Consider the following 52,408-nt stretch of genomic DNA (forward strand, 5'->3'; position numbering starts at 1 on the left):
GTCGCGTCCTCGGCGCTCTCGTCGTCCTCGGGCTCCTCTTCCGTCGGTTCGGCGTCGCCATCCCCTTCGTCCTCGTCTTCCGCTTCGCCGTCAGTCAACGCGTCGGTCGCCGACGAGAGGACGTCCCCTTCGTCCTCGTCTTCCGCTTCGCCGTCAGTCAACGCGTCGGTCGCCGACGAGAGGACGTCCCGTCCGAGGACGTTGTCGATCGCCTCGCGGATCGCCGCGCGGATCGCGGCCACGAGGTCGGCGACGAGCTCGCGGAGGCTCTTGCCGTTCTCGATTCCCCGTCGAAGCGCGTCCTGGACGTTACCGCCGATCGTCGCCCCGATCTCGCGGCCGAGCTGTTCGCCGAACTGACGGCCGACGGCCGCGCCGACCTCGCCGCCATCGAGGTTGTCCTCGAGGCTGCCGTCCCCGAGCAGATCGGCGACGTCGACCTGTTCGGTGACCTCGTCGGTGACCAGCTGTTTCAGTCCGCCGTCGTCGTCGTCACTCATCGCGCTCACCTCGCGTCACTCGGCGCAGTGAACACGGCGGCACGGCTACTCTCCTCCGTCCTCGTCGCTTTCGTCCTCGCCGTTCGATCCCTCGGTATCGTCGCCCTCGCCGTCCGCGTTCTGGTCGTCACCCTCGTCGTCAGAGTCCTCGCCCTCGTCGTCCGAGTCCTCGCTATCACCGCCTTCGTCGTCTTCGTCCTCGTCGCCGTCTGCCTCCGCATCCTCCTCGTCCGCTTCGGAGTCGGCGTCGTCCTCGTCGCCTCCGTCCCCGGAGCTGAGCAGTTCCTCGACGACGAGGTCGCCGATCGCTCGACCCGCCTGCTCGCCGATCTTCCGGCCGACGATCGCGCCGATCAGGCCGCCCAACGTCTCCCCGAGGGGCTCGTCCTCGCTGAGTTCGTCCTCCCACTGGGTGCCCTCGACGAGCTCCTCGAGCTGGAGGTTCTCGCCGATCTCGTCGTAGTCGATCTGGTCGGTCAGCGACTGGGGTTCCTCGCTCATGTTACGCGCTCGCCTCCGCGTCGCCGTTCTGGTCGGTCGACGATTCGTCGCCCTCGAGCTGGTCGATCAGCGCCTGGAGGATCTCGCGGATCACCGTGGCGATGAACTCCTCGACGGGGAGGTCCGGAATCAGCCCCCGCATGCTGTCGGTCATCGTCTCGATGGCCGAGGAGATGCGGCCCTGGGCGTCCTCGTCGTCCGCCTCGCTTTCGTCGCCGTCTCCCTCGGCGTCCTCGCCTTCCTCGGCGTCCTCGTCGCCGCCCAGCAGCGCGCTGACGAACTCCCGGGGCTTGCTCACCAGGGAGGTCAGCGCCTCTCGCGAGCGGTCGACGATCGAGGACAGCGCGTCGGCGGGCTTCTCGAGCAGCGACTGGACGCCGCCCAGCAGCTCCTGGGAGCCGTCGAGCAGGCCGGAGACCGCCGACAGGAGGTTCCCGACCAGGTTGTTCTCCCCGGGACGGGCCGAGACGTTGAGCACGACCGGATCCAGGTTGACCTCGAGGCCGAGCAGGTCGAGGAACAGCCCCTCGAGATCGAGGTGGAGCACGTTCGCGGCGTCGTCGTCCTCGTAGGACTCCTCGGCCTCGAGCTCGTGGCCGACGGGTGCTTTCTCGTCTTCCTCGTCTTCCTCGTCCTCCTCGTCTTCCTCGGCTTCGGGTTCCTCCTCCCCTTCGTCGGCTTCCTCCTCTTCGTCTTCGTCGGTCTCTTCGTCTTCTACCTCTCCCTCGTCTTCCGCTTCGTCGTCTTCCGCCTCTTCCTCGTCTTCCGCTTCGTCGGCTTCGTCGTCTTCCGTCTCTTCCTCGTCCTCGAGTTGCTCCTCTCCGCCGTCGGTCATCACGCGGCGCGGTCGGCCTTCGTCGTCGGTTAGCACCGAGCGAACGCCTGGTCGGTCGTCCACTGAATCCGAACGCTCCGCCGAGTCGTCGCACTCTCTGGTCGCTGTCATTATCTGGAAAGACAGACGAGAGTGTCCGTTGTGGTGGTTTGCCTTGCGTATGCGACTTCCGGGGCCGTTCCGGGGAGAACGCGATGGCCCGACCCGTCACGTCCTCGCGATGGCGTCACTCCGGACGCGTGACCGCTCCGGCGATGAGAGTGTCTTCGGCGACGGTGAGACGGGCGTCGATCGGGACGGGCGGCCTACGCCGGTTCGACCGCGACGTCGAACTTCCCGTCCCACCGGTAGCGTCGCCCGCCCCAGACGAACGTTCGGCGCGCCAGCCCGTAGGCGAGCAGGGGGATCGCCGCCAGCGCCACGGGGTAGGCCGCGAGGAACGTCCACCGCCGGATGCCGAACGCGGCGTAGATCGCGGCCGTCCAGAGCGTCGTCAGCGCCAGCATCGGAAGCGGAAACAGCGCGCAGGCGACGGTCAGCGCGGCCGCGAGTACCCCCTGAACGGCGGTTCCCGTCGGACCGTGGTACCGCACGATCTTGACGAACCGGGCCTGGTTCTCGAGGGTTTCGCGGGTCGAGCCGCCGATCGCGACGCGCCGCGTTCGCCCGACCGTGGTGAACTCGACGTGCTCCGAGAGGAGGCCGTCGTCGCTGACCGTCCGTCGGAGCTCGTCGAGAAACCGCTGCTCGTCGTCGAGGTCCGCGCGCTCGAAGACGAGCGACCCGCCCCACGGGACGTTCGCGAGGGAGACGGCGAGCGTTCCGCTGATCGCGTGGGACGGCTCGAGCGCCGCGGCGAGCGGGTCGCGGCCGACGAACACCGGGAGCTCGGAGGTCGGTCCCCGGCGGTCGTAGTCGGTCCGCAACCCCTCGAGCCAGTCGGGCGGGTGGAAGAAGTCGTCGTCGGTCCAGACGATCCGTTCGGCGTCGGCGGCCTCCATCCCGGCCGCGATCGCGTTGGCCTTCCCGGAGCAGCCCTCGGGCTCGCCCGCGACGATCGAACGGACGCCGTCGCGGGCCTCGGCGCAGTCGGCGACCGACTCGCGGTACTCGTCGCAGACGACGAGCAGTTCGTCGTCCGGTCGGAGCTGGTCGGCGACCTGCTCGCAGGCGTCGTTCCATCCCGTCGTCGGAAGGACGACGGAAACCGGCGTCGGCGCGTCCATACTCCACCGTTCACGTCGCCCGTCATCAAACGACGGGGCGGCCGCACTGTCCGGCCGACCCGACGAGACGTCAGGAGCGTCGGTCGCCGATCCGCTCGAGGAACCGGTCGAACGCCCCGCTCTCGGGGTGGACGTGGGCGTAGGTGCCAAGCGACTTGTGCTCGCGGAGGCCGTCGCGTTCGCCGTCGATCCCGTCGCCTCGGACCGTCTCGAAGGCGAAGCGGGCGTCGGCGTCGACGTCGGCGCTCGAGTAGTGGAACTCGTGGCCGCGGATCGACTCGCCCGCGCGGGCGGTCAGCGTCCCCTCGAGGGCCTCGAGTTCGACGTGGTCCAGCGCGCGGTAGCGGTCGTGCATCGTCACGTCGGCGGGCAGGATGCCGGCCATCTCGGCGCGCTCGCCCTCGGCGGTCGTCAGCGATCGGCTCATCGCCATCAGCCCGCCGCACTCGCCGAACACGGGCAGGCCCTCGCTCGCGCGCTCGCCCAGTTCCGCGAGGGTGCCGCCGTCTTCGAGCGCCCCGGCGTGTAGTTCGGGGTAGCCCCCGGGGAGGTAGACGCCGTCGCAGTCGGGGACGGGGTCGCCGGCGACCGGGGAGAACGTCACCAGCTCCGCGCGCTCGCGAAACCGTTCGATCGTCGCGGGGTACCGAAAGCAAAACGCCGAGTCGCTGGCGACCGCGATCCGGGCGTCGACGGGGTCGGACGCCGCGCGGTCGCCGTTCGCGGGCTCCGCCGGGACGGGCTCGCGCGCGACCGCGGCCAGGCGTTCGGCCTCGAGGGTCTCGGCCGCCTCCCGAAGCGCCTCGCGGGGCAGCGCCGCCTCCTCGCCCATCTCGAGGCCGAGGTGGCGATCGGGGATCTCGAGGTCGTCTGCGGGCGGGACCCGACCGAAGTACTCGAGTTCCTCGGGCAGGGCGTCCCGGATCCCCCGCTCGTGACGGCCGCCGTGGGCTCGCTGGGCGACGATGCCGGCGACGTCGACGTCGCGACCGATACGGTCGGCGTACGCCCGAAAGCCAAGCGCCGTCGCCGCGACGCTTTCCATCCCTGCGCTGGCGTCGACGACGAGCACGACCGGGAGGTCGAGCGCCTCGGCGACCATCGCCGTGCTCGAGCCGTCGCCGTCGTACAGTCCCATCGCGCCCTCGACGACGCAGAGATCGCCCTCGCCACGGGCGTAGTTGCGTCGGAGCCCCTCGCGACCCTCGAGCCACAGGTCGAGCGTGCGGGAGGGACATCCTGCGAGGGCCTCGTGGTGGCTCGGATCGATGAAGTCCGGCCCCGCCTTCGCGGGCTGGACGGTATAGCCCGCGTCCTCGAGGGCCTGAATCGCCGACAGCGCCGCGACCGTCTTTCCCGCGCCGGAGCTGACGCCGCCGAGCACGAATCCGTTCATGGGTACGTCCCCTCGGAGAATCGGCTTCAATCCGTCGGTGCGCTCGGCCGGCTCATACGGTTTGCTGTACCGAGTTCCCGGTGCAACCGCAGGGCGGTCACGGTTGCACCGGAAATGACGTACAGTAGACCGTATTAAGGGACGGCTAGAAGGGAGGCGCGAACCGCGACCTGGCTCGAGAGCGCGCGCGCAACGCGCCGACCGCGGCGGCGACGCCGACGACGAGGGCGCCGGCGAGCGCGCAGCGACGGATCGACGGCGACGGTTCGTCCGTCCGCGTGCGTGTTCGGTTCACGGTGGGAGGGTCCACGGCGTCGGTCTTATAACTGCGCACGGAGCGGGCGCCGCCTACCGGCTCTCGGGTTCGGCGATAATCACCTCGTCGTCGGTGATCTCCGCGATCTCGGTCGCGTCGATGTCCCTATCGTGCTCGGTGTCGCCCTCGCCCGCCATGTCGACGTAGATGTGGCCGTCACCGACCTCGGCGACGGTGCCGATCTCCTGTCCTTCGTCGGTGGTAACCGCCTTCCCGACCGCGTCCTCGGTGAGTTCTACCCCCATGTGACCTGTCGACGCGGGCCGGGCGAATACCCCTGGTGCCTGCGAGTTCGCGCTCCGGGTCAGTCGTCGTCCGAGCGGGTCTCCGGCGGCGAGTTGCCCGGTGCGCCGATCGGTTCGGTCTCGGGATCGGGCCCCATCGAGCTGACCCTGACGCTCGCGAGCTTGTAGTCCGGAATCCTGCTCACGGGATCGAGTTCCTCCTGGGTGAGCTCGTTGACCGCACCCTCCGCGAAGTGCATCGGGATGAAGACCTTGCCCGGGGCCGTGCGCTCGGTCACCTTCGCACGGACGACGATCGAGCCACGTTTGGACTCGACTTTGACGTACTCGCCGTCCGCGACGCCGATCTGGCCGGCCGTCTGCGGGTGGATCTCGGCGTAGCTCTCGCCGACGTGTCCCATCAGCCCCTCGCTGCGGCGGGTGAGCTGTCCCGTGTGCCAGTGGTACAGCACTCGCCCCGAGGTGAGCGCGATGGGGAACTCCTCGTCGGGAAGCTCCGTCGGATCGCCCAGGTCAGCGGGGACGAACCGAGCCTTCCCGTCCTCGAAGTTGAACGCTTCGTCGTAGAGGTACGGGGTGCCGGGGTGGTCCTCGTCGGGACAGGGCCACTGCAGCCCGTCGCCGGTTTCCTCGAGTCGCTCGTGGGTGATCCCGCCGTAGATCGGCGTCAGATCGTTTATCTCGTCCATGATCTCGGTCGGCGACTCGTAGCGCCAGTCGAAGCCGAGCCGCCGGGCCAGCGCCTGGAGGATCTTCCAGTCCGCCTGCGCGTCGCCCGGCGGCTCGACGGCCGGACGGACCAGCTGGACGCGCCGTTCGGTGTTCGTGACGGTGCCGTACTTTTCGGTGAACGTCGCCGCCGGGAGGATCACGTCGGCGTACTCGGCGGTCTCGGTCACGAAGATGTCCTGCACGACGAGGAAGTCCAGTTCCTGAAGGCTCTCCCGGGCGTTGGTCACATCGGGTTCGGAGATGGCCGGGTTCTCGCCGATGACGTACATTCCGCGGACGTTGCCCGCGTCGACCTCGTCGAACACCTCCGTCACGCGGAGGCCGGGCTCGTCCGGCGGGCGGACGCCCCACGCCTCCTCGAACCGGTCGAGCACGTCGTCGTCGGTGAGGTCCTGGTAGCCCGGCAGGTTGTCGGGGATCGTTCCCATATCCCCGCCCCCGCCCTGAACGTTGTTCTGGCCGCGAAACGGCGACATCCCCGAATTCGGCTTCCCGAGGTGTCCCGTCACGAGCGCGAGGTCGGCGAGCGCGAGCACGGTCTGGGTGCCGTAGGTGTGCTGGGAGATGCCCATCGCCCAGCCGAAGACGCAGGTGTCGGCGGTCGCGATCGTCTCGGCGGCGCGCTCGAGTTCCTCGGGCGTGACGTTCGTCAGCTCCTCGACCTTCTCGGGGGTGAACGCCTGGACCTTCTCCCTGACGTCCTCGAACCCGGTCGTCCGCTCCTCGATGAACGCCTCGTCGTGGAGGTCGTTCTCGACGATGTGGCGGATCATCCCGTTGATCCAGGCGATGTCGTGGCCGCCCGCCGTCCGCGTGAACTGGTCGGCGTGCTCGGCCAGTTCGATCTTCCTGGGTTCGAAGACGAACAGGTCCGCGCCGTCGCGGACGTTCCGCTTGATGCGGGTCGCGAGCACGGGGTGGCTCTCGGTCGTGTTCGAGCCCGTGATCAGGTAACAGTCGGCGTTCCCGACGTCCTCGATGCGGTTCGTCATCGCGCCGTAGCCCACCGTCTGTTTCAACGCGGCGACCGTCGAGGAGTGACAGAGCCGCGTGCAGTTGTCGATGTTTTTCGTCCCCAGGACCTGGCGGGCGAACTTCTGCATCAGGAAGTTCTCCTCGTTGGTCGCCTTCGAGGAGGAAAACACCGCCAGCGAGTCTTGCCCGTGGGCGTCGCGGATCCCGCCCAGTTCCTCGGCGACCCGCGAGAGCGCCTCGTCCCACGTTGCCTCGCGGAACTCGCCGTCTTCCCTGATCAGTGGGCTCTCGAGGCGCTCGTCGCTGTTGGCGAAGTCGTAGCCGAACTTCCCTTTCACGCACGTCGAGTAGTCGTTCGCCGGCGTCGACTCGGGGTCGGCCGGCCGCGTTCCGAGCACCTCGCCGTCCTTCCCGTAGAGGTCAAACCGACAGCCGACCGCACAGTAGCCACAGGTGGTCTCGGCCTTGGTCACGCGGTTCAACCGCTGGGTCCCGACCGCGTGGCCGATGTCGAACAGCATCCCCTCGGGGAGGGAGTTCGCCGCGGCAAACTCCGCGGCGTGTTCGGTTCCCTCGAGAACCATGTCGGCCGTCTCGCGGGCCCGCTCGCTGGCCAGTTTTCGCGCGCTGTCGGCCTGCCGTTTCGCCCGGCTCATCATCTTCGCGACGCCGGACTTCCGCGCGACGTCGACCTCCGTCGGGGAGCGTCCCGAGACCGCGCGGTTGGGCGCGTCGCTGGTCTCGACCGTCTCGGCGCGGGCCCCGCGGATCACCTTCCCGATCGAGTTCTCCTGATCGAAGCCGGGCAGCGGGAGCGTCGACATCTCGGTCAGCCCCTCCTCGACGATCGAGCCGGTCGGACAGACCGTCGCGCAGTGGCCACAGGAGACGCAGTTGGAGTCGGCCATCGTCTCGGCCTCGCTCTGGAAGCCGATCCGGGTGTCCGGCCCGTTGCCCTCCATCCGGAGGACGCCCTCGACCTGAACGTCGCTGCAGGCCTCCACACAGCGGTTACAGAGGATGCATTTGTTGCGGTCGATCTGGATGAACGACGACGTCGAGTCGATCGGCTCGTACTCCTCGCGCTCGTCGAAGACGCCGTAGCGCGGGTGCTCGACGCCCTGCTCGATCGAGGCCTCCTGAAGCTCGCACCAGCCGTTCTTCGAGCACGTCGTACACCGAAGGTTGTGGTTCGACAGGAGCAAGTCGAGGTTGACGTCGCGGGCCTCCGCGGCGTCGGTCGTGTCGGTCTCGACGACGAGTCCGTCCTCGGCCGGGAAGCTACACGCCGGAACCAGCCCGTACCTGTCGGTCTCGACCATGCAGGTGCGACACTCGCTTCGCGGGCCGATCTCGTAGCGGCCGTGGTCGCCCGCGTCGCCCTCGTCGCCCCGCTCGTAGTGACACAGCGCGGGGACGTGCTCGGTGGCGCCGGTTCCCTCGAGGGCGTCGAGCACCGTCGATCCGGGGCGCATCCTGAGCCGTTCGCCGTCGACGGTGATCTCGGTCGTCTCGGTCGTGACGTCGACGTTCGGATCGTTCGCGGTCCCCTTGTTGAAGTCCTCGGTCAGCGGCGTCTCGGGCTGGGGATCGTCGACGTTCGGTACGCTCGGGTACGGGTCGTCGTGGCTACTCATGGGTGGTGGATTCGGGTCGTCGCGGTTCGGTTCGGCGCTCGGTGGCCGCCGCCTCCTCGCAGAAGCCGGCCGGACAGTACCCCTCGGTGTGGGCGGCGAACTCGCTGTCGAAGTTCGCGATGGCCGTCGTCGTCGGGCGCGAGGCGGTTCGGCCGAAGTCGCAGATCGAGGAGCGCCGCATCACGCGGGCGAGCTCCTCGATCTTGCCGCGGTCGTAGTCGCCGTCGTAGACGTTCCGGAGGAGTTCGACGAGCTGTTTGGTCCCCTCCCGTCCCGGCACGCAGCGCCCGCAGTTTCCCTCGCGGGCGAACTTCGCGCGCTTGCCGACGAACGCGACCAGACAGCGGTCGCGGTTGAGCCGCTCGAGGATGCCGTTGGTGCCGAGGTTCGACGAGCGGAGGCTCCCCGCGCTCGGGGCCATCTCGAGGTCGCGGGTGATCCCGCCGAAGACGCCGCCGACGCAGGCCGCCTTGAACGGGCCGTCGCCGCGGACGGCCGCCAGCGCCGTCTCGAGCGAGCCGTCGGTCGGCAGTTCGACCGTCGCCGGGGACCGGACGTCGCCGGCGACGGTCATCAGCCGCGTCCCGGGGTCGTCCTCGTCGGTCGCCATCGCCTCGGGCGTCTCGAGGGCGGCCCGAACCTGCGCGAGCGTCCGCGGCGTGTGGATCGCGGTCGGCCGGCCGAACAGACCGTACTCCGCGGGGCCGGGCGGCCGTCGGCGCGCCTCGAGACGATCGTTGCCCTCCAGGGACTCGAGGGCCATCGTCATCTCCCCCGCCCGGTAGGTCTCGGGACCGGTGGCGACCTGCACGTTGGGCCCTTCGACGGCGCGGTCCATCGCCCCCGCGGCGCGGTCGACGCGCTCGCGCGCCAGCTCCCGATCCTCGCCGACGTAGACGACGACGTCGGGCGCGCCGACGGCCGACGCGACCACGCGGGCTCCGTCGAGGATGTCGATCGGCGCGCCCTCGAGCAGCAGCGAGTCCGCTCGCGCGCTCTCGTCGGCCTCGTTGGCGTTGACGACGACGACGGGCTCTCCCGGCGTCTCCCGGACCGTCGTCCAGGTCTCGGCGATCGGATCGTCGGTGCTTCCGTCGCCGCGGCCCCGGCCGCGGAGTCCGGTCTCGGCGATCCGCTCGAGGGCCTCGTCGCCGTCGACGCTCGCGGAGACGAACGCGTCGCCGCCGCCGTAGTCGTCGGCGTTCGCGGGCACGACCCAGCCACAGCGCGCGAGCGCGACGCGCTCGCCGACAGCGAGCGGTCCCGACTCGGGGCGGGGAAGCGCCGCCGTCTCCGGGTCGTGCGAGACAACCGCGTGAGCGCCGTCGGTCGGCGCCTCGCCGTCCTCGAGCGTTTCGACGAGGCCGCGCACCTCGCGTTCCGTTACGTCGGCGTGGTACGCGGTCGTGTCCCCGACGGTCGCCGCCGCGAGCGGTTCGAGGCGGGGACTCCCGACCGGGCCGACCTCGGCGACGCGAGTCTCCTCGGCCGACTCGAGGGCGGCCTCGAGGGCCGATTCGCCGGGCGTTGCCGTCGAGTGTCCAATCCGAAGCGCCGGGGATCGACCGACGACCCCCTGTTGTTCGCGCATGGGACTGGGTCCACAGTGGTGTCCAAAAGGGTAGTGCAGTCCCTCGCCGGTCGGGATCCCGACTCGATCCCGGGCCGGGACGGCGGCGGAACTCTCGCGGCGCCGTCGACGACCGACCGTCCAGTCCCGAGCCGGTTCGACGGGACAACGTTATCCGCGCCCTCGCCGTGGCCGACGGTATGGCGAACGAACCACCACGGCGCGAGTGTCACCGCCGCGGCTGCGACGAACCGGCCCGGTTTCGCGTCCTCGAGCGCTACCAGGAGGAGACCGGAAAGGGCGCGGTCGAGGCCGAAGCCGTCCTCTGTCGGCGCCACACCCGCGAGGAGAGCCCCGCGAACCTCGACGGAGCCTACGAGGACTACGTGTTCCGCGTCGAACCGCTCGAAACGCGGTGAACCCGGCCTGCGGGGCGCCGACCGACGCGGACGAGCGATCGCTCGCCGCGGATCAACACCCATTTGAGCCGGCTCTGCGGTTATCCGACGAGAGATGGCAACGGACGAGTCGGGATCGGGGGGGACGGACCGCGGCGACGGGATCGAGTACGACATCGACGACCGACCGCCGCTTGGCGAGTCGGTCGTCCTCGGCGTGCAACACTATCTCACGATGGTCGGCGCGAACATCGCCGTTCCCCTGCTGCTGGCGGCGGCGATGGGAATGCCCGACTCCGTCAGGCCACAATTCATCGGCACGTTCTTCGTCGTCTCGGGGATCGCGACGCTCGCCCAGACGACGTTCGGCAACCGGTACCCGATCGTCCAGGGGGCGCCGTTCTCGATGCTGGCCCCCGCGCTCGCGATCGTCGGCGTCGTCACCGCCGGCGCCGCGGGAGGGGACTGGCAGGCCGCGCTCGTCCAGCTACAGGGGGCGATCGTCGCCGCCGCGCTCGTCCAGGTCGCGCTCGGCTACCTCGGGCTCGTCGGCAAGCTCCGGCGGTTTCTCTCCCCCGTCGTCGTCGCGCCGACGATCGCGCTGATCGGGCTCTCGCTGTTCGACTCGCCCCAGATCGTGGGCCAGGACCAGAGCTGGTGGCTGCTCGGGCTGACCCTCGGGCTTATCCTGCTGTTCTCGCAGTACCTCGAGATCAGACACCGCGCGTTCCGGCTCTATCCCGTGATCCTGGCGCTGGGTCTCGCCTGGGGGATCGCCGCGGCCCTCTCTGCGGGGGGAGTGATCGAGGTCGGCCACCCCGGCTACGTCCCGCTGGGCGACGTCGCCGAGTCCCAGTGGCTCCTGCCGATCCGCCCGCTCCAGTGGGGGACGCCCGAGTTCACGACGGCGTTCGCGATCGGGATGCTCGCCGGCGTGCTCGCCTCGATCGTCGAGAGCATCGGCGACTACTACGCGGTGGCGAACCTGACGGGAGCCGCGGCGCCCAGCGAGAAGCGAATCAACCACGGGATCGGCATGGAGGGGCTGATGAACGTCTTCTCGGGGATCATGGGAACCGGGGGGTCGACCTCCTACTCCGAGAACATCGGCGCGATCGGGCTGACCGGCGTCGCCTCGCGGTACGTCGTCCAGATCGGCGCCGCGGTGATGCTGATCGCCGGCTTCGTCGGCTACTTCGGCCAACTGATCGCGACCATCCCCGATCCGATCGTCGGCGGGCTGTTCGTCGCGATGTTCGCCCAGATCGTCGCCGTCGGGATCTCGAACCTGAAACACGTCGATCTGGACTCCTCGAGAAACGTCTTCGTCGTCGGCTTCGCGCTGTTCGTCGGCCTCGCGATCCCCGCGTACATGGGGAACTTCGGCGACCCGATCGCGTTCCGGGAGGCGATCGGCCTCGAGGCGGCGATCGCGCCGCTGGTCGAGGCCGATCCCGTCGCCGGCACCGCGGCCGCGGTCTGGATCGGAGCGCTCGCACAGGCCGTCGTCGACTCGGTGTTCATCGTCGGCTCGACGGGGATGGCCATCGGCGGACTGGCCGCGCTGGTGCTCGACAACACGATCCCCGGCACCCGCGAGGAGCGCGGACTCGCCCAGTGGGAGCGGCTCACCGAGGACGAGTCGGAGTTCGACTCCTTCTGGGACCGCTGGGCGGAAGCGTCCGACGACCGGGACTGATACGGATCGCTGTCCCGGTGTCCCGGCGCAACCCCGACCCGGGTCGGGGTTGCGCCGGAACTGACGTACAGTAGTCCGTACGAGAGCCACGGCCGCCGGCCGGGGATCTATTAGCGAGCGGGTCCTGAGGGATGTATGACAGAACTCTCGCTCGAGGACGCGACGCTGTGGTACGACAGCCGCGGCGACGGCACGCCGCTGGTGTTCGTCCACGGCGGCTGGCAAAACGGCCGCGCCTGGACCCCCCAGGTCGACCGGTTCGAATCGACGCACCAACCCGTCACCCTCGACGTGCGCGGCCACGGCAACACCGGCGCGACCGACGCCGACGAGTACTCGATCGACCTCTTTACCGACGACCTCGAGGCGCTGCTCGACCACCTCGGACTCGAGGCGCCGGTGCTGTGTGGCCTCTCGCTGGGTTCGATGGTCGTCCAGAACTACCTCGATCGCCACCCCGACCGCGCGGCGGGCGCGATCCTGGGCGGCGCCGTCCGATCGATGCCGCCCGTCGAGCTCCCGCCCGGGACGAAGCCGTTGCTCTCCCCGATGCCCGCGCTCGCGGCGTCGCTGTCGATGAGCGGACCGGAGGCGACGTTTCGGTCGATGCTGACCTCGATCCAGGCGGTGACGGGACGGCGGTGGCTCTCGATCGATCCCGAGGTCCGGGCGACGACAATCGAGGCCGTCGGCGAGGTCTCCTCGGCGGAGTACCGCAAGATCTTCGACGCGCTGTACCGGTTCGATCCCCCGTCGCTGACCCACGTCGAGACGCCGACGCTCGTGGTCCACGGCGACCAGGAGGCGCCCCCGGTCAAGCGACAGGGTCGCGAGATCGCCGCCGAGGTCGACGACGGCGCCTGCCTCGAGCTCTCGGCGTCGGGCCACCTCGTCAACCAGGACCGCCCGTCGGCGTTCAACGAGGCCGCCGAGACCTTCCTCGAGGAGCGAGCACGCCTCTGATCCCGTGACCGTCACGACCCCGAAGCAGTAGGCAGTGCCGTCAAGAGGGTGGGTGTGGTACGCACACCCACGTTCGAGTCCGACCGCGACGACCGATCCCACCATGAGTTCGAATCCGATTCCCGCCGACGCCGTCGTACCGACCCCCGAACGCTGGGCGAGCATCTCGCGACACGTGCTCAACAGCTACGCCGAGGCCAACAGCGCCGTGTTGGCCGCGATGGGCCTGCGATCGCCCGGCGAGTCGACCGCGACCGAGCCCGCGGTGCCGGAGGTCAGCTACGGCCACGCCGACTGGACGACCGAACGCTCGAGCGACAGCCTCGCGGAACTGTCGGTCGGCGACAGCGTTCGGTTCACCAAGTCCGTCGACGAGGCCGACGTCGCCGCCTTCGCGCAGGTCTCGGGCGACACCAACCGCCTCCACCTCGAGTCGGCGTTCGCGGAGGACACCCGGTTCGGGGGACCGATCGCCCACGGCACCCTCGTCTCCGGCGCCATCAGCGCCGCGCTGGCGCGGTTCCCCGGGCTGACGGTCTACCTCTCCCAGGACCTCGAGTTCCAGGGGCCCGTCGAGATCGGGTCGACGATCACCGCCGACTGCGAGATCGTCGAGGAACTGGGCGGGGGTCGGTACCGCCTCCGGACGACCGTCGACTCCGAGGGCGAGCGCGTCGTCGACGGTGAAGCCGTCGTCCTGATCGAGGACGAACCCGAGTGACGGCGCTCTCGCTCGAGGACGCGTCTCGAGCGCTACGGAGTTCGGTTATTCGACGAGCGACGGAATCGAGTCGCTCGATACGCTCTAGCAGTGCTCGCCGTTCTCTACTTCAAATCCTTCGCGATCCACGTACTCGAGGCTCGCGAAGTTGCTCGCCTCGAGAAGTGGGCGCTGCAGGATTTGAACCCGCGACAGCTTGGTCCGAAGCCAAGTACTCTGTCCAGACTGAGCTAAGCGCCCTCACCACCTCGTTTCCGTCCGTTCCGTATAAGTCACTCGATTCCGGCCGACCCCGACACGCGTCGCCACACACGCGGCCGTTCTCACGGACTGGCAATCGCCTCGAGCCCTCTTTATACCTGAGGACCATACACCCGAATATGACGGTACACGAGCCGCCAGAGTCCGGCGCCGGCGACGAATCGTCCGAGGGACGGCCCCTCGAGCTGTGCGGCGACGACGAGGAGGGTGTCTGGATGGCGGTCCCGCTCGAGGCCGACGAGCGGGCCGGGGCCTGGCTCTCGGTCGCCGATGCTGACCTCTGTGACCTCGAGGAGTGGCGGTAGAGATCGGACCGTTTATCCTCGCCGCCTGAGCAGGTGCGGGCATGACTGCGGGGGAGACGCTCCGGGGGTTGCTCGAGTTGACCCGACCGGTGAACGTGATCGCCGCGAGCGCCCTGACGTTTATCGGCGCGTTCGTCGCCGGGGGCGTGACGAACCATCCCGTCGAGGTGGTCGCAGCCGTCGTCGCGACGGGGCTGGCCGTCGGGGCCGGCAACGCGATCAACGACTACTTCGACAGGGAGATCGATCGAATCAACCAGCCCCAGCGGGCGATCCCGCGGGGTGCGGTTAGTCCCCGCGGCGCGTTGCTGTTCAGCGCCGCGCTGTTTGCGGGCGCGATCGGGTTCGCACTGGCACTCCCCCGACTGGCGCTCGCGATCGCGGGGATCAACCTCCTCGCGCTGGTCGCGTACACGGAGCTGTTCAAGGGGCTGCCCGGGCTCGGCAACGCGCTGGTCGCGTACCTCGTCGGAAGCTCGTTCCTGTTCGGCGCCGCGGCCGTCGGCGAGATCGGTCCTGCGGCCGTCCTCTTTCTGCTGGCCGGCGTCGCGACCCTGACCCGCGAGATCATCAAGGACGTCGAGGACCTCGAGGGCGACCGCGAGGAGGGGTTGCGCACGCTTCCGATCGCGATCGGGGAACGGCCCGCGCTGTGGGTCGCGTCCGCGTTGCTGGTCGCGGCGGTGCTCGCGAGTCCGCTGCCGTACGTCCTCGAGGAGTTCGGCGCGATCTACCTGGCGGCGGTGCTCCCGGCGAACGCGATCATGCTGTACGCGGCCTACGAGAGCTTCTCTGATCCGACGGCCGGCCAGTCCCGGCTGAAGTACGGAATGTTCCTCGCGGCCGTCGCGTTCGTCCTCGGTCGCGCCGTCGAGGTCGTGGGCGCAGCCTGAGCGTCGGTGCCCCCGCGACGGCGCGCGCTCGAGCAGCCAGGTGATGTTTACGTCCGGCCGTCCTACGCCGAGGTATGCCAGTTACCGAGGACGATCGACTCCGAGAGATCTTCGACAACGAGACGATCGCGGTCGTCGGCTGCTCGAGCACGCCCGGCAAGGCCGCCCACGACGTACCGAACTACCTCCTCGAGCGCGGCTACGAGATCGTCCCGGTCAACCCGACGACCGAGGAGGTCCTCGGTCGGCCCGCGGCCGACGCGCTCTCGGAGGTCGACCGAGAGATCGACGTCGTCTGTATCTTTCGGCCCAGCGACGAGGTCGCGGGGATCGTCGACGAGGTCCTCGAGCGCGAGGACGTCGACGTGGTCTGGACCCAGCTGGGGATCGGCGACGACGAGGCCGCCGCCCGCGCCGAGGAGAGCGGTCGCACCGTCGTCCAGGATCGGTGTATGAAAGTCGAGCACGGGCGGCTCGTCGACTGACCGGACGCCGGATTCTGTCCCTACCCGAGCGACGCTGTCGGTGCGTGCAGAATCCTCAACCACCGACAAAGACTTACCGACAAGAGGAATACGGGAACACAATGTGTGACCGGTCCGGGGACTGTTCGAACGAGGGGACCTGCCAGCTCGTGCTCAGAAACGAGCGGACGGGGATGGAGATGGTGGAGTATCACTGCAAGGCACACCTCGTCGTTCGAGTCTGGGAGGCCGAGCAGGACGAGACCCTGGACGTCGTCGACGCCAAGAAGCTCTACCAGTAGTCCGTCGCGAGGCGGGGTGGCCGATCGGCGGCGTCACGACGTCCACTCCTCGAACGAGCGGTAGATCCCCTTCGAGAGGTAGCGCTCGCTCGAGTCCGGAAACACGGTGACGACGGTGTCGTGGGGCGTCTCGAGGTCGTCCTCGTCGATCCGGCGGGCGACCCGACGGGCTGCAACGCTGGCGGCGCCCGCACTCGAGGCGACCAGGTGGCCCTCCTCGCGGGCGAGGCGGGCGAGCTCCTCGTGGGCCGCCCGATCGGAGACGGCGTGGACCGCGTCGACCAGCTCCGGATCGAACAGCTCGTTCGTCGAGGGGTCGTGGGTACCGATCCCCTCGATCTTGTACTTGCCTTCCTCGCGCTCGTCCTCGAGCAGTTCGCCGTACACCGACCCCTCGGGTTCGACGGCGGCGACGTGGGTCGACTCCTCGCGCTCAAGGGCGTAGCGGGCCAGCCCCATCAGCGTCCCGGCGGTGCCACAGCCGGCGACGACCGCGCCGACCTCCCCGTCGAGGGCCTCGTAGATCTCCGGCGCGGTCGTCTCGTAGTGGGCCTCCGCGTTCAGCGGGTTCGAGAACTGCTGGGGGACGACGGCGTCGTCGAGTTCGGCGGCGAGTTCGTGGGCGCGATCGATCGCGCCGCCCATCCCGTCGTCGGTCGGCGTGTTGATCACCTCGGCGCCGAGGGCGGCCATCAGCTGCTGTTTCTCGACGCTGAAGCGCTCGGGCACGACGAACATCGCGTCGAGGCCGAGCTGTCGGGCGGCGATCGCCAGGCCGATCCCCGTGTTGCCGGCGGTGGGTTCGATCACCGTTCCACCCGCCGCCAGATCACCCCGTTCGAGCATCCGCTCGAGCATGTACTGGCCGATGCGGTCCTTGACGCTCGCGCCGGGGTTGAACGACTCGAGTTTGGCGTAGATCTGCACGTCGTCCGGCGACTCCTGGAGACGAACGAGCGGGGTCCGACCGATCGTCTCGAGCACCGAGTCTACCGGTCGCTCGTGGGTCGTCATCGTACTGGCAAATGTTGCCCCCGCTGTTAGTTCTTGCTATCCTCCCGCTCTCGAGCGGCAGTCTCACCGCTGCTCGCGGGTGAATTCGTCTCGGAGAAGTTCGCCGGGATTACTCGGCGGTCGTTTCGCCGGGCTCGACGGGTTCGTCATTGCCCTCGAGTTCGGCCTGGTCGATTGCCGCGTCGGCGAGGATCTGCTCGCCGTCGATTCCCTGCTCCTCGGCGATCGCGAGCAGCAGTTCGCGCTGCTCGGTCAGCTGGTGGTCCAGCCGCTGGGCGGTGTCGTTGGTCTCGTCGACCTCCTCCTCGAGGTGGATGATGCGCTGCTGGAGTTCCTGGACCTGCTTGTACATCGCTTCGGCGCGTTCGGACAACCCCTGGATCTTCTTTGCGGTGCTTCCGAGTCCCATAGCTGGGCCTTGGGGGCGCTCCCAGTTGGTCCTTTTCACTAGCCGGTCCGACACTGGCCGAAAGACTTATTACGAACCGCGAACAATCAACTAATGCACACGAGGTGACCACCCATGGTGCTCCGACCGGCAACGAGTACCTGGACGCAGAACCTCGGGATGCCGTCTCGGCTGTTCGGACAGCAGGGACAGCGACTACGAACTGTACGAGGAAGACGACGAGTTCGTCCTCACGATCGACATACCGGGGTTCGAAACCGACGAGATCGATCCGGCGTGGGACGACGGCGTCCTGAACGTCGCCGCCGAACACGTCGACGACGATCGCGGCCGGAAGAAGACCTACCACCGTCGGTTCCGCTTCCCCAAGAGCGTCGCCGACGAGGAGATCACGGCCGCCTACACGAACGGCGTCCTCGAGGTGACGCTCCCGACCGCGGGTCCCGAGACCCGCGGCAGGGAGATCCCCCTCGAGGGTGAGTAACGCCGAGCGGTCTCCCCGACCGTTTACGGCCGATTCGGCATCAGAACGAACCGTACCGACACCCGGCTCCGCCGGCGAACCGACTATCTCGGCCTGCGCGGATCGTCCGCGTCGGCCGACAGCGACAGCTATCACTGACACGTATGCAACTTCGAGTAAAACCACTCAAACGGAAAGACGCGGGCAGCGGGTTAGCATCGATCGACAGAGAAGCGATGGACGAACTCGGCGTCTCCAGCGGGGAGTTCGTCGCCATCGAGGGCGGCGAGGACCGGGTCATCGCGCGGGTCTGGCCCGGTCGCTCCCAGGACACGGGGAGAGGCATCGTCCGTATCGACGGCCAGCTTCGACAGGCCGCGGGCGCCAGAATCGACGACGACGTCTCCGTCGAGGCGGCCGACGTCGAGCCCGCCGAGCGGGTTCGGGTCGCCCTTCCCGAGAACGTTCGCATCCAGGGCGACATCGGCTCCTACCTGCGAGGCAAGCTCGCAGACCGGGCCGTCAGCCCGGGGGACACCCTCTCGGTGTCGCTCGGCTTCGGTCTCCTGACGAGCCGATCGGGACGCCAGCTCCCGATCACGGTCGTCGACACCGAGCCCGCCGGAACCGTCGTCGTCGGCAACCGGACCGACGTCGAACTCGTCGACCGCACCCCGGATCAGCTCGAGATCGAGGCTCGAGGACCGATCGAGGGCGACGACGGCGAGGCGAGCGAGACGCCGACGGTCACCTACGAGGACGTCGGCGGGTTAGACGACGAACTCGAGCAAGTCCGCGAGATGATCGAGCTGCCGATGCGCCACCCCGAGCTGTTCCGGACGCTGGGCATCGAGCCGCCCAAGGGCGTACTCCTGCACGGCCCGCCGGGCACCGGGAAGACCCTCATCGCGCGGGCGGTCGCCAACGAGGTCGACGCCCACTTCCACTCGATCTCCGGTCCGGAGATCATGTCGAAGTACTACGGCGAGAGCGAGGAACAGCTCCGGGAGGTGTTCGAGGAGGCCGCCGAGAACGAGCCCGCGATCGTCTTCATCGACGAACTGGACTCGATCGCGCCCAAGCGCGAGGACGTCCAGGGCGACGTCGAGCGCCGGGTCGTCGCGCAACTGCTGAGCCTGATGGACGGCCTCGAGGACCGCGGCGAGATCACGGTCATCGGGACGACCAACCGCGTGGACGCGATCGACCCCGCGCTGCGCCGCGGCGGCCGCTTCGACCGCGAGATCGAGATCGGTGCCCCCGACGCGGGCGGCCGCGAGGAGATCCTCCAGATCCACACCCGCGGGATGCCCCTGGCCGAGGACGTCGACCTCGAGCGCTTCGCCGAGAACACCCACGGCTTCGTCGGCGCGGACCTCGAGAACCTCGCCAAGGAGGCGGCGATGACCGCCATGCGGCGACTCCGCCCCGAACTCGACCTCGAGGCCGACGAGATCGACGCCGAGGTCCTCGAGAGGATCGAGGTCACCGCGGCGGACTTCCGGAGCGCGCTCCGGGGCGTCGAGCCCTCCGCGATGCGGGAGGTGTTCGTCGAGGTTCCCGACGTCACCTACGAGGACGTCGGCGGCCTCGAGGAGGCGAAGGGGCGGCTCCGCGAGGCGATCCAGTGGCCGATGGAACACGCCGACGCCTACGAGCGGGTCGACCTCAGCCCCGCGAAGGGGGTTCTGCTCCACGGGCCGCCGGGCACCGGAAAGACCCTGCTCGCCAAGGCCGTCGCGAACGAGTCGCGGTCGAACTTCATCTCGGTCAAGGGGCCGGAGCTGTTCGATAAGTACGTCGGCGAGTCGGAGAAGGGCGTCCGCGAGGTCTTCGAGAAGGCCCGCGCGAACGCCCCGACGATCGTCTTCTTCGACGAGATCGACGCCATCGCGTCTAAACGCGGCAGCGGGGGCGGCGACTCGAACGTCGGCGAACGGGTCGTCTCCCAGCTGCTGACCGAACTCGACGGGCTCGAGGAGCTCGAGGACGTCGTCGTGGTCGCGGCCACGAACCGTCCGGAGCTAATCGACGACGCCCTGCTGCGGCCCGGCCGGCTGGACCGCCACGTCGAGGTCGCCGAGCCCGACAGGGACGCCCGCCGCGAGATCTTCCGGATCCACACCCAGGATCGGCCGCTGGCCGCGGACGTCGACCTCGACACGCTGGCCGAGGAGACCGAGGGCTACACCGGCGCCGACGTCGAAGCCGTCTGCCGCGAGGCCGCGACGATCGCGGTCCGCGAACACGTCGAGCGCGAGGCCGCCGGCGAGGACTCCGACGTCGAAGCCATCGAACTCACCGCCGACCACTTCGAGCGTGCGCTCGAGGAGATCTCGCCGGACGCGGTCGCCGAGTTCGAAGCCGGCCCCGGAGCGGGTGACCTCGACGACGTGCTCGAGGATGCCGAGGGCGAAGCGTAATCCGGCGAGATCCCGTCCGCTCCGCGCTCGGTTTGCTCGTGCGTCGCAACCCGCGGGTCCTTGCACTGGCCCCACGAAGAGAGATAGTCGTCCGCCGCAAAGCGCGAGCGAATGATCGATGACGGCGGCGACGGACCGCGCGCCCGGAGCAGGTGATCGTGGTCCGACTCGTCTATCGAATCGCGGGCTACTTCGGCTCGTTGCTACTGCTGATCAGTACGTACGCGTACCTCTACCAGTGGGGAATGGCCGTCCTCGAGGGCGAACCGCGAACGTGGTTTCAGGCACTCGAGGTCGTCTTCCACTCGATGACGACGACGGGGTACGGCCAGGATGCACCCTGGGAAACCCCCGAGATGACGCTCCTGATGATGCTGATCCAGGTGACGGGGATCAGCTACATCTTCGTCGCCGTCCCGCTGTTCGTCATCCCGTGGCTGCAGACGATCCTCCAGCCGACGCCGCCGGAACACGTCAACGAACTCGAGAATCACGTCATTATCGTCGGCTACACCGACCTCTGTGAGACGCTCGTCGGCGAGCTCGAGGCCAGCGGGACGCCGTACGCGATCCTCGAGGCCGACGAGGACCGCGCCCGGCGGCTTCACGAGGACGGCCTCACGGTCCTCCACGGGGATCCGGCGACCGACGACGCGCTCGACGCGGCACAACTCGAGGACGCAAGCGCGGTCGTCGTCGACGGCGCCGAACACGAATTCGTCAGGGCTGTCCTCGCGATCGAAGACCACGACCCCGAGGCCACGGTTTTCGTTCTCATCACCGATCCCTCGCGGGCGCGGTACTTCCGGTACGCCGGCGTCGACGAGGTGCTGTCGCCGAAACACCGGCTCGGAAAGGCCCTCGGGGACAGGGTCCGCGACGTGGTCGATTCCGACTTGGGCGACGAACTCGAACTCGGCGAGGCGTTCGACGTCGTCGAGTTCCTCGTCGATCCGGACGCCGACCTCTTCGGAGAGACCGTCGCCTCGTCCCGTCGACTCGAGGAGACTGGTGCGACCATCCTCGGCGCGTGGATACGCGGCGACTTCGTCACGACGCTGTCCGAGCGCGTTCGCATCGACCAGAACACCGCGCTGCTCGTAGTCGGGTCAGAGTCGGAACTCGAGGCGGTCGCCGACGCGACGGGCACGACCGGACACCGCTACCGGACGGCAGCCGATCCCGTCGTCGTGATCGGTGCCGGTCTCGTCGGGCGGTCGGCGTACGGAACTCTCGAACGCGCCGGTCTGGAGACCGTCGTCGTCGACCGCGAGGCCGGCGACCACGTCGACGTCGTCGGCGACGCGACGACCGAGGAAACGCTCCTCGAGGCGGGGATCGAAGACGCCGAGACGCTCATCGTCGCACTCGAGACGGACGACGACGCGATCCTCACGGCACTCACCGCCCGCGCGCTCACCCCCGATCTCGAGATCATCGTCGGCGCCAACACCGCGGAGAGCGTCGCCGCGTTGCGGGCCGCGGGGGTCGATTACGTCCTCGCGCTGCCGAACGTCGCGGGCCGGATGATCCTCCGTCGCGTGTTCGAACAGGAGGTCATGACCCTCGGCGATCGGCTCCAGCTCCGCTCGACGGACGCGGCTGCGCTCGTGGGCGACGAACTCTCGTCGGCGAAGATACGTCGAGAGACGGGGTGTTCCATCGTCGCGCTCGAGCGCAACGGAGGCCTCCACTCCGCCGTCGACGGAATGCGTTTCGGCGCGGACGATCGCCTCGTGATCGCCGGTACGGACCGAGAAGTCGGCCGGTTTCGGGAAGCGTACGGCGGATAACGGTGCACTCGGCGAACTCGAGCGGCTTCGCCCCGCCCCTCCGCGTTCACCTCGAGAGACGGGTTCGGTTCTCCGCCGTTCGAGACCGATCCCCGCGCCTTCGATCGATTTCGGAGGCGAAAGGCCCTTAAGTTCCTGCCCCCTACGTAGGGATGGATAGGTCGGGCAGTTTGGCCCTGCTCGTTACCCGCGCTATGGTCATTAGCGGGGACCGAACGCCGCGGGCGTCCGGTCAGACCGGCCGGGGCCCCGGGAGCCAACAGAGAAGCCTCGTCCGTCGGGGACAGCGGTCCGCGGTGGCCGTCCGCAGGGACGCCCCATCGCGGTTAGTCGGCGACAGCCCATCAGGCGCGGAAGCGAGCAGTGGACCGCCGGACACCTGTCGCTCGACGGGTCGCGGGGTGGAGAAGGCAACCGGGATTCCCCCGGCCGGAACGCCGGGCAACCGCGGCCCTCCACACTCATACTTCGTTCCGTACTCCTCACCTCGAGCAGCGGCGTTGCCACCGTTCGACGTATCGGTGAGCGTCCTGGCTTCACTCCGCGGTCCAGCGAACGCCGTGCGGTCACGAGACCGAAAGTGCGCCCCCTCACCGGCTCGCGCCATCGCTCGAGCGTACTCCCAGCTATTGATGTGATCGTCTCGACGAGTAAATCCCACAGGACGCTACTCGGCGGCTTCGGCGACCTGCTGTCGGTCCTCGAGTTCGAGCCCGCCCTCGAGGGTGCGAACGGGGTAGGGGATGTCGATCCCCTCCTCGTCGAAGCGCCGTTTGACGGCGGTGATGAACTCGCCTCTGGTGCGGACGAAGTCGGCTCTCGAGGGGTTGGCGATCCAGATCCGCGACTGGAGGCCGACGTCGGAGTCGTTGAGTTCGGTCAGTCGCACCGACGGCGCGGGATCGTCCATGATATCGGGATGGCGTCGGGCCTCCTCGACGATGATGTCGGTCGCCTGCTGGATGTCGTCGCCGTAGCCGATGCCGAAGACGAACTTCAGCCGGAGCTTGTCGCCGTCGACGGGGTTTTTGATGACGTTCTCGGTGAGCGCCGAGTTCGGGACCGTCAACAGCTCGTTGTCGAACGTTCGAACCTTCGTTACGCGGAGGCTGATGTCCTCGACGACGCCGGCGTAGTCGCCGTTGTCCCACTCGATCCAGTCGCCGATGCGGAACGGTTTGTCGACGTAGATGAACACGCCCGCGACGAAGTTCGAGATGACGTTTTGTAGCGCTAGCCCGACCGCGAGCGCTCCGGCCGCGGCGATCCCGGCCAGCGACACGAGGAAGTTCTCGTATCCGGCGAAGCCGAACGCGCCCGCGACGGCGACGAAGAGGACGCCGAACCGCGTCAGCATCAACAGCGGGTTCCGGACGTGTTCGTCCAGATCGCGCCGATCGAACGCGCGGTTGACCAGCGGAACGAGGACGAGCCGTCCGATCGCCAGCACGACGGCGAAGGCGACGACGAACCGCATTCCCGTGATCGCGAGATCGACCAGCGTCGCCGTATCGATCGTGTCCGGGGTTTCGACCTGGGCGGGCGGTCCGCCGATCATCGGTACAGTACCGCGGTGTGACCGCGGGCGTCGACGAGCTCCGCGTCGACCCGATCGGCGAGTTCGGCCGCCTGCTCCTCGGTCGAATCGCCGGCGCGGGCGGCTCTCAGAAACTTCACCTTCACCAGATCCGCGTTCGAGAGCTGATCGTCGAGTTCGTCTACGACGGCCTCGAGGCCGCTCTTGCCGACCCAGACGGTGACGTCGAGGTCGTGAGCTCGCCGCTTGCGCTCTTCGATATCCATACCTCCGCATAGCAACGCGAACCGTTTGAATCTTAGCAATATCGGACGGAGTCTACTCCTCGTAGGGGTATCGAGCCTGGGCGCCACAGTCACACGTGATGACGACGTGGCCGTCTCGAGTTCGAACGCGGGCGTTCCGTCCGGGCCGCAGGTACGCGTCGCAGGCGTCGCAGGTGAACCGACGGAACTCCCGAGGGAGCGCGAGCCGGTTTCGCTCCGCAATCCGGCGCGCGAGCCGAACGTAGTACCGGGCGCGGTCGGTGTCGCCGTCCGCGGCCGCCGCTCGAGCCAGCTCGTGGAGGCGGTCGATCCGCTCGGCGGCGACGGTCACGTCCGCGTGTTTCTGGCGTCTCCACATTGGTGTTACGGAACGGACGAAACGGAACGAAACGCCGATTATGCGGGGTATATCGACTCAAACATCCGGTTTATCACACGCACAGAACAGAAGATTGTTATATAGCTGTCCCGAATCGGGACACCAGAGCGGAATGAATAGTGAATCAACCGGTCCTGACGACGGTGTCAGCCGGCGGACGCTGTTGGCCGCTGGCGCGACCGGACTCGTTCTCCCGACCAGTGGCTGCGTCAACCGCGCCGAGAGCACCGTCAACCAGGACACGGACCGCCTTGCCCTCTCCATCACGACGGTCCCCGCCGACGGCGACAGAGAAGCCGTCCGTATTGCCCGCGAACTCGAGGCCAACCTCGAGGCAGTCGGTGTCAACACCTCCATCGATATGCGATCGCGCTCGGAGTTTCTCGAAACCGTGTTGCTCGGCGGCGAGTTCGATCTCTACGTCGGGCGCCACCCCGCCGACTTCGATCCGGACTTCCTCTACGAGACGCTGCACTCGACGTACGCGAACGAAGCGGGCTGGCAGAACCCGTTCGGGTTCGCCAATATCCCCTTCGACAACCACCTCGAGGCCCAGCGCCGGGCCAGCGGCGAGCGACGCCGGGAGATCGTCGCGGAGCTGCTCGAGTCGCTGGCCGAGGAAAAGCCCTTCGAGCCGCTGTGTTTCCCCGTGGAACACCGCGTCGCCCGGAGCGATCGTTTCGAGGGGTGGAACCACGACCACCCCGAGAGCCGCCACGGGTACCTCGGTCTCGAACCCGCCGAGGACGTCGACCGCCTCCGCGTGCTCGTCACCGACTCCCGGATCTCGCGGAACCTGAATCCGCTGTCGGCGACGCTGCGCGAGCGGGGATCGACGATCGATCTGCTGTACGACTCGCTGGCGACCGAACACGACGGCGAACTCGTCCCCTGGCTGGCCGAGGACTGGGAGTGGACGACCGTCGACGGGAGGGACGACATCGTCGGCCACGTGACGGTGACGCTCCGCGAGGACTGTCGGTTCCACGACGGCGAACCGCTCACCGCAGCCGACGTCGCCTTCACCTACCAGTTCCTCGAGGATACGGCGCTCGGCCGCGCCGAGTCCGCGTCGCCGGCGCCGCGGTACCGGGGCCACGTCTCGGCGATCGAGAACGTCGTCGTCGAGGGCGACCGCGAGCTTCGCCTCGAGACCTCGGCGGGGGACGAGGCCGCCCGGCGCGCGCTCACCGTCCCGATCCTTCCCGAGAACTGGTGGCGCGAGGAGGTCGAGTCCCGTATCGAGAGCGCGATGTCGTTTACGCCCACGCAGGGACGGTGGGGGCTCGTGACGATGGACAACGTCCCGCCGATCGGGAGCGGCCCGTTCCGCTTCGAGAGCCGTAGCGAGCGCGAGCACCTCACCCTCGAGCGGTACGAGGACCACTTCACCCGTCGCGAGGACGTCGACCTGCCCGCGGTCGGCGTCGAGCGGCTCCAGTTCGGCATCGATCCCGGAAGCGCCTCCTCGATCGGGCGCGTCGCCAACGACGGCGCCGACTTCACGGCGTCGATGCTCGAGGCCCACGCGCTCGATACGATTCCGGACGATTCCGACGTCGAGCACCTCACGACACCGTCGCAAACGTTCTACTACGTGGGGTTCAACACGCGTATCGAACCGTTCAGCAATCCCCACGCCCGGCGGATCGTCTCCCGGCTGCTCGACAAGTCCTGGATCGCCGACGAAATCTTCGCGGGCCAGGCGACTCCAACCGTGGCGCCGCTTCTCGAGGAGTGGGTGCCCGACGAGCTGGCCTGGGACGGCGCGGATCCGGTAGCACCGTTTTTCGGCGACGACGGAGAGCTCGACGTCGAAGCCGCCAGGGACGCCCTGGAGGGCGCGGGGTACCAGTACGACGAGCAGGGTCGGCTTCGCCTGTAATACGATGGACGCTGATGTTCTCACCCAGGTGCTGACGCAGGTTGCCGTCGTCGTCAGTGCCCTGTTGCTCACGTCGATCGTCGTGTTCGTCGGCCGCGAGCGCCTCGTCGCGACCGCGAGGGAGTGGCGCTCCCGCATCCGAGCGTCGGCACCCGCGTTAGCGGGGCTCGCAGCCGTGCTGTGGCTCAACCGCGTCATGCGACAGGCCGGCCCGGGGATCTCGGAGTTCATCGGGCTCCACATGACCAAGGCGTTCTACGATATCGAGGGGGAGTTCGTCCTCGTCTTCCAGTCGATCGCGACCGAGGAGCTGACGGCGTACTTCTCGTTTATCTACGTCTACGGTTACGCGTTCCTGCTGATCTTCCCCGGTATCGCGTACTTCGCGCTGTCGGAAACGCGGACCTTTCGGCGGCTGCTGACGGCGTACTCGCTCAATTACGTGCTCGGATTGGTGTTTTACCTCCTGATCATCGCCTACGGCCCGCGAAACGTGATGCCCGAGGAGTTGACGGTGACGATGCTGTACGACAACAGTCCGGAGTACCAACACCTCACCCGCGAGGTCAACCGCAACACCAACGTCTTTCCCTCGCTGCACACCTCGCTGTCCGCCACCGTCGGGATCTTCGCGTACAAGACGCGCTCGAGCTATCCGAAGTGGTTTCCGGTCGCGGCCGTGCTCGCGGTCAGCGTCGCGATCTCGACGATGTACCTGGGAATCCACTGGGGAATCGACGTCGTCGCCGGACTCACGCTGGCGGTCAGTTGCGTCTGGCTCTCGGATCGGCTCGTCGGCCGTCGGCCGACCGCTGCGGTCCGTCGGTACCTCGACCGTCGACTGGAAGACCGCGACGAGCGGGAGTGACTTCGACTGGTATGCGGTACTGGTGTACGCGGAGCGGATACGCGCCGTCGGCCACCTCGCGTTTCGTCGACGATAGCCCGATCGAGTTTCGTCGTCGTCTTCGGTCCGTCGAACTGACGGCGACGCGCGGCGGACGATCGCGCCGCTGCGCGAGCCAGGAACGCCTCGAAAACGGAAACCGAAACTGAAGTCGACTACCGATCCTCGAGCGCGTCGGCGATGCGCTTGAGCGCGCGGGTCTGATCGCGCATCTCGTCGCGGAGCTGTCGAACCTCCCGGACGAGCTCCTCGTTACCCTCGTCCTGGCCGCCGGGACCGCCCGGACCGCCGCCGGGACCGCCGCCCATCATGCCGCCCATCATCTGGGCGAAGGGGTTGCCGCCGCCGCCCATGCCGCCGGGGCCGCCACCGCCGCCGCCGAACGGGCTCTCGGGCGGTTCGCCCTCACCCTCGCCTTCCTCGGCGCGCTTCTCGCGGATCTCCTCGACTCGCTCTCGGAAGGATTTCTCCTCGCCGTCGCCGTCGTCACCGACGTCCTCGGGTTCGTTTTCGTCAGCCATACCTCCGGGTTCTGTACCGCCGCGGAAAAGGATTACCATGTTCCCGACCGCCGACGCGTTTATCCGGCGCGTGTGATCCCGAGCGACTCGAGCGATACCGGTTCGTCTCGAGTCAGCCGAACGATCCGAGCGACGACTGGCGATTTCCGCTCGGCATCCCCGTCGCGATCTCGTAGCCCACGAGGTCGCGCAGGTCGACGGCGTAGGTCGTCGCGCCGTTCTCGAGGACCAGCAGCCGTCCCTTCACGCCGACGACCGTTCCCGAAGCGATCGTCTCGCGGATCGGGCGGCGGTCGAGTCCGAGGCCGTACTCGAGGTCGAACCGGTCGATGACGTCGAACTCCGCGAGGGCGTCCTCCCAGGCGGCCTCGTCGACGGACCTCGCCAGCGAGGCGACCTTCCGGTCCGTCCGGACGCGATCGACCAGTCGGGTGGCGATCTCGGACTCGAGTTCACGGGCGATCCGGCCGTTCGAGACGGTGTGGACGTGGGCCGCCCGGTCGGCGCCCTGCTCGCGGAGGCGGGTCTCGAGGCGCCGGGATTTGGTGACGCCGACCTTGAACGTGTCCGGGGCGAACGCGGCGACGTAGACGGCGTGTTCCTGATAGCAGTCCATCTCGGGTTTGAGACAGGTGCCCGTACAGCGGGCGCAGACCCACGTGTTCGTGTGGTGATCGCAGTACGGGGCCGTCGAGCGGTCGCAGGGGACGTGCTCGCCGTCGGCGATCGTTCCCGCACAGTGTCGCGGACCCAGCGCGTACGAGAGTTCCGCGCCGGGCTCGAGCGGGACGGCTTCGACGCTCCCGCCGTCGGCGACCAGCAGCGCCGACCCCCGTCCGCTCGGCTCGTACCCGACGAATTGCACGTCCCGAAGCTAGCGGCGAACGCGGATAGGCCTACTGTTCCCGGAGACCTCCGGTTCCCGACCGGGATCCGTCGCGGTCGACGGGCCCTCGAGCCTCGGTCAGACGGCGGGAGCGGCTCGTCGAGCGTCGACCGCTGCCGGCTCAAGACCTATACGGCGAAGCGGCGCAGGTCCGGTATGGTACTCGAAGGAGAACTCAAGGCGACGGTATCGTCCGGCGCTGGAACGGATGCGGTTCGGTTCGAGTTCGCCGTCACGAACGCGGGCACCGAACCCGTCGAGCTCCGGTTCTCCGACGCCTGCAAGGCCGAGTTCGTCGTCGAGGACGAGGGCAGGGAGGTCTGGCGCTACACCGACGGTCGGCTGTTCGCCCAGATGATCGGCTCCGAGCGGATCGCACCCGGCGAGACCGCGACCTACGGGGCAGAGTGGGAGGATCCCCTGACCGGGGAGTACACCGCCGTCGCGGAGCTGCGCGCCCAGGACGGCGCGTGCGAGGCCAGAACCGATCTCTCGATCCCGTAGCCGACGGCCCGTCGCTCGAACCGTCGGGAACGACGGCAATGTGCGCCCTCGGCGAAGTTCCTAAGCGGCGCCCCTCCCAACGGTCGCGCATGCAAGCGCTGGTCGTCGCGGCCCACGGGTCACACCTGAACCCGAACGCCTCGGATCCGACCTACGCCCACGCCGACGCCGTCCGCGAGGCGGGGGCGTTCGACGAGGTCCGAGAGGCGTTCTGGAAGGAGGAACCGCACTTCCGGGAGGTGGTACGTACCCTCGAGTCCGAGGAGGTGTTCGTCGTCCCGCTGTTTATCAGCGAGGGGTACTTCACCGAGCGGGTCATTCCCCGGGAGCTACGCCTCGAGGGATGGGACCCCGCCCGCTGGGAGTCCGACGGCACCGACGCCTCCCACGTCACCCTCGAGGCGACCGACGTCGGGAAGACGATCCACTACTGCGGCCCCGTGGGAACCCACGACGCGATGACCGACGTGATCGTCCGGCGGGCTGAGAGCGTTACGGGCGATCCCGGCGTCGGGGCCGGGTTCGGACTGGCGGTCGTCGGCCACGGCACCGAGCGCAACGAGAACTCCGCGAAGGCCGTCGAGTACCATGCCGACCGCATCCGGCGGCGGGACCGCTTCGACGAGGTGCGGGCGCTGTTCATGGACGAGGAGCCCGAGGTCGACGATGTCACTGACTTCTTCGAGAGTGACGATATCGTCGTCGTCCCCCTGTTTATCGCCGACGGCTACCACACCCAGGAGGACATCCCCGAGGACGTGGGACTGACCGAAGACTACCGACTGGGGTGGGAGGTTCCCGCCGACGTAGACGGTCGCCGGATCTGGTACGCCGGCGCCGTCGGTACCGAGGGACTGCTGGCCGACGTGGTCCTCGAGCGGGCGGCCGACGCCGGCGCGGCCGTCGGCGACGCCCGCGAGCGCGTTCGCGCGGCGACGGCGGTCGACGGCGAGAGCGCGAGCGGGGACGAGCGCGGACCGAGCGCGGGTGCGGGTGACTGACCGTGTCCGACTTGCCACCCGGCCTCGAGGACCTGCTCGCCGCCGCCGAGGGCGGCCTCGAGTTCGACGGGCTCTTCCTCGAGCGCGCGGCCGACGGAACGTACGTCCTCGAGACGCCCGATGCCGAACGGGCCGAACTCGAGGCCGAGGAGCTTCGGACCGCCCTCGACTCGCGCCCGCGGTACGTCACGAACTGGCGCTACTGGGACGCGATCGGAGGCGAGGGGACCGCCCGGAGAGCCTTCCTGCGCTGGTGCGAGCGGGCGCCGATCGCGGAGGCGACGGTCGACCACCGAACGCTCGAGGACACTCCCCTCGAGGTTCCGGCCCGCTACGACGCACTCGCGGACGGCCTCGAGCGGGAGTGGGGCGAGCTCCTGGTCACTGTCGGACTCGACCGCGAGGAGGGCGAACGCGTCTACGAACTCCGTCACGTCGACGACGCCGACCGCGCTCGCGGCGCGCTCGAGGTCCGCGACGATCCCCGGGAGGCCCGCGAACTCGCGACCTACGACGAGGACGGCCGCTACCGACCGCTGAAGACCGCGCCCTCCCTGCGCTCGGGCTGGATCCTTCCCGACCTGACGGGCCGCGAACTCGTGGAGGGAGTCGACTTCTTCTACCCCGCGACGATCGCCAACTGGCACCGGGAGCTGCGCGGCGAACTCGACGTCGATCACTGGACCGAGACCGCCGCGCGCCAGACGGGGATCTACGACGTGATCGACGAGCTCCCCCGCGAGGCCGTCGACTGGATGGCCGAGGCCTGCTGCGTCGACTCGCAGTGTCTGCGCCGCCGGGAGTGGGAGTACGACGACGGCGACGCGCTCGCCCCCGAAGGCGGCACGGGCCCGTTTCCCTGCCGGGAGCCCTGCTCGCTCGTCGTCGCAGCCGCGCGCCAGTGGACGATCCTCGAGTCGGAAGACGAGCGCACCTACGAACTCGAGTTGACGACGAGCGAGTTCAACCAGCTCGCCGAGCTGATCGACGCGGTCGCGGACGGGCGCACCGACGAGATCCGGGAGGCCGACGTCGGGGACGGCGCGAACCGCTACCGGGCGCGGTACCTCCGGGCAAAACGGTTCGACGAGGACGGCGGCCTCGAGGCGGTAGAGCGGGAAAACTAGTCGCGAACGCGTAGTCCGACCGCGGCGACGACGGCGACGGCGACGACCGCGAAGACCGCGACCGCCGTCGTCCCGCCGGCGGTCGCGGCGACGGCGAGCGCCAGCACGAGCGCGAGGGCGACCCCACCGAGCGCGAGCGCTGCCAGGGCCGTCGGACCCAGGCCGTCGGAGCTCTCGCGGTCGCCGAACAGCGGCCGCGACGGTTCGGACGAACCGGCGCTATCGCTCGCCGAACGGTTCGGCCGCGCGAGGGACTCGTCGACCTCGACCCGGTCGGGACCGGGCTCGATCGTGACCGCGATCGCCGCCGACTCGGCGCCGTATCCCGTCGAGACCTCGAGATAGCCCTGCACGGGATCCTCGAGCCCGCTCGGATCGACGTCGATCGGAACCGGGGTCCGCGCGTCAGCCTCGACGTAGTAGTTCGACTGGGGTAGCGAGGCGACGCGGGCCAGCTCCTCGTCGAGCCGGCAGTGGACGTGGGTCGGCGTGTCGTGGCCCTCGAGCAGCAGGGTGAACGACTCGGCCGTCTCGAACGTGGCGGTCGCTGCCTCGAGGCGCCCGGGCGAGTCACGGTTGACGTGGACGGTGACCGCTGGGGTGAACACGGTTCGAGCGTTCAGGCGGAGGACTCTTCGCGCATGTCCGGCGGCAGCAGGTTCGGGATCCCGTCCTCGATGGGGTAGCGCTCGCCGCACTCGGTACAGACGAGGGTCCCGCCGACGACTTCGTCGTCCTCGTATTCGGCGTCTTCGAGCTCCAGGTCGTGTTTGTCGAGTGGACAACAGAGGATCTCCAGCAGCGACTCCTTCATACTACGACAGGCGAACGCATTCAGCAAAAGGCTTCGGGAACGCCGCGGCGATCGGGTCGAATCGAGGCGAGCGGCGGGGCTCCGTCCCGAAACGGGGGCGGGCCGGAGAGCTACTCGTAGGGGTTCTCGACGACGACGGTCTCCCCGCGGCCCGGACCGACGCCGACGGCGTAGATGTCGGCCTCGAGCTCGTCGGCGACGTACTCGAGGTAGGTGCGGGCGTTCTCGGGGATCGCCTCGTACCCCTCGTCGGCGACCGCGCTCCAGTCGACGTCGTCCCAGCCCTCGAAGGTCTTCAGGTTCGCCTCGCAGCGACCCCACTCCTCGGTCGTCGGAGGCATCGCGAGCAGTTCCTCGCCGTCGAGTTCGTAGCTGTGGCCGACCTGCACCTCCTCGAGGCCGGCGAGCACGTCGATGTGGTTGATTGCGAGGCCGGTGAAGCCGTTGACGCGCGCGGAGTGGCGTAACATCGGCATGTCGAGCCAGCCGACGCGGCGCGGGCGACCGGTAACAGTCCCGTACTCGCCGCCCTCCTCGCGGATGTACGTTGCGAGCTCTTCGTTCTCGCCGTCGCCCTGTTCGTCGTAGTCGGGCGTGTCACCGACGACGCCGCCGAGTTCGGTCGGCAGCGGGCCACTCCCGACGCGCGTGAGGTAGGCCTTGACGATGCCGATGATCTCACCGTCTGCGATGACGTTGGGACTAAGGCCCGTGCCGACTGCTGCGCCGCCCGCGGTCGGATTCGAGGAGGTGACGTAGGGGTAGTTCCCGTGGTCGATGTCGATGACGGTCCCCTGTGCGCCCTCGAACATGACGGTCTCGCCATTGGCCATCGCGTCCGTGAGGAACGCGCTTGCGTTGACGGTCATGTTCTCCTCGGCGAGGCGCTCGCCGACCTCGCGGAACTCCTCGAAGAGTGCGTCGACGTCGAACGCGTCCGGATTCTCGAGGTCCGAGACGTCGGCGCCGTAGACGTCCTCGACGAGCGCGCGCTTCTGTGGCACGACGTACTCGAGTCGGTCCCGGAGCACGTCGGGGTCGAGCAGGTCACCGACGCGGACGCCGCGACGACCGGCTTTGTCCTCGTAGGTCGGGCCGATGCCGCGACCGGTCGTGCCGACTTCCTGATCGTCTTCGCTCTTGACGTCCTCCTCGATACCGTCGAGGACACGGTGAAACGGCAGGATGACGTGGGCGCGTTCCGCGACCCGAACGTCGGGATCGAGGCCTTTCTCCTGGAGCGTCTCGATTTCGTCGAACAGCGTCCGTGGGTTGACGACGCAGCCGTTGCCGAGCACGCCGACCTTCCCTCGGACGGCGCCGGAGGGCACGAGCGACAGTTTGTACTTCTCGCCGTCGTGAACGACGGTATGGCCTGCGTTGTCGCCGCCCTGATACCGGGCAACGACGTCGGCGGCGTCGCCGAAGAGGTCGACGACTCCGCCCTTCCCTTCGTCGCCGAGTTGCGACCCGACGATGGTGACGGTCATAACAGCGGCGGATTCTTGCCCGGCCGATAAACAGATTACGGTCTGTGCGGGCGATCGACGGGGAACGTATCCACGGACGCGGATACCGTTCGGAACTCAGCGGCGCGCGAGCCGGGTGCGGGACACATCTCCGTGCAGCGGCCGCGCGACCGTTCCCGTCAAATCGGTCCGCAGGCGAACCCGTTCGTGCCACACACGCCTGCAGGCGTGTGCGACCGGAAGCGTTAACTACTGACAGGATCTGACACACGATTGAGAGTGGTCGTTTCACTCGCAGAGAGTAACTTTTAAAGGCTCCAAAGACAAGTTAACAAATGCCATGATAGACCGACTTGAGAAGGAAGTCGATATGTTGGAACGACATCTGCAGGTCCTGAAGATGGTCATCGAGAACGAACCGATCGGGATCGTCAAGATGTCGAACGAGACGGGATACCCCCACCACAAGGTCCGGTACTCCCTGCGGGTCCTCGAGGAGGAGAACCTCATCGAGCCCTCGAGCCAGGGTGCGATCAAGACCGAACGCACCGCGGAGTTCGTCGACGACCTCGACGGCAAGATCGACGACATCGTCGACAAGCTCGAGGGAATGAAGATCGAAGACGTCGCCGAGATCGAAGGCTAGTCTCTCCTTTCTCGTCGTTTCGTGCGGATAGGGCCCGAGCGACGCGATCAGAGTTCGGGGACGGTCAGATGTAACCCCGCCGACCGCGCCTCGGCCAGACAGAGGTGATAGCCCGGATCGTTGACGTAGCTCAGCCGCGAGCCACGGCTGAGGAAGCCGCTCCTGGTCGCCTCCTCGACGACCTCGAGCGCGCCGGGTTCGAAGTAGCTCCGGGCGACGACAAGCGCGGCGGCGAACTCGGGGTAGCGGTCCGCGACCGCCGACGCGTCCGTCCTCGCGCCCTCGACGCGCTCGCGCGGGATCGGATCCCGGGAGTCGTCAAGAATCGCGACCAGTAGCGGGCTCCCCCGCTTGTCGTAGGCGACGACGTCGAACTCGACGGAATCTCGGTCGTCCTCGAGAGGGACCGCGGAACGGAGTTCGACGCGATCGATCCGCGAGATTCCCTCGTAGAGGTCGGCGAGGGCGTCCGCGCGGCCGGTGTCGCGGATCTCGAAAAAGAGCTCCGTCGCGAGCCACTCGAGGAACCGAAACTCCATCGTGTTGGCCAACACCTCCTCGAAGGGGTCGCCGTCGATGGTCGCGCCGACGTCGTCGAACCGCGTGTGATACTCCAGCCGCAGGTTCGAGCCGACCGCCTCGCGCTCGATGCGGGCCTCGCGGGCCGCGCCGAGCGTCGGCTGGCTCCGGGACTCGTACCGGACGAAGAGGTTCGTCTGCGAGAGTGCCTCGTCGAGCCCGAGGTCGGGGCCGGGCGCGGACTCCCGCGGCGGGCCCGCGCGGGCGTCCTCGAGTTCGGCCTCGAGGGTTCGGACCCGCGAGCGGAGCCTGTCGACGGTCGCCGACAGCTCCCGGTTTCGAGCGCGAAGCGACTCTCGTTCGGCCTCGATGTCGTCGACGTCCGCGTCGCGATCCGCGGCCTCGAGGGCGCCGTCGCCGTTCGCGCCGGGTTGCGTTCGCGCCGACTCGCCCGTGGGTTCGTCCCGTGCTTCGCGAGACGCCGGATCGTCTCGAGTCGTCGGCTCGGGTGGTTCGTCGTTCGACCGATCGGTTTCCGCCTCGGTCGCCTCCGTGGACGGTTCCGACGCCCGATTCCCCGCGGTCGCTCGAGCGGCCTCGGCGCTCGCGGCGCGCTCGTCGTCGGGATTCGTGCTCTGGCCGTCCGCTCGGGATCCGGCTTCGGCGCCGGACGGCGCCTCGACGTCTAGCTCGGCGACGTCCCGAACGTCGATCTCGACGTCGACGACCGCGTAACTGCCGCCCTCGTCGGCCGCCCGCTCGAAGGCGTCGGTCCCCACGAGCAGTCGTTCGGCGTCGCCGACGTAGGCGACCGCCATCCGGCGACCGCCGTAGTAGACGAGGTAGTAGTCCCCGCTGTGGACGTTCTCGCTCAGTTCGACGAAGCCCGTGAACGACCCCTCCCGGAGGGTTCGGTCGATCTCCTCGAGGGGCGTCTCGACCGTGTCGTACGTTCCGCGGGGGGCGCCACACCGTGCCTTCATCGAGCAAAGCAACGGCAGGGCGCGGTGGGGAGCCTCGTAGACCGTTCCCGAACCGCCCGCGAACGCCTCGGGAGCGCCGTCGACGACACCGACGATGCGACCGCCGAGCACGAACAGCCAGGCACCGTCGGAGACGACGGCGCCGGAGAAATCGCCGGCAGCCAGAGCGCGGAGATCGCCGTCGAACGGCCGAGAATCCCAGCGTTCGACGCGCTCTTGCGTGCGCGAGTCCATGCGTGAACAACCGGGATCCGAGACAAATACGTTTCGTCTATATCTTCGATTCGGCGTCCTCGGCGAGTTCCTTCATGCGTTTGCCGATCCGGCCGGCGCTCGAGAACTCGTCCTCGCTCATCGCCTTCGCCAGCGCGTTGCCCAGCACGAAGACGGCGTGTTTGTGCTCGCTCTTCGATTTGTGGACGTGCGACGGGTCGACGTCGAGCTGGCGGTACGGGTCGAACAACTCCTCGTCGACCTCCTCGCGCTCCGAGAAGTACTCCATGATCACGACGAGTTCTTCGTGGAGTTCGAGGAGTTCGTCCTTGTGCATACCCCGATGTAGGAAGGGTTTCGGTTTAAGCATTGTGTGGCGACGCGTCGCAAAACCGCCGCATCGCCGGAGAACCGGACGGAACAGGGGGCTGGTGGCGCTTCAGTCGGCGGCGACCGAGGGCGTTCGGTCGCGCTGGCCCGCGGGGAACCAGGCCAGCTCGTGGTCGGCGGTGACCCGCACCGCGACGCGCTCGTCCAGGTCCATTCGGTCGGAGTGGTTGTGCATACACTCGATCGTCTCGCCGGTGTCGAGCTCGACGCGGTAGAGTACCGTGGGTCCGAGATAGCGGCGGTAGACGACGGTGCCGTCGGCCGCGGCGTCGACGTCGGCGGCCGAGTAGGCGGTCACGTCGTCCGGTCGGACCAGCAGGTCGACGTCGGTCCCGTCGTACTGGTGGGCGAGGCCGTTGACGCTGTCCCGAGGAACCTGTCCGAGGGCGGTGTCGACGGCCTCGCCCCGGACCGTCCCCGAGAGGAAACTCGCGTGGCCGAGAAAGCCCGCGACGAACCGTGATTCGGGCTGTTGGAAGACCAGCTCCGGCGTGTCGACCTGCTCGATGTCTCCGTCGTTCATCACGGCGACCCGATCGGAGATCGACAGCGCCTCCTCCTGATCGTGGGTGACCGAGACGGCGGTGACGCCCGTCGCTTTGATGATCCGACGGACCTCCTCGCGCATCTCGACGCGAAGGTCGACGTCCAGATTCGAGAACGGCTCGTCGAGCAACAACATCTCGGGTTCCGGCGCCAGCGAGCGCGCGAGCGCGATCCGCTGTTGCTGGCCGCCCGAGAGCTCGTCGGGGTAGTCCTCGCCGTGATCCTCGAGGCCGACCAGCTCGAGCAGCTCCGAGACGCGGGCCTCGCGATCGGGCTCGGCCCACTCCTGCAGCCCGAACGCGACGTTCTCGCGGGCGGTGAGGTGGGGAAACAGCGCGAACTCCTGAAAGACGACGCCCGTTCCGCGCTCCTCGGGCGGAACGAACCGACCCTCGTCCGCGACCGGGGTGCCCTGGAGCCGAACCGCGCCGTCGTTCGGTTTCTCCAGGCCCGCGATGAGACGGAGCGTGGTCGTCTTCCCGCAGCCCGACGGCCCCAGCAGGGTGAGGATTTCGCCGTCGCGAACGGACAGCGAAAGATCCGATATCACGTCCTCGCTCCCGTACCGCTTCGCGACGCCGTCGAGTTCGAGAACGACGTCCCCGTCCGCGTTCGGTTCCGGAGAGGCGGTTCTCGACTGCGCTTCGTCGGTCGCCGACGTGAGTAGGTGTCCGTTCGCCATATCGATTTCCGGCGTGTGCCGGCGTACATTCGGTTTAGGCGTCCCTAAAACACTTATAACTGCCGGTCGGTTCCCGGCTGCTGGCTAGAGTTCGATGCCGCTGGGGATGAGACTGTGCTGGCGGAGGAGGTTCCCGTCCTCGTCGTAGACCAGGAAGGTTCCCTTGTCGTAGCTGACGAACTCCTCGCCGTCGAACAGGATCTCGATCTCGTACCGTCCCTCGTCGGTTTCGTCCTCGCCGTACCCCCTGGCGGCGCGGATGAACCGCAAGACGTTGTCGGCGTCCTCGTTGAGTTCCAGAAGGAACTCGCCGGTCGTCCGGTTGGCGAGGCTCACGACGCCATCGGTGTCCTCCCCGAGCGGCCCCTGAAGCCGCAGGGCGGCATCGGTCTCGCTCGCCTCGAGGACGTCGCCGTCCGGGCCGGTAAGGCGCTCGCGGAGATCCGTCGCTGGGCCGGTGAAATCGATCGATACCGACGGTTTCGCCGGTTCGCCGTCGGTCTCGACCCAGTCGACATTGCTAACGTCCAGTGTGAAGTGCTCGCGCCTCATTCCGTACCGTCAGTTGGTACTCCCGCCGTATGAACGTAACGCAAAACTGCTCGGGAGTGCGATAGATCGGCGGTCGGACACCGCTCGCGTGGGCAAACGTAGTCGGCTGCGTGGCCGGAGCATCGAACGGCTTTTTTCCGCTCGCGCGCTCGAATCGAGCGAGATGAACCGCCGGAGGGCCGTCCGCGACACCTACGACCGGATCGCCGCCCACTTCGCCTCGACCCGCGAGTACGCCTGGCCCGAGGTCGAGGCGTTCCTCGCGGACCGCGACGTCGAGCGGGCCGTCGGGCTCGACCTCGGGTGCGGAAACTGCCGGCACGCCCAGCTGCTCGCCGAGTCCACGGGTATCGAGCGAACGGTCGGTCTCGACGTCAGCCGCGGCCTGCTCGAGACCGGGCGGGAACGAGCCCGCGAGCGGGAGTTCGACGTCGCGCTGGTCCAGGGCGACGCCGCGACCCTGCCCCTGGCCGACGACAGCGTCGACGTCGCGGTCTACGTCGCAACGCTACACCACCTGCCGACGCGGGCGACGCGACTGGCGAGCCTGGACGAGCTCGCGCGCGTGCTCGCCCCGGACGGCCGCGCGCTCGTCAGCGTCTGGTCGACCGCCCACGACCGGTTCGACGAAACCGAGGGGTTCGACACGACCGTCGAGTGGACCCTCCCCGGCGGGGAGACCGTCGATCGGTTCTACCACATCTACGACACCGCCGAGTTCGAACGCGACCTCGCGGCGAGCGACCTCGAGCTGCTGGAGTGGGAGCTCTCGAGCGGGAACTGCTACGCGACGGTCGCCGGCGCGGAGCCAGGAGAAGCGTAGTCGCCCCGCCGCCGCTGGCGCCTTTTCCGTCTTTCCTGAGTAGTAAAATAATGTACAGATTTTATGAAGTTCCAGTTTTGACTCTCGAGTGCGCTATGACGCGTCTGACTCGTCGTTCGGCGTTGCAGCTCGCAGGAGCATCGCTCGCCGCAGCTACCGTTCCCGCCGGCGCCGCCGGCGAGGACGGCTGGACGGCAGTCGAGACGCCGGTCGACAGCACGCTTCACGACGCCGCCGATACGGCGACCGACGTACACGCGGTCGGCGACGGCGGGGTCCTCGTCGAGCGCCGCGCGGACCGCTGGGAGATCGTCCACCGAGGCGGCCCCACCGGGAACGGCAACGACCTCTTCGGCGCGGCCGTAACCGACGACGGGAAACGACTCTGGATCGTCGGCGCGAGCGGCGCGATCGGCGAGTACGACGTGACGACCGGGAACCTCGTCGATCGCTCCGCGCCCAACGACTACACGGCCAACTTCAACGACGTCGCGGTCACCGGCCCCGCGGGCGACGCGGACGTCTACGTCGCCGACGACTCCGGATCGATCCACTACAGCTTCGAGAACGGCGCGGAGGGCACCTGGGAGTACGCGGTGCCGGGAAGCGGCTCCGGCCTCCCCGCGATCGAGTCCCACGGCGCCCGCTCGGGCCACGCCGTCGACACGAACGGCCGCGTCTACGCGACCGACGACGGCGTCACCTGGGAGCCGATCGGAATCGAGGACGCGAACGCGACCTTCTACGGGCTCGATAGCGACGCCGCGGACGACGTCACGGTCAGCGGCGGTAACGCGACGATCTTCGAGTACGACGGCAGTCAGTGGGTCCCCGAGAGCCTCGGCGATGCCGACCTCCTCGACGTCGATACCGACCACGGCGAGGGGTACGCCGTCGGCGGCGGCGGTACGATCTTCGAGTACGACGGCGGCGACTGGAGGCGGAATCAGACGCCCACCGGCGAGAACCTCCAGGCGATCGCACGCGGCGACGTCGACGTCGTCGTCGGCGCCGGCGGGACCGTCCTCGAGCGATAGCGTCGACTCGTCCGTTCGGTCGGCGCTCGAGACGCGGCGGAATCGACCGTCGCATTGAAACGGAATAGCCTTAAACGAGGAACGAAAACGGGAGAGTGCGCGCGGATGGTCTAGTGGTAGGACCTGAGCCTTCCAAGCTCATGGCCCGGGTTCAAATCCCGGTCCGCGCATTTCTGTCTTCAAAAGAGCGCGTCGCGCTCTTTTGGACCTCGCAAAGCTTCGCTTTGCTTAGCTGCGAGCAATACCGCGAGCAGCAGAAATCGCACGAGGGATTTGAACGAGAGAAGACGCAGCGCGCGAGCGAAGCGAGCGCGACCGTCTTCGCGTGGTTCAAATCCCGGTCCGAACCTTCTACCGAGGACGCTACTCGAGTAACGAAACCGTCTACTCGAGTACCCACGCTCGCTCCGGACAGCCCTTGCAACTCCCGGCAACGACCATACCGGAGCGGCCGTCTGAGGGCCGAATATGGGCACCAGATACGAGGAGGGAGACGTCGTCGCAACGCCCGACGGCCGCGGCGTCGTCGCGGCCGTCCTGACCGAATCGTTCGAGTTTCCCCAGGAGGGGGACGAACTCGCCGAGGTCTCCGCGAGCGACGACCAGCCCGCGTACGTCGTCGGCCTCGAGGACGTCGGCTCGGCGGTCTACCGCGCCTCGGCGCTCGAGACCAGCGACCTCGAGGACGAGGACGCTACCGAGGAGACCGACGGCGAGTCGCTGACCGAGGTCGTCGACGAGGACGTCGACGGCCTCGACGGTCTGCCCGAGGGGTGGGATCGGGACAGCGTCCTCGAGTACTGGTCGTCGATCGGGGGCTCCTGGGAGTCCTGCGTCGACGACATGACCGACGAGTTCGAGGAGGAACGCGCGAAGGAGCACTGCTCGGCGATGAAAGACGAAGTGATCCGGAGCGAGCGCTGGCGGAACCGGTTCTGATCGCCCGCAACCGACGCCTTTTCGCTGCCGATCGCTCTCGGACGAGATCTGAGGCGACTCATCCGAGCCTCGATGCCGTGTCCTCGGCGTGACGACGACGGTTCCGAACGGCTCGGCCGAGCGAGCGAATACGGAGCCTATCTGTTTTGGGATCAAAGCTATCGGACAACGGGTCCTCGTATCGACTGCAGTCGCGAGCTCCACACTCTTCATAACCACTTCCGATCCGTCCGTAGCCGAGGCGGCGCCGATCGAACCGCCTCGACGCCGAGAAAGCGACGTTCGCGCTCGGCGTTCCCACCGCTGGAGCGATTCGTGAACGACGCGGACGGCACCGCAAAAACGGTTCGTTCGATCGCCTCGAGGGCGGTCGGCTACTCCTCGTCGGCCTCGGCGCTCGGAACGAGCCACTCGAGTTCGATCTCGAGTTCGAGCTCGTCGTACTCGTCGTCCTCGGGCTCGCGCTCGAGCTCGACCTCGAACTCGAGCTCGTCGTCGGGCAGGTCGACCGTGACGGACTCGTCGTCGGTCGAGACGGTCAGCTCGCCGCCGTTCTCGAGCTCGTCGGCGAGGTTGCGCAGCCAGTCGGCGGCCTGGTCGGGGGACCGATCGAGTTCGGCCTCGATCAGTTCCTCTTCCTCGTCTTCCTCTTCCTCCTCGTCCTCGGGTTCTTCGGTTTCGGGTTCGTCGTCCGTCATCGTCCCTACGGACGGGACGGCGGCGGAAAAATCCGCCCGTTGAATGCGCCACTTTCGGTCGGTCTGGGCCGCGATCTCGGCATCGGCGCGAGCGACGTCCCGGGGATCGGTCTCGAGGCGTGACGCTTAGCACCCGCGCGGGCGAAGGCCCGACCGTGGAGTACGAACTGCTGGGCTGGCCGCCGGACGGACCGAAACTGCGACTCGACTACGAGCGGTTCAGCTACGCCGGGAAGTTCGTCATGACGAACACCGGCAAGGCGGTCGCGCGCGACGGCGACGACCTCGTCGCGGCGGTCGCGTTCAACGAGGACCGCACGGACGAGGCGACCCTCTGGCTGCGGTACGTCACCGTCGCCGGCGACCGCCGCGGCGAGGGGATCGGCCCCGAGTTGGTCGCGCTGGTCCGGGATCGCGCGCTCGAGCGGGGGTACGACCGCCTGCGGATCGCGGTCAACAACCCCTTCGCGTACGAGGCGCTGTACCGGGCGGGCTTTGGCTACACCGGCGAGCGGACGGGAATCGCCGAGCTCGTCCTCGAGTATCCCGCGCCCGTCGACGGGACGGACGACGGCTCGAGCGGCGTCCGGTACCGCGACGGCCTCGAGGAGTTTCGCGACCGCGACCTCTCGGCCGAGGAGGAGGCGTTCCTCGAGACCCGGCGAGGCGAGGATCCGCCCGACGCCTGAGCGACTCCGCCGTCGGTCCGCGGTTCGCGGGCGACGGACGCCCGGGAAGCCAACGATTCAAACCCCGAGGCGCCCAACGACCGGTAATGGGTAACGCTGCACTGCGAGAGCTTGCCGTCATCGAGGAGGTGCCGTTCGACGAGATCGAGGGCGTCATCGCCGTCGACGCCCACAACTGGCTCTACCGGTACCTGACGACGACGGTCAAGTGGACCGCCAGCGAGAAGTACACCACGGCCGACGGGACCGAGGTCGCGAACCTCATCGGCATCGTGCAGGGACTCGCGCGGTTTTTCGAACACGATGTGACGCCGGTGATGGTGTTCGACGGCGGTCCCTCCCAGCTCAAGTCCGAGGAGATCGAGTCCCGCCGCGAGCAGCGCCGAACGTACGAGGAACAGCTCGAGACCGCCCGCGAGGAGGGCGACGAGGTCGCGATCGCCCAGCTGGAGTCCCGGACCCAGCGGCTGACGCCGACGATCCAGGAGACCAGCCGCGAGCTGCTCGAGTTACTCGACGTCCCCGTCGTCGAGGCGCCCGCGGAGGGGGAGGCCCAGGCTGCCCACCTCGTCAAGCGCGGCGACGCCGACTACGTCGGCTCGGAGGACTACGACGCCTTGCTCTTCGGCGCGCCGCTGACGCTGCGCCAGCTGACCAGCAAGGGTGACCCCGAGCTGATGGACCTCGAGGCGACCCTCGAGCGTCACGACCTGACCCTCGAGCAGCTGATCGACGCCGCCATCCTGATCGGCACCGATTTCAACGAGGGCGTCTCGGGGATCGGCCCGAAGACGGCGATCAGCGAGATCACCGAGCACGGCGACCTCTGGAGCGTGCTCGAGGCCCGCGGGGATACGATCGAGTACGGCGATCGGGTCCGCCAGCTGTTTCGCGATCCGAACGTCACCGACGAGTACGGCTTCGAGACGACGATCGAGCCGGACCTCGAGGCCGCACGCGCGTACGTCACCGACGAGTGGGGCGTCGCGGCCGGCGAGGTCGAGCGCAGCTTCGAGCGCATCGAGGAGTACGCCACGCAGACGGGACTGGATCGCTGGACGTGAGCGCGACTCCACAGCGAGCCGACCCGTGCCGTTTCGTCAGTCGAACTGTCGTTCTCGCCGACGGCACCGCCGTGAGGCAGCCGACACCGTTCTCGCAAACGACGGTCACGGATCGATGACGGTCGAACCGGCCGATCAGAACAGGTGGTCGTCGACGAGTCGGGCCGGGTCGCCGACCTCCCAGACCATCGTCTCGACGCCGCAGTCGCCGACCTCCCGTTCGACGCGGTCGACGTACTCCTCGGTGGTGTTGACGTAGACGCTGGCGCCGGTATCCGTCGAGAAGTAGACCGGAATTTCCTCCTCCTCGCGGAGTTCGCGCACCGTATTGAATATCTCGAGGGTCGCCGGCTGCCAGTAGACCCACCCCGACGGACCGGTCATGGTCGTCGCGGCCAGCGACAGCGAGTCGTGCTCTGCGAGTTCGAAGGCCCGACCGAAGTCGTCGCTGCGGAGCGCGTCGCGCATCTCGGCGATCTGGCCGTGGATGTGGGCGTTCCGGGCCTGGAACATGTGGCTGTCGGCGGCCTCGTCGTGGGCGTCCTCGGTCTCCTTGTGGTAGGGGACGAGCCCGACGACGATCCGCAGGTCCTCGTCGAGGTCGCTCGGAATCTCCCGGGAGCGACAGTCCGCGTCGTTGAGTCCGGTGTGGAGCTGGGAGAACGAGCCGGTCACCGCGCGGGCGGCCGAGGCCGACCCCACACGGGCGATCGTCGAGACCGTCTCGAGGTCGGCCTCGAGGCCCGCGGCCTCGGAAAGCGCCATCGCCGCGGCTGCGAAGCCCGACGAGGACGAGCCCAGCCCGACGTTCGTCGGGAAGCTGTTCTCGCTCTCGAGGCGGACGGGATCGGCGGCGTGGTCGGCATCGGCCCGCTCTCGAACCTTCGCGACGACGCTGTCGACCCGTTCGGCGGCTCGGCCCTCGAGGGTCTCGCCGTCGACGACGAACGTGTCGGCGTCGAACTCGCTCGAGAACTCGACGGTCGTTTTCGTGTGGCTGGGCGCCGTACAGAGGCTGATGCTATCGTGGTACGGCAGGCGCTTCTCGTCGTCGCGCATCCCGTGGTACTTGACGAGGCCCTGGATGGGGTGGGCGATCGCGGTGGCTTTCATACCGGATAGCTGGCCGAAGCGCGCTTAAAACTCACGGCATTCGGGTGCTCGCCGAGTCGGCTTTCGACCCGAGGGGCGCCGAACCGAACCCCTGAAATGGACGCCGTCGAAAGAGCGGCGTAATGGGAACCCCGCTGGAGACCGCCGAGCAGCAGGCCGCCGAGGTCGTCGACCGACTCGAGGCCGAGTACCCCGACTCGACGATCTCGCTGCGGTACTCGAACCGACTCGAGCTGTTGATCGCGGTCATCCTCTCGGCGCAGTGTACGGACGAACGGGTCAACGCCGAGACCGAGCACCTCTTCGAGAAGTACGACGGCCCCGAGGACTACGCCGCCGTCGACGAGGAGGAACTCGCAGAGGACCTGAACTCGATCACCTACTACAACAGCAAGGCGGGCTACATCAAGAGCACCTGCGAGACGATCCTCGAGGAACACGACGGCGAGGTGCCGGACACGATGGCGGAGTTGACCGAGCTGTCGGGGGTCGGCCGAAAGACGGCAAACGTCGTGCTCCAGCACGGCCACGACGTCGTCGAGGGGATCGTCGTCGACACGCACGTCCAGCGCCTGTCGAGACGGCTCGGGCTTACCGAGGAGGAGCGTCCGGAGGCGATCGAACGGGAGCTGATGGAGATCGTTCCCGAGGAGTACTGGCAGGGCTTTACCCACCTCTGTATCGACCACGGGCGGGCGACCTGTACGGCCCGCAGTCCGGACTGTGATGACTGCGTGCTGGCGGATATCTGTCCCTCCGAGCGGGGCGACAGCGAGGTCGACCTCGCGTCGGGCGAGCCCTGGTAGTCGCATCCTGGCTGGTCGTAGCCGTCCGTTGCAAGCCCAACGTCTTTTCGCGAACCGTGTGAAACTCGGGTGAGAACACTATGTCCGACAACGACGACACCGGCAAGGACGAGCACGGACGGGATGTCGAGCTAACCCACGAGGACACCGACGCCGAAGACGAGGAGGGGCTGACCGAGGAGGAAAAGGAGGCCCGCGAGGAGCAGGCCGAGGAGCAGCGCCGCCAGGACATCGAGCACAAGTCCGACGACCGCGAGGACGACGCCCTCGAGCACCAGAACCCGGACAACCACCGCGACGAGGAGCCCTTCGAGAGCTAACCGACCTCGCAGGTTCTCGCATTGCCACCCGTCGTTTTCGACGCTCGCCGATCGAGCAGTGACGGCTGCGTCGCCCGGGACAGAACGACGCGACCACCATCGCTCGAGGAGAGTCAGACTCGTTATCGACGCCCGGAGGGAACGACTAGTGTCCGCAGTCGTCCGGCGACACGGATTCCAACAGACGACCCGACCGGAACCGAACCGACGGCCCGGTCGTCGACGACGAGCGTCACCGAGCACTCGTCGCGCTCGACCCGGAGATCGAGCCCCTCGTCCGGGAGCACCCACTGCCGGGCGTTCGTCGCGAACGGCGCGATCGGGGCGACGGCGACCGCCTCGAGCGCCGGCGAGAGCGCGGGCGCGTCGACGGCCCCCGCGTAGCCGTGCGTGCCGACAGGCGTCGCGACGACGACGCCGTCGGCGCGGACCGAGCCGACGGGTTCGCCGTTCGTCCGAACACTGTACTCCGAGATCTTGGCCGGCTCCGACGTCACCAGCGCGGCGTCGAACAGTCCGCGGTAGCGCTCGCCCTCCAGGACGGCCTCGAGGATCGGCCGCGGGCGCACCTCCGCGGCGCCCGACAGCGCCGCCTCGAGCGCGGGCGCCGCCTCGTCGGGCGCGACCGACTCGAGGCCGGGAATCTCCCCGACCGGGAGCACCGGAACGTCGGGGTCCTCGCGGACGGTCGCCGACAGCGCGGCCTCGCCGACGGTGATCAGCAGCGAGGCCGGGACGTCCGAAAGCGTCGCGGCCGTCCCCTTCCGGAGCGTTCCGTCCCGCGGCTCGAGGACGTTCGCGAGCCGATCGACGACGGATGGCTCGCGGTCGCCAGCCTCGTGTACGACTCCGACGACGGGCTCCTCGTCCGGCGGTTCCCACGCGGCGTCCATATCCCCGAGTTGACGCGGCCCGTCCAAAAGCGTGCGGTTGCTCGCTACCCGTCGTAGGGCCAGTCGCCGGTGACCTTCATTCCTGCCGCGAGGTCCTGAGCCTCGAGGTCGTCGGCGATCGCCTCGGGCGAGCGGCGCTCGACGCTCCGGTCCTCGCTCGTCAGGTCGACGACGAGGTCGGTCAGGAGGATCGCCTGCTCGCGCAGATTCCGCACCTCGAGTTTCTCGAGCGTGTCGGCGAAGGTGTGGCCCCAGCCCCGACCGACCTCGTCGGAGGTCGATTTAACGTGATACCCCGGCACGCCCCGCTGGACGAACGGCCAGTGGTCGCTGTGGGGGCCGAGCCGCGGCACCGTCTCGACGGGGTGGTCGTAGCGATCGGCGACCGCCTCGACGGCGTCCGCGAGGCCGTCGAAGCCGTGGGTCGTGAACTCGAGGGTGCGATCGCCGACGACGCCGTCGTTGTTGACGATCGCCGCAATGGTGCCGAGGTCGGCGGTCTCGGCGTGGTAGCCCGAACCCACCAGCCCGACCTCCTCGGCGCCGTAGGCGACGAACTCGACGCGGGTCTCGAGGGCGTCCTCGCGGTCGGCGAGGGCGTTCGCCAGCTCGACGACCATCGCGGTCCCCGCGCCGTTGTCCAGCGCCCCCTCGGCGATGTCGTGGGCGTCGACGTGGCTCGTCACGAGGACGCGCTCCTCGGTATCGGGACCGAGCTCGGCGTGGACGTTCTGGCTCTCGGCGTCGCCGATCTCGGCCTCGACCGACACCGTAATCGGCTCGCCCTCGAACCGCCGGACCAGCCGCGCGCCGACCTCGCTCGAGACGCCGACGGCCGGAATCTCGCCGATCGGGTCCTCGGCCGTTCCAACGCTGCCCGTGGGCGGCAGACAGCCCTCGACGTGGTTGCGGTAGACGAAGCCGACGGCGCCGCCCTCGACGGCGCGGTAGTACTTCTCCCGGCGGTGGACGTATCGGTCCGCGTAGCTGGGGATGTCGCTGCGGACCGTGACGATCTTGCCCTCGAGGTCGGCAGCCTCGAAGTCCTCGGGCAGGCCGTACCCGAGGTCGACCAGCGGTGCCTCGACGCTATCGGCGGGGCTGCGCGGCAGCGCGATGCAGTCCTGGACCGTCTCGCCCGCGGCGATCGAACTCCCGCCGCGAGTCCAGCCCTGGATCTCGAACGGCACGAGGCGGGCGTTTTCGGCGCCGGCGGCCTCGAGAGCGTCCCGCGTTAGTTCGGCAGCCTCGCGCTCGCCCGGGCTGCCGGCCATCCGGTTGCTGATGTCGACCAGGTCCTCGAGGTGGGTCCATCCGACGTCGCTGGTGAACAGGTCGCCGATCCACGCGCTCATACCCCACCGTCTCCCCGCCCCCGGGTAACGGTATCGGCTTCCGCGGTTCGGTCGCCCCGCCGGACGGTTCGCCGCGGACGACCGTCCGCTCGCGCCGGAGGAACGGGAGATCTGAATCTTTTTCACGCCGCTCGCACTCGGGGGAGGTATGCGGGAGACGCTTGCCGAGTGGCGGCCGGCTGTCGACGAGGCGATCGCCGATCTCGTGCCGCGCGAGGTCGAGGGGGAGTACCTCGAGGACTTTTTCGGCGAGCCGACCTACGAGTACGATTCCGAGGGGATCCAGCGGGCGCTGTCGGACCCGCTCTGGGAGCTGCTCGATCGGGGCGGGAAGCGGTGGCGAGCCGTGTTGTTTCTGGTCTTCGTCGACGCGTTCGGCGAGGATCCCGAGGAGTACCTGCGCTACGCCTGCATCCCGGAGATCCTGCACAACGGGACGATCATCGTCGACGACGTCGAGGACGAGGCCGCGATGCGGCGGGGAGAGCCGGCCCTGCACCACGTCTTCGACGAGGACGTCGCGCTCAACGCCGGCAACGCGATGTACTTCCTGCCGCTGAAGATCCTGACCAGAGAGCAGGCGGATCTGCCGGCCGACCGACGGCTGGCCGCCTACGAGATGCTGATGGACGAGCTCAACCGAACCCACCTCGGCCAGGGGATGGACATCCGCTGGCACAACGAAAGCGAGGTGCGCGTAACGCCCGAACAGTACCTCGAGATGTGCGCCTGCAAGACGGGCTGTCTGGGGCGGATCGTCGCCCGACTGGCCGCGATCCTCACCGACCAGCCCGCCGACGTCGAGGAAGCGGTCGCCAGCTACGCCGAGTTGACCTCCGTGGCCTTCCAGATCGGCGACGACATCTTAGACGTCGAGAACTCGCTGGGCCGGGCCGGCGAGTTCGGCAAGGAGTTCGGCAACGACGTCCGTGAGGGGAAAAAGACCCTGCTGGTGATCCACGCCGTCGAGGAGAGCGACCCCGAGACCGCCGCGCGTCTCGAGGCGATCCTCGAGGCCGAGGACAACACCGACACGGAGATCGGCGAGGCGCTGTCGATCCTCGAGGACGCCGGCAGCATCGAGTACGCCCGCGATCGGGCCCTCGAGCTGGCCGCCCAGGCCCGCGCGGCGATCGACGGGCTCGAGTTCGACCCCGAGAACGAGCGCAAGCTCCGGGAGTTCACCGAGTTCGTCATCGATCGGGACGTCTGAGCGCGCCGTCGGGGGCCGCGGTCAGGCCAGGCCGATCTGCTCGCTGTAGGCGCCGTGCTCGGCCTCGAAGACGTCCATGATCTCGCCCATCGTCGCGTACGCCTTCACCGCGTCGACGATGTACGGCATCGCGTTCTCGCCGCGGTCGATCGCCCCACGGAGCTCCTCGAGGGCGTCCTCGACGGCGTCGTCGTCGCGCTCGGTCTTGACCTCCTCGAGCCGGCCGAGCTGGCGGTCGGCGGTGTCCTCGTCGACCTGGAGGATCTCCGGGCTGGTGTCCTCCTCGATCGTGTACTCGTTGACCCCGACGACGACCTCCTCGCCGCGTTCGACCCGTTCCTGGTACTCGTAGGAGGCCTCCTGGATCTCCCGGAGGAAGTACCCCTGATCGATCCCCTCGAGGATGCCGTCCCGAACCGAGCCCTCGCCCATCTCGCGGATCTCCTCGATGTAGGCCATCGTCTGCGCCTCGACCTGGTCGGTCAGCGCCTCGACGGCGAAGCTGCCGCCGAGCGGGTCGACGATGTCGGCGGCGCCGGACTCCTCGGCGATGATCTGCTGGGTGCGAAGCGCCACGCGAACCGCCTTCTCGCCGGGCAGAGCCAGCGCCTCGTCAAAGCTGTTGGTGTGCAACGACTGGGTCCCCCCGAGGACGCCCGCCAGCGCCTGGATCGTCACCCGGGCGACGTTGTTCAGCGGCTGCTGGGCGGTCAGGGACTGGCCCGCGGTCTGGGTGTGGAACTTCAGCCGCTTCGACTCCGCGCGCTCGGCGTCGTACCACTCGTCCATCACGCGGGCGTAGATCCGCCGGGCCGCCCGGTACTTCGCGATCTCCTCGAAGAAGGAGTTGTGACAGTTGAAGAAAAAGGAGAGGCGAGGGGCAAAGTCGTCGACCTCGAGGCCCCGATCGATCGCGTCCTCGACGTAGCCGAAGCCGTCGGCGAGCGTGAAGGCCAGTTCCTGGACCGCGGTCGAGCCGGCTTCGCGGATGTGATAGCCCGAGATCGAGACGGGGTGGAACTTGGGGGTTTGTTCGGTCGAGAACTCGATCGTGTCCGTCACCAGTTCCAGCGAGGGCTCGGGCGGGATCACCCACTCCTTCTGGGCGATGAACTCCTTGAACATGTCGTTCTGGAGGGTGCCCCGGAGCTTCTCGCGGGGAACGCCCCGCCGATCCGCGAGCGCGACGTACATCGCGTAGATCACCGGCGCGGAGGGGTTGATCGTAAACGAGGTCGAGATCTCCGCCAGGTCGATCCCGTCGAAGAGGATCTCCATGTCCCGCAGCGTGTCGACCGCGACGCCCTCCTTGCCGATCTCGCCCTCGCTCATCGGGTCGTCCGAGTCCAGCCCCATCAGCGACGGCATATCGAAGGCCACCGACAGCCCGGTCTGGCCCTCGTCGATCAGGTAGTGAAACCGCTCGTTGGTCTCCTCTGCGGTGCCGAAGCCGGCGAACTGGCGCATCGTCCAGGTGCGCCCGCGGTACATCGTCGGATACGGCCCCCGGGTGTACGGCTCCTCGCCCGGAAAACCCAGATCCTCGAGGTAGTCCAGATCGCTCACGTCCTCGGGCGTGTAGAGCCGATCGACCTCGAGGTTCGAGACGGTCGCGAACCGATCCCGGCGCTCGCCGTGGGCCTCGAGAGTCGGTTCGAGGGTCGCTTCTTCCCACTCCTCGCCGGCCTGTCGGATCGACTCGAGATCCTCATCGTCGTACATGATCGTAATTTTTGCCGGACAGTCCATTAAGGATTCCGGGTAGCGGCTACAGGCGCATCCGATCGCGGTCGGCCTCGACGCGGTCGAACGCCCAGTCGACGTCGACGACGCGCTTCGGCGGTCCGGAGAGGCCGTCGCGGCTGGCGATCTCGAGGGTGCGGTTTCGCGCGTCCGGGGTGAACGGCGCCGCGGCCATCACGCGGGCGACGTCGGCCCGGGGGATCGACCCCGCGACGGAGTCGCCGCCCTCCCCGACCAGGACCTCGCCGTTGGGCGGCTCGTTCGTGAGCCGGCCCGGACGAACGATCGTGTAGTCGATCCCCGATCGGCGGATCGCGGTCTCGGCGTCGCCTTTCGCCTTCAGCGAGCCCCGGATGAGGAGCCGCGCCGGGAGCGGGAGCCCCGCCCTCGAGCTGCCGACGCCGATCGCGTTCTCGTGGACGAAGTGTGAGACGCCCTCGCCGACGGCGGCCGTCAGGAGGTTGCTGACGCCGGTTCGATCGACCAGCTTGCCGCCGACGGTGTGGCGGTAACTCGGTGGCGTGCCGACCGCACAGCAGACGACGTCGCAGCCTTCGACGGCCGCGACCGCGTCGCCGGGTTCGAAGAAGTCGGCGACGACGACCTCGTCGGCGCCGAGGCGCTCGAGGTGCTCGATGGTCGCGTACGAGCGGGTCGTCGCGCGGACGGTGAGATCTGTCGGTCGGAGAACGGCGAGCAGTTCGGTCCCGGTATCGCCGCTCGCTCCCGCGATAAGTACGCGCGGTGAACTGTCATCGGTCATCGAACGGCGTACTCGCCCGAGCGGGAAAACCCTGCCCAGTGATCAGCGAAGCGACCGGTTCGACTACTCCCTGGACTGGAGGCGTTCGGTCGTCTGGACCAGCGGGTGGCGCGCGTAGTCGACGACCTCGATGTCGTCGATCCTCTCGAGCCCCTCTTTCTTTGCCGTGCGTGCCATCCCGAGATCGATTGGGCGGTCGATGACGATGACGTAGGCGTCCATCTCGTCGATCGAGAGGCGGTCGGCCGCCAGCACGCGGTGGTGGCCGTCGGCCAGCAGCAGGGTGCCGGCGTTGTCGATGACGACGAGGGGTTCGGCCAGGCCGTGCTCGAGTTCGTATCGTCGGCCCTCGAGCTCGTCGGCGTAGACCCGACCCTGGGTCGGCGTGAGCTCGGCGAGGGGGACCGTCCGTCGCTCCTGGCGCAACTCGACGTCGTGGATCTGCTCTAAGGTGTTGACGAGCTTGCCGACCTTCTTGGGTGTCGCGCGCTCGATCTGGCTGCGGATCACGTCGGCGTTCGAGATGATGCCGACGAGGTTGCCCGCGTCGTCGACGACGGGCAGCTTCTGGATCCCCGAGCGCAGGATCACCCGGGCGGCGTCGGTGACTTTCATCTCGGGGTGGGCGACCAGCAGGTCCGTCGTCATCACCTTGAAGATGGGATCGTCGTCGTCGGCCAACAGCAGATCGCGCGCGCTGATAAACCCCTCCACGCGACGGCGCTCGCAGACGGGGAACCCGCTGTGGTTGTCGGTCTCGGCGATCCGGTTGGCGACCTCGCCGACGGTGGTATCCGGCGAAACCGTCGCCACGTCGCGGGTCATGTAGTCTTCGACCTGGGGTTTGGTCCGATCCGACGCAACGTCCATACCGTCCCAAGGCGACCCCGGTGCAAAAGCGCTGCCGTCGCGTTGACATCCTCCCACCCCTGAACAGTAGTTGCTGAAGTGACCAAGCGACGATTGTCGTTGTCCTCGTTGTCTCGATATGGTCGAGACAACTGAGGCAACGCAGGTGACTCGCGCAGCGTCGTCACTGCTGTTTCCTGAACTTGAGTTCGGAATCGCTGCTAACACCACATAT

Annotated in this window: 54 protein-coding genes, 2 tRNA genes, 1 other RNA gene and 1 pseudogene (1 of these 58 only partly in view); 27 read left to right on the plus strand and 31 right to left on the minus strand. The window is 68.2% G+C overall.

Annotated features, from left to right (window positions below):
* From GWG54_RS08805 to GWG54_RS08845, 9 genes are all read right to left on the minus strand, one after another.
* Positions 1–500, minus strand: the 5' portion of a protein-coding gene (locus GWG54_RS08805) for a hypothetical protein (protein WP_167937425.1). 292 nt of this gene lie to the left of the window's left edge; only the first 500 of its 792 coding nucleotides appear in the window; the start codon lies at positions 498–500; the stop codon falls past the left edge of the window.
* Positions 501–545: 45 nt separating this feature from the next.
* Positions 546–1,001, minus strand: a complete 456-nt coding sequence (locus tag GWG54_RS08810) for a hypothetical protein (protein WP_167937426.1) — start codon at positions 999–1,001, stop codon at positions 546–548.
* Position 1,002: 1 nt separating this feature from the next.
* Entirely contained in the window at positions 1,003–1,899 is an 897-nt protein-coding gene (locus tag GWG54_RS08815; RefSeq protein WP_167937427.1) for a hypothetical protein, read from the minus strand.
* A gap of 242 nt (positions 1,900–2,141) precedes the next feature.
* Positions 2,142–3,062: a glycosyltransferase family 2 protein gene (locus GWG54_RS08820; RefSeq protein ID WP_167937428.1), complete on the minus strand. Its 921-nt coding sequence runs from the start codon at positions 3,060–3,062 to the stop codon at positions 2,142–2,144.
* A 70-nt stretch (positions 3,063–3,132) separates the two neighbouring features.
* Positions 3,133–4,458, minus strand: coding sequence for a cobyrinic acid a,c-diamide synthase (locus tag GWG54_RS08825; protein WP_167937429.1), 1,326 nt, complete (start codon positions 4,456–4,458; stop codon positions 3,133–3,135).
* Positions 4,459–4,603: 145 nt separating this feature from the next.
* Positions 4,604–4,753, minus strand: a complete 150-nt coding sequence (locus GWG54_RS08830; RefSeq protein WP_167937430.1) for a hypothetical protein — start codon at positions 4,751–4,753, stop codon at positions 4,604–4,606.
* A gap of 53 nt (positions 4,754–4,806) precedes the next feature.
* Positions 4,807–5,019, minus strand: a complete 213-nt coding sequence (locus tag GWG54_RS08835; protein ID WP_167937431.1) for a hypothetical protein — start codon at positions 5,017–5,019, stop codon at positions 4,807–4,809.
* Between the two features lie 59 nt (positions 5,020–5,078).
* Positions 5,079–8,363: a formate dehydrogenase subunit alpha gene (gene fdhF, locus GWG54_RS08840; RefSeq protein ID WP_167937432.1), complete on the minus strand. Its 3,285-nt coding sequence runs from the start codon at positions 8,361–8,363 to the stop codon at positions 5,079–5,081.
* Positions 8,356–9,954, minus strand: a complete 1,599-nt coding sequence (locus GWG54_RS08845) for an NADH-ubiquinone oxidoreductase-F iron-sulfur binding region domain-containing protein (protein WP_167937433.1) — start codon at positions 9,952–9,954, stop codon at positions 8,356–8,358. The genes fdhF and GWG54_RS08845 overlap by 8 nt, the downstream gene beginning before the upstream one ends.
* 179 nt (positions 9,955–10,133) lie before the next feature.
* On the opposite strand from GWG54_RS08845, the gene GWG54_RS08850 reads away from it, so the two are divergent.
* The 4 genes from GWG54_RS08850 to GWG54_RS08865 all read left to right on the plus strand — a co-directional run bounded on the left by GWG54_RS08850 (position 10,134) and on the right by GWG54_RS08865 (position 13,714).
* Positions 10,134–10,352 (plus strand): hypothetical protein, encoded by a 219-nt coding sequence (locus GWG54_RS08850; protein WP_209438349.1) that lies wholly within the window; start codon positions 10,134–10,136, stop codon positions 10,350–10,352.
* Positions 10,353–10,446: 94 nt separating this feature from the next.
* Entirely contained in the window at positions 10,447–12,030 is a 1,584-nt protein-coding gene (locus tag GWG54_RS08855) for a uracil-xanthine permease family protein (RefSeq protein WP_167937434.1), read from the plus strand.
* 135 nt (positions 12,031–12,165) lie between these two features.
* Positions 12,166–12,993: an alpha/beta fold hydrolase gene (locus GWG54_RS08860; RefSeq protein WP_167937435.1), complete on the plus strand. Its 828-nt coding sequence runs from the start codon at positions 12,166–12,168 to the stop codon at positions 12,991–12,993.
* Between the two features lie 103 nt (positions 12,994–13,096).
* Complete coding sequence (locus tag GWG54_RS08865; protein ID WP_167937436.1) at positions 13,097–13,714, plus strand: MaoC family dehydratase; 618 nt, start codon at positions 13,097–13,099, stop codon at positions 13,712–13,714.
* A gap of 165 nt (positions 13,715–13,879) precedes the next feature.
* Here GWG54_RS08865 and GWG54_RS08870 read toward each other — a convergent pair.
* Positions 13,880–13,954 (minus strand) — tRNA-Arg (locus tag GWG54_RS08870).
* A 140-nt stretch (positions 13,955–14,094) separates the two neighbouring features.
* Between GWG54_RS08870 and GWG54_RS08875 the strand changes: the two genes are divergently transcribed.
* The 4 genes from GWG54_RS08875 (at position 14,095) to GWG54_RS08890 (ending at position 15,939) form a co-directional block, all read left to right on the plus strand.
* Positions 14,095–14,280: a hypothetical protein gene (locus GWG54_RS08875; RefSeq protein ID WP_008426417.1), complete on the plus strand. Its 186-nt coding sequence runs from the start codon at positions 14,095–14,097 to the stop codon at positions 14,278–14,280.
* A gap of 41 nt (positions 14,281–14,321) precedes the next feature.
* Positions 14,322–15,173 (plus strand): geranylgeranylglycerol-phosphate geranylgeranyltransferase, encoded by an 852-nt coding sequence (locus GWG54_RS08880; RefSeq protein WP_167937437.1) that lies wholly within the window; start codon positions 14,322–14,324, stop codon positions 15,171–15,173.
* A gap of 74 nt (positions 15,174–15,247) precedes the next feature.
* Positions 15,248–15,658, plus strand: coding sequence for a CoA-binding protein (locus GWG54_RS08885; protein ID WP_167937438.1), 411 nt, complete (start codon positions 15,248–15,250; stop codon positions 15,656–15,658).
* A gap of 101 nt (positions 15,659–15,759) precedes the next feature.
* Positions 15,760–15,939 (plus strand): hypothetical protein, encoded by a 180-nt coding sequence (locus GWG54_RS08890; protein WP_008426423.1) that lies wholly within the window; start codon positions 15,760–15,762, stop codon positions 15,937–15,939.
* 33 nt (positions 15,940–15,972) lie between these two features.
* Here GWG54_RS08890 and GWG54_RS08895 read toward each other — a convergent pair whose 3' ends face one another.
* Complete coding sequence (locus GWG54_RS08895) at positions 15,973–16,953, minus strand: PLP-dependent cysteine synthase family protein (protein WP_167937439.1); 981 nt, start codon at positions 16,951–16,953, stop codon at positions 15,973–15,975.
* A gap of 109 nt (positions 16,954–17,062) precedes the next feature.
* Positions 17,063–17,362, minus strand: a complete 300-nt coding sequence (locus GWG54_RS08900) for a DUF5798 family protein (protein ID WP_167937440.1) — start codon at positions 17,360–17,362, stop codon at positions 17,063–17,065.
* Positions 17,363–17,476: 114 nt separating this feature from the next.
* On the opposite strand from GWG54_RS08900, the pseudogene GWG54_RS21330 reads away from it, so the two are divergent.
* The 4 genes and pseudogenes from GWG54_RS21330 (at position 17,477) to ffs (ending at position 22,503) form a co-directional block, all read left to right on the plus strand.
* Positions 17,477–17,846 (plus strand): annotated as a pseudogene (locus GWG54_RS21330) (Hsp20/alpha crystallin family protein).
* Positions 17,847–17,989: 143 nt separating this feature from the next.
* Positions 17,990–20,248 carry a CDC48 family AAA ATPase gene (locus GWG54_RS08910; protein WP_167937441.1) on the plus strand — a complete coding sequence of 753 codons (2,259 nt, stop codon included), beginning with the start codon at positions 17,990–17,992 and terminating at the stop codon, positions 20,246–20,248.
* Between the two features lie 158 nt (positions 20,249–20,406).
* Positions 20,407–22,041 (plus strand): NAD-binding protein, encoded by a 1,635-nt coding sequence (locus GWG54_RS08915; RefSeq protein ID WP_167937442.1) that lies wholly within the window; start codon positions 20,407–20,409, stop codon positions 22,039–22,041.
* Between the two features lie 149 nt (positions 22,042–22,190).
* Positions 22,191–22,503: signal recognition particle sRNA (ffs, locus tag GWG54_RS08920), an RNA gene on the plus strand.
* A 205-nt stretch (positions 22,504–22,708) separates the two neighbouring features.
* Here the strand turns inward: ffs and GWG54_RS08925 are convergent.
* The 3 genes from GWG54_RS08925 to GWG54_RS08935 are packed head-to-tail and all read right to left on the minus strand — an operon-like array spanning position 22,709 to position 24,175.
* Positions 22,709–23,599, minus strand: coding sequence for a mechanosensitive ion channel family protein (locus tag GWG54_RS08925; protein ID WP_167937443.1), 891 nt, complete (start codon positions 23,597–23,599; stop codon positions 22,709–22,711).
* Positions 23,596–23,844 (minus strand): YhbY family RNA-binding protein, encoded by a 249-nt coding sequence (locus tag GWG54_RS08930; protein WP_008426441.1) that lies wholly within the window; start codon positions 23,842–23,844, stop codon positions 23,596–23,598. Before GWG54_RS08930 ends, GWG54_RS08925 begins: the two co-directional genes overlap by 4 nt.
* A 52-nt stretch (positions 23,845–23,896) precedes the next feature.
* Entirely contained in the window at positions 23,897–24,175 is a 279-nt protein-coding gene (locus GWG54_RS08935; RefSeq protein WP_008426442.1) for a ribonuclease P protein component 4, read from the minus strand.
* A gap of 160 nt (positions 24,176–24,335) precedes the next feature.
* On the opposite strand from GWG54_RS08935, the gene GWG54_RS08940 reads away from it, so the two are divergent.
* Positions 24,336–26,108: an ABC transporter substrate-binding protein gene (locus GWG54_RS08940; RefSeq protein ID WP_167937444.1), complete on the plus strand. Its 1,773-nt coding sequence runs from the start codon at positions 24,336–24,338 to the stop codon at positions 26,106–26,108.
* Between the two features lie 4 nt (positions 26,109–26,112).
* Positions 26,113–26,976, plus strand: a complete 864-nt coding sequence (locus tag GWG54_RS08945; protein WP_167937445.1) for a phosphatase PAP2 family protein — start codon at positions 26,113–26,115, stop codon at positions 26,974–26,976.
* Positions 26,977–27,170: 194 nt separating this feature from the next.
* On the opposite strand, the gene GWG54_RS08950 is transcribed toward GWG54_RS08945, so the two are convergent.
* A complete protein-coding gene (locus GWG54_RS08950; RefSeq protein WP_167937446.1) occupies positions 27,171–27,536 on the minus strand; it encodes a hypothetical protein in 366 nt (121 codons plus the stop codon).
* Between the two features lie 112 nt (positions 27,537–27,648).
* Positions 27,649–28,401, minus strand: a complete 753-nt coding sequence (locus tag GWG54_RS08955) for a DUF2797 domain-containing protein (protein ID WP_167937447.1) — start codon at positions 28,399–28,401, stop codon at positions 27,649–27,651.
* Between the two features lie 177 nt (positions 28,402–28,578).
* On the opposite strand from GWG54_RS08955, the gene GWG54_RS08960 reads away from it, so the two are divergent.
* The 3 genes from GWG54_RS08960 (at position 28,579) to GWG54_RS08970 (ending at position 31,054) form a co-directional block, all read left to right on the plus strand.
* The gene (locus tag GWG54_RS08960; protein WP_167937448.1) at positions 28,579–28,926 is read left to right on the plus strand and encodes a BsuPI-related putative proteinase inhibitor; all 348 of its coding nucleotides are present in this window, start codon (positions 28,579–28,581) and stop codon (positions 28,924–28,926) included.
* Between the two features lie 89 nt (positions 28,927–29,015).
* Positions 29,016–29,927 (plus strand): CbiX/SirB N-terminal domain-containing protein, encoded by a 912-nt coding sequence (locus tag GWG54_RS08965; protein WP_167937449.1) that lies wholly within the window; start codon positions 29,016–29,018, stop codon positions 29,925–29,927.
* A 2-nt stretch (positions 29,928–29,929) separates the two neighbouring features.
* A complete protein-coding gene (locus GWG54_RS08970; RefSeq protein WP_167937450.1) occupies positions 29,930–31,054 on the plus strand; it encodes a DR2241 family protein in 1,125 nt (374 codons plus the stop codon).
* Here GWG54_RS08970 and GWG54_RS08975 read toward each other — a convergent pair.
* From GWG54_RS08975 to GWG54_RS08985, 3 genes are all read right to left on the minus strand, one after another.
* On the minus strand, positions 31,051–31,662 hold the full coding sequence (locus GWG54_RS08975) for a hypothetical protein (RefSeq protein WP_167937451.1): 612 nt from the start codon (positions 31,660–31,662) through the stop codon (positions 31,051–31,053). The genes GWG54_RS08970 and GWG54_RS08975 overlap by 4 nt on opposite strands.
* A gap of 11 nt (positions 31,663–31,673) precedes the next feature.
* Entirely contained in the window at positions 31,674–31,868 is a 195-nt protein-coding gene (locus GWG54_RS08980) for a methytransferase partner Trm112 (protein WP_167937452.1), read from the minus strand.
* Positions 31,869–31,978: 110 nt separating this feature from the next.
* Positions 31,979–33,358, minus strand: coding sequence for an adenylosuccinate synthase (locus GWG54_RS08985; RefSeq protein WP_167937453.1), 1,380 nt, complete (start codon positions 33,356–33,358; stop codon positions 31,979–31,981).
* Positions 33,359–33,677: 319 nt separating this feature from the next.
* On the opposite strand from GWG54_RS08985, the gene GWG54_RS08990 reads away from it, so the two are divergent.
* Entirely contained in the window at positions 33,678–33,983 is a 306-nt protein-coding gene (locus GWG54_RS08990) for a hypothetical protein (RefSeq protein ID WP_008426473.1), read from the plus strand.
* Positions 33,984–34,030: 47 nt separating this feature from the next.
* Here GWG54_RS08990 and GWG54_RS08995 read toward each other — a convergent pair whose 3' ends face one another.
* The 4 genes from GWG54_RS08995 to GWG54_RS09010 form a co-directional block, all read right to left on the minus strand.
* Positions 34,031–35,719: a hypothetical protein gene (locus GWG54_RS08995; RefSeq protein ID WP_167937454.1), complete on the minus strand. Its 1,689-nt coding sequence runs from the start codon at positions 35,717–35,719 to the stop codon at positions 34,031–34,033.
* Between the two features lie 37 nt (positions 35,720–35,756).
* Complete coding sequence (locus tag GWG54_RS09000) at positions 35,757–36,035, minus strand: UPF0058 family protein (protein ID WP_008426477.1); 279 nt, start codon at positions 36,033–36,035, stop codon at positions 35,757–35,759.
* A gap of 102 nt (positions 36,036–36,137) precedes the next feature.
* Positions 36,138–37,316 (minus strand): ABC transporter ATP-binding protein, encoded by a 1,179-nt coding sequence (locus tag GWG54_RS09005; RefSeq protein ID WP_167937455.1) that lies wholly within the window; start codon positions 37,314–37,316, stop codon positions 36,138–36,140.
* An 84-nt stretch (positions 37,317–37,400) separates the two neighbouring features.
* Positions 37,401–37,868, minus strand: a complete 468-nt coding sequence (locus GWG54_RS09010; protein ID WP_167937456.1) for a DUF5793 family protein — start codon at positions 37,866–37,868, stop codon at positions 37,401–37,403.
* Between the two features lie 163 nt (positions 37,869–38,031).
* On the opposite strand from GWG54_RS09010, the gene GWG54_RS09015 reads away from it, so the two are divergent.
* The 4 genes from GWG54_RS09015 (at position 38,032) to GWG54_RS09030 (ending at position 40,667) form a co-directional block, all read left to right on the plus strand.
* Positions 38,032–38,691 (plus strand): class I SAM-dependent methyltransferase, encoded by a 660-nt coding sequence (locus tag GWG54_RS09015; RefSeq protein WP_167937457.1) that lies wholly within the window; start codon positions 38,032–38,034, stop codon positions 38,689–38,691.
* Positions 38,692–38,786: 95 nt separating this feature from the next.
* Positions 38,787–39,728, plus strand: a complete 942-nt coding sequence (locus GWG54_RS09020) for a hypothetical protein (RefSeq protein WP_167937458.1) — start codon at positions 38,787–38,789, stop codon at positions 39,726–39,728.
* A 99-nt stretch (positions 39,729–39,827) separates the two neighbouring features.
* Positions 39,828–39,898 (plus strand) — tRNA-Gly (locus GWG54_RS09025).
* 298 nt (positions 39,899–40,196) lie between these two features.
* On the plus strand, positions 40,197–40,667 hold the full coding sequence (locus GWG54_RS09030) for a hypothetical protein (RefSeq protein ID WP_167937459.1): 471 nt from the start codon (positions 40,197–40,199) through the stop codon (positions 40,665–40,667).
* A 374-nt stretch (positions 40,668–41,041) separates the two neighbouring features.
* On the opposite strand, the gene GWG54_RS09035 is transcribed toward GWG54_RS09030, so the two are convergent.
* Positions 41,042–41,365, minus strand: a complete 324-nt coding sequence (locus GWG54_RS09035; RefSeq protein ID WP_167937460.1) for an amphi-Trp domain-containing protein — start codon at positions 41,363–41,365, stop codon at positions 41,042–41,044.
* Positions 41,366–41,520: 155 nt separating this feature from the next.
* Between GWG54_RS09035 and GWG54_RS09040 the strand changes: the two genes are divergently transcribed.
* Together GWG54_RS09040 and fen are read left to right on the plus strand one after the other, a co-directional pair.
* Entirely contained in the window at positions 41,521–42,054 is a 534-nt protein-coding gene (locus GWG54_RS09040) for a GNAT family N-acetyltransferase (RefSeq protein ID WP_167937461.1), read from the plus strand.
* Between the two features lie 86 nt (positions 42,055–42,140).
* On the plus strand, positions 42,141–43,118 hold the full coding sequence (gene fen, locus GWG54_RS09045) for a flap endonuclease-1 (RefSeq protein ID WP_167937462.1): 978 nt from the start codon (positions 42,141–42,143) through the stop codon (positions 43,116–43,118).
* A gap of 135 nt (positions 43,119–43,253) precedes the next feature.
* Here the strand turns inward: fen and mvaD are convergent, their stop codons facing one another.
* A complete protein-coding gene (mvaD, locus tag GWG54_RS09050; protein WP_167937463.1) occupies positions 43,254–44,231 on the minus strand; it encodes a phosphomevalonate decarboxylase MvaD in 978 nt (325 codons plus the stop codon).
* A gap of 122 nt (positions 44,232–44,353) precedes the next feature.
* Here mvaD and nth point away from each other — a divergent pair, with 122 nt between their 5' ends.
* Together nth and GWG54_RS09060 are read left to right on the plus strand one after the other, a co-directional pair.
* Positions 44,354–45,037, plus strand: a complete 684-nt coding sequence (gene nth, locus GWG54_RS09055) for an endonuclease III (RefSeq protein ID WP_167937464.1) — start codon at positions 44,354–44,356, stop codon at positions 45,035–45,037.
* An 80-nt stretch (positions 45,038–45,117) separates the two neighbouring features.
* Complete coding sequence (locus GWG54_RS09060) at positions 45,118–45,357, plus strand: hypothetical protein (RefSeq protein ID WP_167937465.1); 240 nt, start codon at positions 45,118–45,120, stop codon at positions 45,355–45,357.
* Between the two features lie 122 nt (positions 45,358–45,479).
* On the opposite strand, the gene GWG54_RS09065 is transcribed toward GWG54_RS09060, so the two are convergent.
* Entirely contained in the window at positions 45,480–46,250 is a 771-nt protein-coding gene (locus GWG54_RS09065; RefSeq protein WP_167937466.1) for an NAD(+)/NADH kinase, read from the minus strand.
* Positions 46,251–46,294: 44 nt separating this feature from the next.
* The gene (locus tag GWG54_RS09070; protein WP_167937467.1) at positions 46,295–47,605 is read right to left on the minus strand and encodes a M28 family peptidase; all 1,311 of its coding nucleotides are present in this window, start codon (positions 47,603–47,605) and stop codon (positions 46,295–46,297) included.
* Positions 47,606–47,753: 148 nt separating this feature from the next.
* On the opposite strand from GWG54_RS09070, the gene GWG54_RS09075 reads away from it, so the two are divergent.
* A complete protein-coding gene (locus tag GWG54_RS09075; protein WP_167937468.1) occupies positions 47,754–48,818 on the plus strand; it encodes a polyprenyl synthetase family protein in 1,065 nt (354 codons plus the stop codon).
* A 21-nt stretch (positions 48,819–48,839) separates the two neighbouring features.
* Here GWG54_RS09075 and GWG54_RS09080 read toward each other — a convergent pair whose 3' ends face one another.
* The 3 genes from GWG54_RS09080 to GWG54_RS09090 form a co-directional block, all read right to left on the minus strand.
* On the minus strand, positions 48,840–50,540 hold the full coding sequence (locus tag GWG54_RS09080) for a methylmalonyl-CoA mutase (protein ID WP_167937469.1): 1,701 nt from the start codon (positions 50,538–50,540) through the stop codon (positions 48,840–48,842).
* A gap of 46 nt (positions 50,541–50,586) precedes the next feature.
* A complete protein-coding gene (locus GWG54_RS09085) occupies positions 50,587–51,324 on the minus strand; it encodes an NAD(P)-binding oxidoreductase (RefSeq protein WP_167937470.1) in 738 nt (245 codons plus the stop codon).
* A 63-nt stretch (positions 51,325–51,387) separates the two neighbouring features.
* Positions 51,388–52,194, minus strand: a complete 807-nt coding sequence (locus tag GWG54_RS09090) for a CBS domain-containing protein (protein ID WP_167937471.1) — start codon at positions 52,192–52,194, stop codon at positions 51,388–51,390.
* Between the last annotated feature and the right edge of the window lie 214 nt (positions 52,195–52,408).

Origin of the sequence: Natronococcus sp. JC468 (genome assembly GCF_012163165.1) — an archaeon.
Lineage (GTDB): Archaea > Halobacteriota > Halobacteria > Halobacteriales > Natrialbaceae > Natronococcus > Natronococcus jeotgali.

What these genes read in the sequence shown, in the direction of transcription:
- GWG54_RS09020 (WP_167937458.1), top strand. Translation starts at nt 38,787, where the DNA reads ATGACGCGTCTGACTCGTCGTTCGGCGTTGCAGCTCGCAGGAGCATCG.
- GWG54_RS09075 (WP_167937468.1), top strand. Translation starts at nt 47,754, where the DNA reads ATGCGGGAGACGCTTGCCGAGTGGCGGCCGGCTGTCGACGAGGCGATC.
- GWG54_RS08880 (WP_167937437.1), top strand. Translation starts at nt 14,322, where the DNA reads ATGACTGCGGGGGAGACGCTCCGGGGGTTGCTCGAGTTGACCCGACCG.
- GWG54_RS08940 (WP_167937444.1), top strand. Translation starts at nt 24,336, where the DNA reads ATGAATAGTGAATCAACCGGTCCTGACGACGGTGTCAGCCGGCGGACG.
- GWG54_RS08875 (WP_008426417.1), top strand. Translation starts at nt 14,095, where the DNA reads ATGACGGTACACGAGCCGCCAGAGTCCGGCGCCGGCGACGAATCGTCC.
- GWG54_RS09065 (WP_167937466.1), bottom strand. Translation starts at nt 46,250, where the DNA reads ATGGACGCCGCGTGGGAACCGCCGGACGAGGAGCCCGTCGTCGGAGTC.
- GWG54_RS08925 (WP_167937443.1), bottom strand. Translation starts at nt 23,599, where the DNA reads ATGATCGGCGGACCGCCCGCCCAGGTCGAAACCCCGGACACGATCGAT.
- GWG54_RS08890 (WP_008426423.1), top strand. Translation starts at nt 15,760, where the DNA reads ATGTGTGACCGGTCCGGGGACTGTTCGAACGAGGGGACCTGCCAGCTC.
- GWG54_RS08965 (WP_167937449.1), top strand. Translation starts at nt 29,016, where the DNA reads ATGCAAGCGCTGGTCGTCGCGGCCCACGGGTCACACCTGAACCCGAAC.
- GWG54_RS08835 (WP_167937431.1), bottom strand. Translation starts at nt 5,019, where the DNA reads ATGGGGGTAGAACTCACCGAGGACGCGGTCGGGAAGGCGGTTACCACC.
- GWG54_RS08995 (WP_167937454.1), bottom strand. Translation starts at nt 35,719, where the DNA reads ATGGACTCGCGCACGCAAGAGCGCGTCGAACGCTGGGATTCTCGGCCG.
- GWG54_RS08900 (WP_167937440.1), bottom strand. Translation starts at nt 17,362, where the DNA reads ATGGGACTCGGAAGCACCGCAAAGAAGATCCAGGGGTTGTCCGAACGC.
- GWG54_RS09085 (WP_167937470.1), bottom strand. Translation starts at nt 51,324, where the DNA reads ATGACCGATGACAGTTCACCGCGCGTACTTATCGCGGGAGCGAGCGGC.
- GWG54_RS08885 (WP_167937438.1), top strand. Translation starts at nt 15,248, where the DNA reads ATGCCAGTTACCGAGGACGATCGACTCCGAGAGATCTTCGACAACGAG.
- mvaD (WP_167937463.1), bottom strand. Translation starts at nt 44,231, where the DNA reads ATGAAAGCCACCGCGATCGCCCACCCCATCCAGGGCCTCGTCAAGTAC.
- GWG54_RS09015 (WP_167937457.1), top strand. Translation starts at nt 38,032, where the DNA reads ATGAACCGCCGGAGGGCCGTCCGCGACACCTACGACCGGATCGCCGCC.
- GWG54_RS08930 (WP_008426441.1), bottom strand. Translation starts at nt 23,844, where the DNA reads ATGGATATCGAAGAGCGCAAGCGGCGAGCTCACGACCTCGACGTCACC.
- GWG54_RS09005 (WP_167937455.1), bottom strand. Translation starts at nt 37,316, where the DNA reads ATGGCGAACGGACACCTACTCACGTCGGCGACCGACGAAGCGCAGTCG.
- GWG54_RS08855 (WP_167937434.1), top strand. Translation starts at nt 10,447, where the DNA reads ATGGCAACGGACGAGTCGGGATCGGGGGGGACGGACCGCGGCGACGGG.
- GWG54_RS09070 (WP_167937467.1), bottom strand. Translation starts at nt 47,605, where the DNA reads ATGAGCGCGTGGATCGGCGACCTGTTCACCAGCGACGTCGGATGGACC.
- GWG54_RS08895 (WP_167937439.1), bottom strand. Translation starts at nt 16,953, where the DNA reads ATGACGACCCACGAGCGACCGGTAGACTCGGTGCTCGAGACGATCGGT.
- GWG54_RS09080 (WP_167937469.1), bottom strand. Translation starts at nt 50,540, where the DNA reads ATGTACGACGATGAGGATCTCGAGTCGATCCGACAGGCCGGCGAGGAG.
- GWG54_RS08820 (WP_167937428.1), bottom strand. Translation starts at nt 3,062, where the DNA reads ATGGACGCGCCGACGCCGGTTTCCGTCGTCCTTCCGACGACGGGATGG.
- GWG54_RS09090 (WP_167937471.1), bottom strand. Translation starts at nt 52,194, where the DNA reads ATGGACGTTGCGTCGGATCGGACCAAACCCCAGGTCGAAGACTACATG.
- GWG54_RS08985 (WP_167937453.1), bottom strand. Translation starts at nt 33,358, where the DNA reads ATGACCGTCACCATCGTCGGGTCGCAACTCGGCGACGAAGGGAAGGGC.
- nth (WP_167937464.1), top strand. Translation starts at nt 44,354, where the DNA reads ATGGGAACCCCGCTGGAGACCGCCGAGCAGCAGGCCGCCGAGGTCGTC.
- GWG54_RS09000 (WP_008426477.1), bottom strand. Translation starts at nt 36,035, where the DNA reads ATGCACAAGGACGAACTCCTCGAACTCCACGAAGAACTCGTCGTGATC.
- GWG54_RS09060 (WP_167937465.1), top strand. Translation starts at nt 45,118, where the DNA reads ATGTCCGACAACGACGACACCGGCAAGGACGAGCACGGACGGGATGTC.
- GWG54_RS08825 (WP_167937429.1), bottom strand. Translation starts at nt 4,458, where the DNA reads ATGAACGGATTCGTGCTCGGCGGCGTCAGCTCCGGCGCGGGAAAGACG.
- GWG54_RS08945 (WP_167937445.1), top strand. Translation starts at nt 26,113, where the DNA reads ATGGACGCTGATGTTCTCACCCAGGTGCTGACGCAGGTTGCCGTCGTC.
- GWG54_RS08910 (WP_167937441.1), top strand. Translation starts at nt 17,990, where the DNA reads ATGCAACTTCGAGTAAAACCACTCAAACGGAAAGACGCGGGCAGCGGG.
- GWG54_RS09035 (WP_167937460.1), bottom strand. Translation starts at nt 41,365, where the DNA reads ATGACGGACGACGAACCCGAAACCGAAGAACCCGAGGACGAGGAGGAA.
- GWG54_RS08860 (WP_167937435.1), top strand. Translation starts at nt 12,166, where the DNA reads ATGACAGAACTCTCGCTCGAGGACGCGACGCTGTGGTACGACAGCCGC.
- GWG54_RS08865 (WP_167937436.1), top strand. Translation starts at nt 13,097, where the DNA reads ATGAGTTCGAATCCGATTCCCGCCGACGCCGTCGTACCGACCCCCGAA.
- GWG54_RS09030 (WP_167937459.1), top strand. Translation starts at nt 40,197, where the DNA reads ATGGGCACCAGATACGAGGAGGGAGACGTCGTCGCAACGCCCGACGGC.
- fdhF (WP_167937432.1), bottom strand. Translation starts at nt 8,363, where the DNA reads ATGAGTAGCCACGACGACCCGTACCCGAGCGTACCGAACGTCGACGAT.
- GWG54_RS08990 (WP_008426473.1), top strand. Translation starts at nt 33,678, where the DNA reads ATGATAGACCGACTTGAGAAGGAAGTCGATATGTTGGAACGACATCTG.
- GWG54_RS08850 (WP_209438349.1), top strand. Translation starts at nt 10,134, where the DNA reads ATGGCGAACGAACCACCACGGCGCGAGTGTCACCGCCGCGGCTGCGAC.
- GWG54_RS08950 (WP_167937446.1), bottom strand. Translation starts at nt 27,536, where the DNA reads ATGGCTGACGAAAACGAACCCGAGGACGTCGGTGACGACGGCGACGGC.
- fen (WP_167937462.1), top strand. Translation starts at nt 42,141, where the DNA reads ATGGGTAACGCTGCACTGCGAGAGCTTGCCGTCATCGAGGAGGTGCCG.
- GWG54_RS08980 (WP_167937452.1), bottom strand. Translation starts at nt 31,868, where the DNA reads ATGAAGGAGTCGCTGCTGGAGATCCTCTGTTGTCCACTCGACAAACAC.
- GWG54_RS08810 (WP_167937426.1), bottom strand. Translation starts at nt 1,001, where the DNA reads ATGAGCGAGGAACCCCAGTCGCTGACCGACCAGATCGACTACGACGAG.
- GWG54_RS08960 (WP_167937448.1), top strand. Translation starts at nt 28,579, where the DNA reads ATGGTACTCGAAGGAGAACTCAAGGCGACGGTATCGTCCGGCGCTGGA.
- GWG54_RS09010 (WP_167937456.1), bottom strand. Translation starts at nt 37,868, where the DNA reads ATGAGGCGCGAGCACTTCACACTGGACGTTAGCAATGTCGACTGGGTC.
- GWG54_RS08845 (WP_167937433.1), bottom strand. Translation starts at nt 9,954, where the DNA reads ATGCGCGAACAACAGGGGGTCGTCGGTCGATCCCCGGCGCTTCGGATT.